This window comes from Streptomyces sp. NPDC058877 (genome assembly GCF_042742855.1).
Lineage (GTDB): Bacteria > Actinomycetota > Actinomycetes > Streptomycetales > Streptomycetaceae > Streptomyces.
Genome location: NZ_JBHYMF010000026.1, coordinates 1 through 57096 on the forward strand (window position 1 = coordinate 1; position 57096 = coordinate 57096).

The window sequence follows — 57096 nt, forward strand, 5'->3', positions numbered from 1 at the left end:
CAGGCCGTGTGCGTGGAGCGGGTCGGGGGCGCGTGCCGCGCCCGTCGGGGCGCCTCCCGGGGGCGGACGGGCACGGTCCGCGGGGCGCCGTTCCTCAGTCGCTCCCCCGCACGGGGAGTGCCCGGGCGTCTGCTTCAGATCCCCTTGTCGGGCCAGCCGAGGAGGCGGGCGCCGATCACGGCGGTCTGGAGCGTGTAGCGGTGCGTCGGGTCGGCGGGGTCGGCGCCGGTGAGCCGGTGGATACGGTCGAGCCGGTAGGAGACGGCCCGCACGGACAGGTTGAGGTGGCGTGCCGCCTGGGTGGTGACGCAGCCGGTGTCGAAGAAGGCGGTCAGCGTGTCGAGGAGCGGCTCCGCACCTCCCCGGGCCGTCCGGAGCGGTCCGAGGATGCTGTCGACGAGGTCTTCCATGGCCTGCCGGTCACGGGTGAGCACGGGGTAGACGAGGAGGTCGGCGGCGCGCAGGACCGGTGCGTCGAAGCCGAGGCGGTCGGCGAGGTCGAGGGCGCCGAGGGCCTCCTCGTAGGAGTGGACGACACCGCCCGGGCCGGGCTGCGGCCTGCCGATCGCGACCTGCCCGCCCTCGGTGGCGGCATAGGCCTGCTTGGCGAAGTAGGCGAGGACGTCTCCCTGGTCGCCGGGGGCGATGCACACGATCCGGCCGGCCTTGGTCGTGAGCAGGATGTGCCGGTCGCCGAACCGTCCGATCATCGCCCGCTCCACCTGCTGGGGCGCCGGATCCGCCTCGCCGTACGCCTGCGGGCCACGGGCGACCGCAACGGCGTGCGCGTGCGAGAGCCGCAGGCCGAAGCGTTCGGCCCGCTCGGCTATCCGCCCCAGACCACCGCGGCCGTACAGCAGGTCGTCGATGAACTCGCGCCGCTCGGCCTCCTCCTGCCGCACCGCGAGCCGTTGGGCCCGCTCGAAGCCCCCGGCGAGCGCGTCCACCGACTGCTCGACCGCGGCGAGCAGGTCGAGCGTCGTCCGCCGCGACAGGGGCTGCTCGGGCCAGGCAGCACGGACGGCAGCCAGGTGCCGGCCGATCAGCGCGCGCAGGGCGAGCCCCTCGCGGGCCGCCTGCTCGCCGGCTCGCCGGCGCTGCTCCACCTCGTGCCGATTCAGTCGACGGCCGGTCGCCGCGACGTCCACGAGCAACGGATCGTAGGCCTCCACGCCCTCGTCTCTCCTCTCCTCGCTGGGCCCGCTCACCGGCTGCCTCGCCGGGACGGGCGGTACGGAACGCGATCGGGCGGGATCCCCCCGAACCCCGACGCGCGGGGCGCGTGCGGGGGACGCACCCGGCCGGGGTCCGCGGCGGCGCGGAGCCGCCCCCCGGCCCGGCCGCGGGGCTTCACCCCCCGGCCGCACGGAAGGGCCGCACTGCGCCGGGCGGTCACGCCCCGGCCTCCCGGCCGTCTCCCGCGGCGGCTCCCCGGCGGCGATGGCGCTGCACCTCGTACGAAGCGAGCAGCAGGGCCGCGATGTTCAGCGGAAAGGCGACGGCCTCGGCGACCGCGGTGACGCCCCAGGCCCGGCCGAGGCTCGCCGCGAGCGCCAGGCACAGCAGCAACCCGGGAAGGATCCTGCGCCACCGCGGCAGCTCGGCCGTCCGCCAGACCCGTGTGCACAGGACGACGCCGTACACGAGGAAGGCGAGCGCGCTCAGGGCGAGCAGGACCAGAACGAGTGACATGACCGGGCTTTCGGGTAGGTGGAAGGCAGTGCCGACCAGACTTCCCGGCTCACCAACCGCTGATCATATCGGTCAGGCGAGATCGGTGAAGGCCTCGACGGCATGCGTCTTGCCGGTGACGACGATGACGTCCCCCTTCTCCACCACCGTCTCGGCGGTCGCGTAGGTGAAGTCCTGCCCCGGGCGTTTGATGCCGACGACCGTCACGCCGTACTGGCTGCGGACCTGGGAGTGGCCCAGCGGCCTGCCCGTGGCGACCTGCGGGGCGACCGTCTTGACCAGGGCGTAGTCGTCGTCGAACTCGATGAAGTCGAGCATGCGGCCGGTGACGAGGTGGGCGACGCGCTCCCCCATCTCGTGTTCGGGCAGGACGACGTGGTGGACGCCGAGGCGTTCCAGGATCTGGCCGTGCTGACGGCTGACGGCCTTCGCCCAGATGTTGGGGACGCCGGCTTCGAGGAGGTTGGAGCTGATGAGGATGCTCGCCTCTATGGCGCTGCCGATGCCGACCACCGCGCTGGTGAACTCGTTCACGCCGAGCTGCCGCAGGACTTCGGGGTCGGTCGAGTCGGCGGCCACCGTGTGGGTCAGCACGTCGCTGTACTTCTGGACGACCCGGGCGTCCGTGTCGATGCCCAGCACGTCCCAGCCACGACGCACCAGCTCGTTGGCCAGGGAGAGCCCGAAGCGGCCCAGCCCGATGACAGCGACGCGCTGGTCCGCCTGCGCACGGTAGTCGAGGGGCAGTTTGCGGCGTCGGCGGTCGCGCAGGTGGCGCAGGTAGTTAACCAATGACGGGTCGCTCCTCGGGCAGTTCGTAGCGTCGGGTGCGCTCGCGCAGGGCGAGTGCGGACACCAGGGTGATGGGGCCGATGCGGCCGATGAACATCAGGGCGATGAGGACGAGCTGTCCGACGTCGGGGAGGCCGGCGGTGAGTCCGGTCGACAGCCCGACGGTCGCGAACGCGGAGACGACCTCGAACAGCACCGCTTCCAGCGGGGCGTCGCTCACCGACAGCACGACCAGGGTGGCGGTCATGACCAGGCCCACTCCCATCAGGGCCACGGTCAGCGCTTGCCGCAGGACGTGCGGGGCGAGCCGGCGGCCCAGCACGGTGGAGGTCGGTTCGCCCCGCACCTCTGCGGCGATCGCGGCGGCCAGCACGGCGAAGGTGGTGACCTTGATGCCGCCGGCGGTGCCCGCGCTTCCGCCGCCGATGAGCATCAGCATGCACGTCATCAGCAGCGTCGAGGCGTGCATCGCCCCGACGTCCAGGGAGTTGAATCCGGCGGTGCGGCTCATCGCGGAGTGGAAGAAGCTGTCGAGGATCTTGCCGGCGACTCCGTGCGCGCCGAGCGTTCCGGGGTTCGTCCATTCCAGCAGCGCCGTGAGCACCGTTCCCAGGAAGAGCAGCACGACGGTCGTGATCACCGTGAGCTTGGTGTGCAGGGTCCAGTTCTTCCGGCCGGTGGTGCGCAGCCGGTGGCGGTGGCGGAGCGCCTCCAGCAGCACCGGGAAGCCGATGCCGCCGAGGATGACGGCGGCCGCGATCGGCAGGGTCACCCACCCGTCCTGGGAGTAGCGGGTGAGGCTGTCCGCGTGCAGCCCGAAGCCGGCGTTGTTGAAGGCGGACACCGCGTGGAAGAAACCGAGGTACGCCGATTCCTCGTAGTCGTACCCGTATCCGAGGCGGAACCGCAGCGCCAGGCAGGCGCCCGTGGCGAGCTCCACGACGATCGTCGTGCCCGCCACCCCGAGGAGGACGCGGCGCACGTCTCCGATGCCGAGGCTCCTGGTCTCCGCCTGGGCGGTGAGCTGCATCCTCAGCCGCAGCCTGCCCGCGACGAGCAGGGCGAGCAGGGACGCCATGGTCATGATGCCGAAGCCGCCCACCTGGACCAGGCCCAGGATGACGGCCTCGCCGAAGCCGCTCCAGTAGGCGCCGGTGTCCACGACCGCGAGACCGGTCACGCACACGGCGGAGGTGGAGGTGAACAGGGCCGTCAGCGGGTCGGCCGGCCGGCCGCTCTCCGTCGCGGCCGGCAGCATCAGCAGCACGGTGCCGAGCACCACGACCGCCGCGAAGGCGAGGACCACCGTGCGGGCCGGGTGGGTGGTGAAGAACGAGCGCGCCCGCAGGTGAATGATGGCGGCCACGGCCCGTTCCCTTCCCGTTGTGTCGCTGGTGACAGGCTTGACCATCCCCCCGGGACGGTCTGAGCGTCAAGATCCGTCCGAGCACCCGCACGCCGTGTCGCCGCCCGCACGCACGAACGGCACCGGAGCGGTGCACGGAGGAACCGGCACCGCGCCACCGCTTCCGGGACGTCGGGGGGCGCCCCTCGGCACCGTGGGTGCGAGTGCGGCATAAAGAGAGGGTAAACGTTGCCGAGACCCGGCAGTGAGAAAGGGTGCCCCCGGATGCGAAGATCTCTTCGACGGCGCATTCGACGCCAGAGCGAAGGAGTCGGGACATGACATGGTTTCTGGGTCTCGGCATTGCCGGTCTGGTGTTGCTCGTCCTCTCCTTGGTCTTCGACGGGGTGTTGGAGGGGGTCCTCGACGGTTTCGGCGGGGGCGGGGACGGTTTGTTGTCGTTGCCGGTGATCGCCGCGTTCGTGTCGGCCCTGGGTTTCTCGGGGGCGATCGTGTCGGGGGTCACGGGTACGGGGGCGGGGGTCGCCACCGGTGTGGGTGTGGTCACGGGGGTCGGCGCGGCTTGGCTGACGTGGAGGTTCAGCCGAGCGTTGATGCGCGACGGGACCGCACCCGCACCGCGGGGCGAGGACGTGGTGGGATCGTCGGGTGCAGTGGTGACGGCCATTCCGGTGGACGGTTACGGCGAGGTGCTGTTGCACCTCGCGGGGCAGCCGGTGAAGTACGCGGCCCGGGCCGACGCGCCCGTCGCCCGTGGTGTCGAGGTGTGGGTCGAGGGCGTGCTCTCGCCGACGTCCGTTGCGGTCCGGCCCGTCGAGCATTGACGCGCAGTCGTTCCCGTTTGTTCTCATTCCGTTCCGATTGAAGGGGGTTCTTCCGTGAGCCCTGTGCTTTTCTCCGTCGTGGGCATCGTCGTCCTGGTCGTACTGCTGGGACTCGTCGTCGTCACGCGGTACAAGGTCGCCGGTCCCAGCGAGGCGTTCATCATCACGGGTCGTCGGGGGAAGAAGACGACCGATCCCGAGACGGGACGGGTGTTCACCGACAACAGCGGCCAGAAGGTCGTGGTCGGTGGCGGCGTGTTCGTCGTGCCGTTCGTGCAGCAGAAGTTCACGCTCGACCTGTCGAGCCGCCACATTCCGGTGGCGGTGCGGGGCGCGGTCACCTTGCGGGGGGTGAAGGCGAACCTGGAGGGCGTCGCGATCGTGAAGGTCGGTGGCACCGAGGACTCGATCCGGGCCGCCGCCCAGCGCTTCCTGATGCAGCAGGAGGGCATCGTGGGCTTCACCCAGGAAGTGCTGTCGGGCGCGCTGCGGTCGATCGTGGGCCGGATGTCGGTGGAGGACATCATTCGCGACCGGGCCGCGTTCGCCGGTCAGGTCGCCGAGGAGGCCGAGGCCAGTCTGTCCGGTCAGGGCCTGGTGCTGGACGCCTTCCAGATCCAGGACATCACCACCGAAGGCTCCTACCTGGAGGACCTGGGCCGTCCCGAGGCCGCACGTGCGAAGCAGGAGGCTGACATCGCGGAGGCGGTCGCCCGTCGCGCTGCGGAGCAGGCGCGGTTGAAGGCGGAGGAGGAGATCGCCGTTGCGCAGCGCACGCTGGCGCTGAAGCAGGCGGAGATCAAGGCGCAGACGGACGAGGCGGCTGCCCAGGCCAATGCCGCTGGTCCGCTGGCCGAGGCCGCTCGTCAGCAGGACGTCCTGAGCGAGCAGGAGAAGGTCGCCGCCCGCCAGGCCGCGCTGACGGACCGCCAGCTCGACACCCAGGTGCGCAAGCCCGCGGACGCTGCTCGCTACCAGGCCGAGCAGGAGGCGGAGGCCCGTCGGATCGCCCTGGTGAAGCAGGCCGAGGCAGATGCGCAGCGCTCCCGTTTGACCGGTGAGGGCGAGAAGGCCCATCGTGCGGCGCTGGCCGATGCGGTGCGGATCGAGGGCGAGGCGCAGGCTGCCGCCATCGCCGCGAGGGGGTCCGCCGAGGCCGAGGCCATGCAGAAGAAGGCCGATGCCTTTGCGCAGTACGGGGACGCGGCCGTTCTGCAGATGCTCGTCGAGGTGTTGCCGCAGGTCGTGGCCAAGGCCGCGGAGCCGCTCGCGGCCGTCGACAAGATGACGGTGATCTCCACGGACGGCGCCAGCCAGTTGACCCGGACCGTCACCGACAACGTGACGCAGGGCATGGAGTTGCTGTCCTCCGCCACCGGGGTCGATCTGGCCTCCCTCCTCCAGGGCATCACCCAGAAGAAGACGGAGGCCCCGAGCACCAACGTCGAGATCACCGACTAGCGCGGACGGGACCCTGCGGTGCGTGACCGCGGGACCCGTTCCTGCCGGACCGGTAACGGCAACCGTCGACCGCGCCGCCGCTCCACACGGAGCGACGGCGCGGTCTGCTGCGCTCCCCCGTCCTGACCGTGCTTCGGGAGGGGAACGGGGGGCGGGTCGGAGCCGAGGGGACCACCGGCTGCGACCCGGTTCCGTCAGAGGTGCTGCGGCGGGCCGAGCAGCGGGGTGCGCACCGGAGCGGCGAGGCCGACGAACACCACCATCTCGTGACCGCCCGGATTGGTCTGGAGCGGTACGTCGAGCCAGTTGTTGGCCAGCCAGACATTGCCCGAGGGGTCGATCTGGACGGCGGTGTTCCGCTCCAGTCCGTCACTCGTGTAGCCGGTGTCCGCGGGGGAGATCGGGTCCCCGGTGCGCGTACCGGGCGGGCAGGCGGAGAGGCGGGCGCCGCACAGGTTGGCCAGCCGGTGTCCGCCGAAGTTCGCCACCCAGACCGTGTCGTTGCCGTCGACCGCGATCCCCCAGGGCAGGAACAGGCCGTCGTTGACGAAGGGCTCCACGGGGGTCGTGCCGTCGGGACGGACCATCGTGACGGAGGCGTCGACGTGCCGGGTGACGATGTCCTTGACCGCCTCGGCGACCATGGCCGGCGTGGTGCCTTCACAAGGCGCCACCACTGCACCGCCGTTGGCCACCCAGACGTTGCCCAGGCTGTCGGAGGCGATGCCCATGGGACGCTTGATGCCGCCGCCAGTGACCGAGCGCAGGGGGGTGCCCTGCGGGGACAGCAGCATGACGCTGTCGCTCCCGTTGCCCGTCACCCAGGCGCGCTTCCGCGTGTCGATCGTGACGTCGAAGGGCTTGACCAGGCGGTCCCCTCCGGGCGCGATGTTCCGGGCCCGGTCGGGGTTCCCCTCCGGGATCCGGGTCACGCTCTTGCCGCCGCAGTTGGCGACCCAGATGTTGCCGTCGCGGTCCGAGACGGTGCCCTGCGGCTGGACGATGTCGCCCTGTCGCCAACCCCACGGCGGCGATACGGGCCGGCCGTGGGGGGTGAACTCCGAGACGCTGCGGTACAGGCGGCTGGCGTCGAGCGGGCAGTCGGTTCCCTGGAAGCCGAAGTTGCCGATCCAGACGTGGCCGCGGGGGTCGACGGTCGCCCCGAAGCCCGCGCCGTAGAGGCCCCCGCCGCGGTACGGGGCGCCGGGAACGTCACGGCCGGTCGGCGTCAGCCGGCTCAGGACGCGCGAACCGCAGACGGACTGCCGGGGGTCGGCGTTGAAGGTGTAGTTGTTGCCGATCCACGCCGTGCCCTCCGCGTCGAAGGCGACGTTGCCCGGGCCGTCCAGCTCGTGTCCGTTGCCCACGTAGCGCAGGGCGAGGGTCCAGGCGTCGGGGGCCTGCACCAGCCTGGGCCGATAGGCCTCGCGGCCGTCGGCGAGCGCATAGAGTTCGGCCGGGTGGTTGCCGGGCAGCCTGGCGATGTCCGCGACGGCCTGGAAGGTCTCCTTGGGCACGGGGGCCCCGGGGCGTGCGGCCAGTTCGAAGAGGGGGCCGCAGGTCTGACCGGCGGTGCAGCCGGACAGGACGTCGGCCAGGGTGTTGAAGGCCCGCAGCGTGGAGGTCTGGTCGCCGTTGGGGGCGCCGGCGAGCACCGCGGCCGCCGAGCCGTCCGCGATGTCGGCCAGGTTGTGCGAAACGTCCGCGGCGTTCTGCAGCCCGGGGCTGCGGCCCGCCACCTCGCCCCCCTGGGTGAACTGCGCCATCGCGAACCCGGCTGCGACCGTGGTGCGCTCGTTGAGCACCACCTTTCCGGCGCGGCGCCCGGTACCGAGCATCGCGACGAGCCGGACCGGACGCTGACGGCGCGCGGCCCCGGTACCCCGGGGGCCGGGCCGTCCGGTGTCCGCGGTGAGGTACAGCACGGCGTCGGGGCTCTCCGGGGCACGGTAGGAGAGACTGAAACGGCCCCGTGAGTCACTCCGCGTGCGGGCCAGCGGGCGGGCTCCGGCACCGGGGTGGTTCCCGGCTTGGAGCAGCGTCACTTCGGCACCGGCGAGCGGCCCGGAGGCGCTGCGCACGACGCCGCGCTGGTCCAGCGTGCCGTGTCCGGACGAGGGACCACCGCTGGCCTCCGGGTACGACGCCCCCATCGCGAGGGAGGCCAGGAGGGCGGTGAGCAATGCAGCTCTGCGACGGTGCACAGGAACTCCGTTGGTGTGGCGGGGAACAGGGTGCCCGCCGAGTGCTCCTCCGGTGTGGTCCCGACGCCTCGGCGGATACGGTTCACGGTGGCAGCGGTGCGGCACGAGCGGCGTGCCCCGGCGCCCCGTGTTGTCAGCCTCACCCCTTCAGGTGAGCACACGCGGCCGGACGGCCCCACGCCCCGTCCGACGAGGACGGCGGCGGTGCTGGCCCGCCCCGCGCAGACCTTCGGCTTCGGCCGGGAGGGGCTGCCGTACCCGCCGTCGAAGGGCCCCATACACCCTGCTGCCCGCACCCGTCCACCGCACCCCGTCCGTCCGTCGCGCAGGGAGGGGAGGGCCGATGCGGGCGGGCGGAGCCGCGGGAACCACCGCGCCCTCGATGCACGCTCACGGTGGCCCCGTCGAGGCACAACCTGCCGCCGGCACCCTCAAACACCGCGCTCTCCTGCATGCTCACGGAGGAGGATCTAGCCGCCCACGAGGTCGACGCCCCGTCGCCCGGGATGCGGACGGCCGGCTCCCCCGGTGACCCGCTGGGGAATCAGGAGGCGTCCCGCCGCACGGTGCGCCAGGTGACGGCGACGCCGGCGGTGACGGCGAGCAGCAGGGAACCGAGGATCGCTCCGGCCACGGTGCCGGCGCTGAGGTGGAGCCCGACGTCGACGGAGGTGACCTGGGAGAGCCCGGAGGCCATTGCCACCAGTGGCGGGAGGGCGACGAGGACGCCGAGGAGGGCACCGACGGCCACGATCGAGGAGGTCTCGCCCACGGAAAGGAGGAGCAGTTGACGGACGGTGCCGCCGGCGGACCTCATCACCGCGAAGTCGCGCCGCCGTCCATGGGCCGCGACGGCCATGCCGTTGGCGATGGCGATGGCGCTGTAACCGACCGCGATGACGATGAGTACGGCGGCGAGGCCCTCGGTGAGCTCCGCGTCGGTGTCGTAGTCGTCCAGGGCGTACTGGAGGGCGTCGTGGAGGGCGGTGCCCGGCACCAGCTCGGCGGGGCGGTCGGCACCGGGGACGAAGACGTCGTCGGTGAGGGCGGCCGGGTCGTGGAGGCGGACCAGGTCGCGGGCGACCACGAAGTCGCCGCGGGCCGGGTCGTCCGGAAGGACCCGGGCGACCCGTAGGCCGACGCTCTCGCCGTCGGCGAAGCGCACGGTGGCTTCCTGGCCGGCCTTGAGGCCGAGGGCCTTGGCGGTCCGCTCGCCGAGCACGGCCTGGCCGGGCCCGTTCCAGCGCGCGTCGCGGGAGCCGAGGACGTCGATGACGGTCCACCCGCCGGGCCGGCCCACGAAGGCCCGGGTGGGCAGGGCGGCCTTGCCGACCGGGTGGGCGGCAGCGGTCTGACCGGCTCGCCGACCGGCTCAAGGCCCTCGACGGTCGGATGCGGGTGTCGAGTCCGGTGGGCGGTCCCACCCTGCTGCACGTGGAGGTCCCGTGCCACTTCGCGTGATCGTCGCCGAGGACGCCGTTCTGCTGCGCGAGGGCCTGGTGGGTCTGCTGCAGCGGTTCGGGCACGAGGTCGTCGCCGCCACCGGGCTCGTTGTCCTCGCCACCGCTACCGAGGTTGCTGAACCAGGAACGGTCCCAGTGCGCGTCGGCGGCAACCGGCTCTCCGTCGTTCACCGGACGCCGCTCCGAGCGGAATCGTGCCAGGCCCGTCGTGTCCCCGATCCCGAAGGAGACGGCGAACGCCTGCGCCATCACCGCGTCCAGCGGGTCGGTGCTCTCGTACCGCACGGGGGCGAGGGGCAGCAGCGGCGATCCCGGCTCGACCACCGGCCGGCGAGGGGGACGGGTCAGCAGGGCGACCCGGCGCCCGTCGCGCAGCAGCCACGAGCTCGTCGCGCTCTCCCGGTGCAGCACCCAGTGGGTGTCGGGCAGCGCCGCCTCCACCGAACTCTTGGACTTGCGCGGCTTCCTCGTCAGGCTGAGCCCGACCGGGACGTCACCGACAGTGAGCAGCAGGCCCTTCGACGGGTTGGTGGAGTCGCGGTGGAAGCCGTGCGGTGCCCGGATCCGCACGACGGGAGCATGCGGCCCCCACACGTCCACGCGCACCGAGCGCCGATCGACGGTGACGGTGACGGGTCCGGCGGGCGCCTGCGCGTACCGACGCGCGATCCACAGCGGTACGCCCTCGGTCCGGGCGCGTTCCGCCAGAGCTGCCACCCCTTCCGGCCCGCCGCTCCGCCGCACTGCCAGTTCCCCCAGTGCGCGGGCGAACTCGGCGGCCCGGCGCACCCGCACCGGCGTGGCGGTGCCGGTGACGCGGGTGATCGGGACGATGCCGGTGTCGTGCGGCAGCCGCTCCAGCGAACGCTCGGCCCCACCGCCCCCGAGCCAGTACCCCCGCTGGAACGCCTCGGCCATGGCGGCCAGGTTCAGCTCGCCGGACGGGGTGCTCCGGCCGCCCCTGCGCAACCGCTCCTCGGTCAACTCCACGGTGCGCGCCAGCGGGTTCCACGACCGCTCCTCGTAGAGCATCCGGCTCGTCACGCCCCGTGCCCCTACTTGCTGACGGCGAAGCGCATCAGAGCGTGCTCGTCACCCTGCTTGATCTTCCCCGTCACGTTGATCACTTCGAGCTTCCACGCGTCGCCGACCCGAATCGCCTTGGCCACGGCGCAGCCGTTGTCCTGGGTCAGCAGGCTGGGCCAGACGTCGGCGACCTGCTGGGAGCTGCCGCCCGTCGCGTCGTAGACCTTGAAGCTGATGTTGCGCGCCTTCTGGAAGGAGCTGCCCTTCTTGTAGGCGGCGGCCACGAACACGATCGACGTGATGTTGCCCGGGATCCGGGCGAACTCGACGGTCACCGTCTCGTCGTCCCCGTCCCCGTGCCCGGTCTGGTTGTCGCCGCTGTGGACCAGCGAGCCGTTGCCCATGGGGTCGAGCGAATCGAGCCCTGCGAGGCGCACCGGATCGCTCCCCTGCATGGCGATGGCTATCAGGTCGAGGTCGGTACCCGTCTTGCGGCGCAGTTTGCCCAGCACCCCGCCGGAGCTGCCGGCGGTGGGGTCCCAGGAGACCCCGATGGACAGGTGGGTCACCCCGTCCAGGTCTGCCGGGCCGTCTTCCTTGGTCAGCGTAATCATGTGCGGATCATCCCTCGTTCGAAGCTTCCACAACAGGCAGAGTGTGCCGGACCCCTCGATGGTTCCGTGCGGAGGGTCTCGGAAGGTCGACACGCCCCGGAACCGTCGGGAGGCGGGGTCCGGTCGGGAAGCGCTGCCGACCGGTGGTGAGGGGGCCGTCAGGTCACGGCCGGAGTGCGGGACGATCCGCGGCGGGCGGGCTCTTCCCCGTTGCGCGGACGGGGCGCGCTCCGAGCCCGGTTCCACCGGCGCGGACGGCGACGAGCGGAGGTCGCGAGGCTCCGCTCTCGCAGAGGCGGGCGGTCCTCAGCGGTCGGCCAGCCGTGCCTTGTACACGAGGGCGTAGGCGAGCTTGCCGGGCTTGGCGTCGCCGTACGGCTTCGAGAGCTTGCCGAACGCACCCTTGTCCCGGGCCTTGCCTTCGTTCCACTCGGCGAGGGCACCGAGTTGGCTCGCGCTCCAGCCGCCGTCGACGACGGTCTCCGGGGACAGGGCGGTCTGTGCCCGGGTCAGCTTCTCGACGGCGTCGAGGTAGCCGGCCGGGTCGTTCGTGTCCCAGTCCGCGAGGTCCGCGGGGCGGCTGTCGCGCAGCCAGGCGCCCCAGTAGAACTCCTGGAAGGGGATCGTCCCGGGGGCGTAGCCGATGTCACGGCCGAAGTAGAGGAGGCTGCGGTAGGGGTCGTCGTCGAAGTTGGCCAGCCCGACGCCCTTGGGGAGCTCGTTGACGTCGACCGTCTTCCCGTCGGCGTCACGCAGCCACACCCACTTCTCGGCCTTCATCCGCTCCCAGAACTTCTGTCGGGGCAGCTGGCTGAGGTTGTCCAGGACGCGCATCCGCACGCGCAGGTTCGGTCCGCCGTCGGGCAGTTCGTAGAACGAGGTGAGGGTGTGGTGGCCGTCGGTGAGGAAGAGGTTGCCGCCGGGGCCGATGACCACGGTCTTCATGGCCTCGATGCTCTCGGCGGTCTCCTGGCCCACGGGCAGCGCGCAGGTGAAGGAGCCCGGGGCGTCGAGCCGGGCGTCCGGCTCGGCGCTCGCCGCCTCCCCCTGCCCGTTCGCCTCGCACCAGTCGTCGAACTTCTTGTTGACCGCGTCCTTGCCGAGCGTGTAGCGGCCGAGCTTGTAGTACACCTCGTCGTAGCCGAGCGACGGCTGCGTCGGGTGCACGTCCCCGACCCGGACCTCGACGAGGTCGCCCGGCCGGGCGCAGAGGTACTCCTGCGGGGTCGGACGCCGGTCGTGGGCGCAGAAGGAGGGGCGGACCCCCGGTTCGCCGGGCGCGGCGGAGGCGATGCCAGGGGCGGATAGGACGGTTCCGGCCAGCGCAGAGGCGGCGAGCACGGCGCTGGCACCCGAACGGGAGCGACGGGTGGGCTTCGGGGACGACATCGGCTGACGGCTCCTGGTGGGAGGGCGGGGCGTGGGAGGCGCGCCAACGGTGCTGAGCCCGGGCGGCGGGCCGTGAGCCGCGACCCGTCACGGTGGTGAACAGGTCCTGAACTCCCCCACGGTGTCGGGCGCGGAGCGGCCGGAGTCAGCGTGGGCACCGCCCGGTGCACGGCTCCGGAGCAGCACCGGGCCGAGCAGGGGACACGGGACGCCGCTCCGCACGCGCCGGGCCGCGTGTCGTACGAGGTGTTGGTCGACGTCCCGTCCTTCACGAACGAGTCGGCGTACGGACTCGCCCCGCGACGCGTCCACCAGGAGGCCGAGCCCGGTCCGCGCCGTCCGCACGGAGGGCTCCCCCGAGCCGGACGCGTACTTCTTTCCCCCGTACGGCACCTCGGCAGAGGGCACCGGCCATGTCCTGACGGCCTTCCGGTCGGAGTCGGGCGGTCTGAAGAACAACGAGTTCGGCAAGTTCGACGAATGCCGCACCAAGCGGCTCGCGCCCACCGAGTATGACCTCATGGCCACGGCCGGCCCGCGCCCGAAGAAGCCCCCTCCGGACGACGGGACCTACGCCTCGCCCCTCACGCCGCCCAGGGCCACGGCCCCCGCCACCCCGCCCGACAGCTCGCCCGGAGACAGGAGCGCCACGGACCATGAGCACCCCGCAGGACTCGCAGCAGCCCGATCGACTTCCCTCGGACTACGAGCTGGAGGCATGGAGCGCCATCCAGCAGTTCAAGGGTCGACCGCTGTCACGAAAGGTGCGAAACGCCGGCGAGCACGTGGCCAACGGCGTCGCGAAGCTCGGCGAGCGCGCCTCGAAGCGCCTGGAGAACCACCCACGGGCCCGCTCAGCGGTTTCGCGCGGGCAGGAATTCGTTGCCAAGGGCGCTCAGAAGGTCGGCGCCGGGGCCCGTGGAGCCGCCGACGCCCTGCCGGACTGGAGCGGCACCACCGTCCAGTCCATACGGAAGACGGTGGGACGGGTCTCGCGAGCGGGACTCTCCTCCGAACGGGTGGTGGAGCGCCACAGGAAACACGGACACGAGGTCGCATCGCTGCGCGATGTCCGCCGCCTCGACCTCGAACAGGTCGACACGGTCCGTGGGCGGGCCGCGAGTTGGTACCTTCCGGCCCTCGCTGCCGCCTCGGGGGCGGCAGCGGGACTGGTGATCTCCGGGGGGCAGCTCACCATCGCCGCCTCCGCCGGCGCGGCGGCGGCACCCTCGGGCGGTGCGATCGCGGGCGCGCTCGTCGCCGACGCGGCAGCCGTTCTCGGACTCGCGTCCCGCGCCGTCGGCCAGGTCTCGCTGTTCTACGGGTACGACCCCGAAGAACCTGCCGAAAAGCTCTTCGTGATGTCGGTCGTCAACATCGGGACGGCGAGTTCGACCACTGCGAAGAACGCCGCGTTGGCCGACGTCTCACGGCTCACCCAAGCGCTCTTCCGCGGCAAGTCCTGGGAAGTCCTGAGCGACTCGCTCGTCACCCAGGTTTCCCAACAGTTCGCGAAGGCGTTCGGCTTCCGCCTCACCAAGAAGGGGCTCGGCAAGGCCGTACCGGCATTCGGGATCGCTGTTGGAACCACCCTCAACTGGGCCACTCTGGAAGGGATCGTCGACGCCGCCGAGATGGCGTACCGCCGGCGGTTCCTCCTGGAGAAGTACCCGCACCTCGCCGACGAGGAGGCGTCCGAGTGGGTCGCCGAGGCCGACTCGGACGTCCCGGACGACGCCGATGAGGAGATCAGTCTGCTCGGCGAGATCGTCGTGGCGGGTGGACCCGACCTCCGCTGAGGTGAGCACGCTTCCGGCGATGCCGGGAAGGAGTACGACGACGTCGGTCATCGGGATCCTGGCCATGAGCGGACCTTTCTGGTCGCCCCTCGCTCTGACGAACGGGCCGGTCGGATCGCCGTAGTGTTGGTAGGCGGCCCAGGTGCTGTTCCGCTGCCGGTCCGGCGCGGCGTCCGGCGGTTCGTGCTGCGCGGAGGCAGCGGCGTACGAGGAACCGTCGTGCCCGCGGTACAGCGCTCTGAGCGCCGCGTGGACCGCGGAGCCGACGGTGTGCTCGGGCTCTCCCGGCCCGGTCCCGAGCAAATGCGTGTAGAACGTCGTGGCGAACGACGTCGCCTGGTCGTCGGGAACGCGCCACCCCGCTCCGAGATAGTGCGCGACGCCCACGCGCAGGAACTCACCGGCCAGGCTCGGCACCAGGAGGGCCTGCGGACTGCCCACGGGCGTGCCGGGCAGCGGCGCGGCTCTGCCGGCGTCTGCGAGGCGGGAGGTGTAGCAGGCGTTGGCCACCACGATCCGCGGGGGCGTTCGAGTTGGACCAGCTCCTGGGCGGTGAGAAGGCCGTCCGCGAAGACCCACCCCGATCGCACTCCGGAGGCTGAGGCGTCGAAGGAGCTGTGGCCGCGGTAGTGGACGATGTGATGGCCGCCGGCCGGCAGGACGCGCAGCACGTCGAGGCGGGTCGCGGGCAGGATGCCCGGGAGCCGGCTGGAGTTCGCCGCGCCCACGAACAGCGTGACCTCGACCCCCAGGCGGCTGAGCCGGGTCGATACGGCCAGGGCCTCGTTGCGTGCTCCGGGCAGCTGGAAACCCTTCTCCGGATCGCCCGGGTCGCCGATCACCAGGGCCTTCAGCGGACCCGCGTCGGCCTCCTCGGCGATCACCCGCGAGTACGGGGTGCGCAACTGCCGGGAGAGCGGGGTGCGGACGGCCAGCGGGGCGTCCCTCTCGCCGCTGTGCTGCTTGACGTCGGCCAGGAACTCCCAGGGGACGAGGGCGGTCTCCTGGTCCAGCTCCATCAGTACGGCCGCCTCGTCCGTGAGGAGCTGCTGGAAGTCCGGGGGAACCACGAACCGGGACAACAGGTCCGGCAGGTCCCTCGCGTCCTCGGCGCTCGGCTCGGTCAACCGGTCCACGAGCTGCCGCACCAGGTCCGTGTCCACCGGGACGAGCCGTTCCGGCACGGTGGCCCGCTCCGTCAGAGCCGCCCAGCGCAGTCCGCCGACGCCCGACAGGGCGGACACCCTCACCGGTACGGCCCCCCTCCGTAGCGTCCACGGTCCGGCGCACCCGCAAGGTCAGGTCGGTCCGGTCGACATCGGCGAGCCGGCCCAGCTGTTCCCGGACCCGGTCGCGGATCGTGGGGTCCAGACCGGCCAGTACCTCACTGAGCAGGTCACCGGTGGCCGGTGACCCCGCACCGCCCGGACGCCCCGCTTCGCCGGGCGTCGTGCCCGTCCGACCGGTGAGCCCGGTCAGCGCCGTGAGCGCGTACGCCGCCGCGGACTGGGGCGACAGGCTGCCGCTGCTCTCCTCCCTCAGCCGCGGTGCGATCCGCACGGACGCCTGCTGAGCGGCGGCTTCGGTCAGCGCCCGCACGAGCTGCTCGGCCCGCAGGCCGTCGATCTCCACCACGAGCACCTCGGTGAGCCGGGACGCCACCGCCGACGGCGCCTGCGAACGCAGCGCGCCGCCGAAGCCGTGCACGAGGGACCGCGCCGCCTGGGCGACGGTGAGATTGCCGGTGCCCGAGCCGATGAGTACCGTCGCGAGGGTCTGCACGTGGCCGAGGCCCATGACCTCGCCGAGCAGGGACCTGTGCAACTGCACGGCGCGGCGCTCCGTCAGGGTGCCCATCGGGCCCATCCCGACGATGGCGGCGGAGCGGACCGTGCCCGCCCGGCAGGGGAAGTACGTGACCTCTCCCAGCTGGGCGTCGATCCAGCCGAGCTTGGTGTGCTCGGTGATCAGCCGGCGCGGCCCGCCGGAGATGGCGAGGTCCAGGGCGAGCTCCGCGGCCGCGGGCAGAACCGCCTGGTAGTGCCCCGTGACGTGCAGATCCGCCGGAACCTCCGGCAGGTCACCCCAGACCACGGTCACGGTGAGCGGGGGCCGCCCGGCTGGCCGTGACGTGCCGGCGGCCGGAGCGGAGGGGAGCGGGGGCACAGCGTGGTCCGTGGGCGCGTCCTCCAGCAGATCGGCGATGGTGACGGGGGTGCTCACCGTGCTCCTCCCTTCGCGGGGGAGCTCCGTCTGACCGGCCGGCCGGCCTCACTCCATGTGGATGTCGACCGCCATCTCGTCGTCGGCGGGGTTGCCCTCGACCTCGAGGGTGACGCCGGACCACGTACCGTCGGGCAGGTTGAGCGCCGGGTTCGTCGTCTCGCCGATGATCCTGTTCCCCAGAGAGGGGTACAGGTCCGTGGAGTCTCCCCGGTTGCCCAGGCCGAAGATCGCGCCCAGATCGCGTCGGCCGTCGGCCTGCAGCAGCTCGATCGCGAGCCGGTCCTCGTCGTTCACGTCGGGGATCGCTTCGTCGACCGTGTAGACCGAGATGCCCTCGTCCGGCAGGAAGGCGTCCTGCCCCCGGCGTCGCCGGTACTCGACGAGGACGTACTGCATCTCCGTCATCCTGTCCTCGTTCTGGATGAAGAGCAGGTCGCCGCCCTCCGCGGCCGGCGTGAGCACCACGTCCTTCGTGCTCCTCCTGACGCGCTTCGGGGTGGCCCAGCCGTGGAACATCCGCAGCATGCCGTTGGGGAACACCGGAGTGAGCCCGGAGTTGCCCCACGAGCCCGACGCCATCAGGCAGTAGTTGCCGAGGCCGTTGGACCTGGTCGCCCGCAGCTCGCCCGTGTCGTAGTAGTCGGCCCAACGCGCCGCCAGATGGCCCCACCCATGCGCGCAGACGCCCATGGCGCAGTCCTCGGGCACGGTCAGGAACGTCTCCACGGTCAGGTTCTGGCCGACCGGGACGCCTCCCGGCACGCCCCACTTGAGGCTCCAGATGTCGTCGCCGCTCCTGGTCTTCTCGGCTCCGGGGCCCGCGTGGACGATGAACAGGGCCGTGACCATGTCCTCCTCCAGCGCGTCGAAGGGCGTGAAGTCCACACCCTCGTCCTTGGCCAGGTTCACCGCGTCCCGGGCCATGCCCTGCGCGTTGCGGGGGAACCCGTTCATGCCGGAGTTGCCGTCGGCGTAGAACGAGAGCGGTCGCGGCAGCCGGAACCAGCCGTGGACCTCACCCTGGATGTCGATGCCGGCGTCGCCCAGTGACCGGAAGCCGCTCACGGTGCGGTAGAACTCGCGCATGCTGCCGGTCGGCAGGGAGTTCGTGCTGAACAACAACTGCTCGTAGTGGCCCGGACGGTGGTCCGGATCGTGCGGCTCGTCGGGGACGACGACCAGCAGCACGAGGGTGCGGACGACACCCTTGAGCGGCTTGTCGGGCCGTGTGATCAGGCGCCGTCCCGTGACCGGTTCGGCTCGTACGGCGCCGTCGTCGAGGCCGACCAGCCTCTCGCCCCGCCGGTCGGAGCGCCAGGTGTAGTAGTACTCCTCGAACGTGGTGCCCTCCGGCAGCCGTCGCGACGCCAACAGGTCCAGGTAACTGGTGTAGAGCTGGGCCAGCGCATCGGGGGACAGCGGGACCGGGCAGGGACCGGCGCAGGTCGGATCGTGTGGCCGGGGGAGTGTGTTCGTGTGTCGCATCGCGACCACTCGCTTACTCGGTTGATCATTGAGCGTCGTGTGGAACCGACGCTGATGACGTCCACGTAAGCCGTCCGTTTATTCTGTACACGTACAGACTCCACCCGTCCCATAACGCCGTCAAGCGCAGCCGGCTCACGCCGGGGACCAGGGAGGTGCGGCCATGGCCGCCCGTAGTCGACTCAGCCGCGAGCGCGTGCTCGAAGCGGCGCTCCGCGTGGTGGATCACGAGGGCCTCGACGCTCTGAGCATGCGCCGGGTGGCCGAGGAGCTCGGCGTGGAGACCATGGCCATCTACCGGTACACACCCAGCAAGGACGATCTTCTCGACGGCCTGGTCGAGCACCTGTTCCTTGAGCTCGAGGAGGTGCTGGAGGGCGCCACGCCGCCCGGCCCGCGGGGCGACGCCGCGCTGTTCTGGCGGGAGGCGCTCCTGTGCATAGCGCAGGCGATGTACCGGGTCGCCCTCGCCCACCCCCACGTCGTGCCGCTGGTGGCCACGCGGCCCTTCACCGTGCCCCTGTCGCGCCGGCCCCCGGCGGTGCTGCGCGCGCACGAGCGCCTGCTCGCCCTCCTGGGCACGGCCGGTCTGGACGAGGAGACGACACTGGCGATATACCGGGCGTTCATCTCGTGGGTGCTCGGCTACATCGTCATCGAGCTGCGCGAATTCGTGGACAATCCCGACGAACCCGAGCCGGCTTTCCGATTCGGCCTGCACCGCCTCCCCGTCAAGGAATTCCCCCGTCTGCGGTCCCTCGGCCCGGCACTCGCCGTCCGCGGCGGGGAGGAGGAACTGACCGCCGGCCTCGACGCGCTCCTCAGCCGCTACTCCTGACGCGCGGCAAGTGACGCAGAGGCCGTTTCCGTCCGATGTCTCATCCTGTAATCGGTTGTTTCCTGTTCATTTTCGGGTCGCGCCAAACAGGTCATCTCTGGACGAAACATCTGACGAAAACGACCTCTTTACGAGGGGAAGCCATGATCGGCATCCTTCCGGACCTTCAACGTCTCCATCAAATCCGGGGCGATTCAATCATCGACGAGGAGACCCGCGAGGGCCTGGCCGTTCTCGACCAGGCCCTCTACGCGGCGGACGGGTACACGGACTGACAGTCCTTCCTTCGCCGCTGGGGCAGCGCGGGGCCGGGTCCGTGTCGGACGAGCCGGTGGTCTCCGGCCCCGGTCCTGTCGGCCTCGACGGCCGCCGTCGCAACCGGTGCGACTCGGGTCATCGTGATCGACCGCAGACCCGAACTCCTCCTCCAACGAACCGATCAGCTCGTCGAAGCGACCCATACCGTATCGACGAGTCCGACCATCACAAGAAACCTACCGATTCATCGGCGGATCCCCGCAGTGTCGGGCGAGGGCGAGGGCCGCTGACGCGGCGCGCGATTGAAATCCGGGACGCGGAGGGCTGGCTACGACCAGCCGGAAGGCAGACAGCTCGTCGGTGTCGCCCACGACACCGGTCTCCCGGCTGATGCGTTCCAGCACCGCCGGCGCGGTGATCAGGTAAGTGCTGATCGTCGGCAGGTCCGGCATGGGGCGTTCGTCGTGCCACAGGCATTCGGCGGCCACTTGCCGGACCACCGCGTTCGTCTCGCTCATCGTGGTCCTCTTCGGTGCGCAGACCACGATCCCCACCGTCGGCTCGAACAGCAGCCGCATCCCGGCCCGCTGCATTTCCTCGGCGACCGTGCGGGCGCCATCCAGGATCTGCTCGATGTCCCTGCCCAGACCTTCGGCTGTCAGGGGGCGGACCTGGTTCTGCAACCAGTGGGCTGCCGCGTACATCCCGTTGCGGGACATCGTCAGCGACAGCTGTCCGTAGCTGTGTCCTCGCCCTTCGGCGAAGACGTAGGGGCTGTGGCGGTGCACCGGCTCCCGCAACGCGGGGTCCCGGAACAGGAGCACTGCGCACCCCACCGGCATGGACGCCATTTTGTGGGAGTCGATGCCGATGGAGTCGACGTGTGCGAGCGCTGCCACGTCGCGCGCGTGACGGCCCAGTCGGCCCGTGGCGGTCAGCGTCGGCAGGAAACCTCCCCAGGCGCCGTCCACGTGCAGTACGAAGGGCGTCTTCCGGCGCAGCTCGACGAGTTCGGCAATCGGATCGATCTGTCCTGCACCGGTCGTTCCGCACGTGGCGACGACCACGGGCAGTCGGCCCGCCGAGAGGGAATCCCTGACCGCTTGTTCCACCGGACCTACGGTGATCCGCTCCTGGGCGTCGCAGTCCAGCCGCTGGAGGCGAATCCCTTTCAGCGCTCCCGCGACCCGGTCGACGCTCACGTGCGTGGCATGTGAGCAGATCAGGTCCACGGATGCTTCCCCGGCGCGCTCGGAGTGGGTCCAGAGGGCGTGCAGGGATGCCGAGGTTCCGCCCGAGCACAGGTACCCCCAGGCGTTTTGCCCCAGCCCCAGCATGGCCGCGTACGACTCGATCACCTGGTCCTCGAGCGCGGACGTCACCGGCGAGAGTTCCCGGGCGGCCTGGTTCTGCTGGTACACCGCCCCCATGAAGAGACCGAGCAACGCGGCCTTCGAGGGCACCGGTACCTGATGAGCGAGATTGCCGGGGTCGGCCTGGTCCACCGCTCCTTCTGCCAGGAGCTTCGCCAACCGTTGTGCCGCAGCCTCCAGTTCCTCCTCCCGCGGGGAGGATTCCACGTACGCGTGGGTATGAGTCGATACGAAATTCTCGCTGTACCAGCGGGCGAACATCTCACCGAGCCCGGGGCGGAGCGGCAGCACGCTACCTCACACGATGCAGGGAACAGGGGCAGGCAGAGGAAACGTGCCCTCGCCCCGGCCACAGATCGATCGGACGAAGAGAGAACGCTTCGAAACTCCTGGAGTTACGTCACCGGCTTGAGGAGGTCACGTCCGCTGGAGTGGTGTATCGACGGCGGCGCTGTCGCATTTAGCCCGTTCACGACGGAGCACAAGGGGCCGCCGGTTCACATGGGCGGTGAATCGTCCTCAGTGAGCTCTCCGAGGATTCATGGATGAGAGGGTTGCGACTCAAAGGTCACAACCCTCTTCTTCGTACGCCAGGTGCGTCTCAGGGTGCCTGGGCTGCTGCGCCGGCGGGGGCGCAGAGCTTCCACATGCCCCCTTCCTTCTCCAGGTGGACGGTCGCGGGCCGCTGGGACGGCCGGGTCACGACAGCGCTGGCGACCTCCCCCGTGATCCGGATGTCCGAGGTGACGACCGCTCGCGGCTTCACGCCCATCTCCCGGTCGCTCGCGGACAGCGGCTGGTCGTCTTTGCCGGTGATGCCGCTCGCCTCACGCGCGCACAGCAGGCCGACCACCTTCGGGACGTCCACCTGATCCACGGCGGCGGCGAAGTCGGCGACCACTGCCTCGATCTTCGTCTGCTCGCTCTCCGGCCGGGTGAAGACCGCGTAGGCCGTGTACGACCCGGCGAGGACGGCCGTCCCCACGGCGGCGGCGACGTACCACCGGGCACGGCCGCGGCCAGCGGGCGCGGTCGCTGGAGGCGTGAACCCGGACGGCGGCTGCGCGAAGGGGGCGTTGTCGTGGTGCTGAGGCATTGATGCCCTCCAAGGGGTCAGGACCCGGTACGGAGACGGGACGTCACGAGCTCGTCCAGTTCCTGACCGAGGTCTTGCGGGTCGATGTCGCCTTCGTAGACGAGGGCGATCTTCCCGCGCTCGATGTCCGGGGAGGCGCAGTAGTAGAGGATGCCGCCGTCAGAGGAGATCCGGAGCAGCCGCGTGGAGGAGATGCCGGCCGTATCGGTCCAGCCGGGAATGCCGTCGGGAAAGTCCGCGAGCTCGGCGAGAGTCTCCATGTGGACCGGGGGCGCGACACCGAAAGAGGTCCGACTGCCGGAGACGAACCCCGCGTGGACCGTACGCAGGAAGTCCTGGAGGGGTTGCGGGAAACTCTCCCAGAAACGGGGTTCCTCGAACGCGCCGGGATGGTAGCCGATCCAGGACACCGCGGCGCCGTTGTCGGCCCGAAGGGCGTACACCAGCACGGGGCAGCCGTCGGTGAAGGCGGCCCGCACATCGACCAATCGGGTGCGCAGGGTGGCGGCGAACCGGGGCAGCAGGTCGAGGAAGTCGTCGTTCCACAGGTCGAGCGCCTGCCGACAGCGCCCTTGCGGATCTTCCGACCGTGCGATGGGGCGCCACTCCTCGGGTACCTGGGAGAGGGTGTCCGATTCCGCGAAGCGCAGCGACCAGTTGTGCAGCGTGGTGATGATCTCGTCCGTGTCCACGATCAGCCTCCGTTGATTTTGAGCAGCTTCGCGATGATGTCCTCCAACTTTTTCAAGGTCTGCTGCTCCAGGGCCTGCTGTGCCCTCACCCATGCCGGATCGGCTCCGGACACGAAGGCCGCCGAGCGGGACTGCTTCGACAGGTTCGCCGCGGGTGACAACCACTGGAAGTTCAGGGGCGCGCGCGACAACGCGTACATCTGCTGGGGCGTGAGCTTGGTGAAGCCGGGCAGGTTGACGAGCTGGGACAGCGGAATGATGTGGTCCGGTGAGACCTTAGAGTTGCCGTCCGCGTTCGTCCCGATCACCTTGCCGGAGCCTGCCGGGTAGGCCGGGTCCCGGTCGCCGATCTTCGGGCGGGCGACGCCCTGCAACCTGATGTTCCCCAGTTCGCCTGGGTTCCCCTTGCGTAGGACATCGAACAGGGGGTCGACTGGCGTGCCCCTGGCTTTCCAGTTCCGGTTCGCAGGAGATGGCGGTGGCGGCGGAGTCCAGCCGCTCGGCAGCCGGTTCTGCGCCTGCCGGAGAGCCGCCTCCACATCCGGCGGCGGTTTCACGAGACCCAGCGGGCTGCCGATGGCGCCCTGAAGTGTCTGCATCGCCTTGACGCATGCCTTCAGATTGGCGTTGACCGGGCCTCTGCGGGCATTGAGAGCTCGTGCTTCGGCGTCGTACGCGGCTGCCTGCGCCCGCTGGGCCGGGGTGAACGTGTGCGGCTTGTTGTTGTGCGCCTGGATCTCAGCCCTGAGCTGGTCGACCGCCGCTTGTTGTGGCGCGCACAGATCCCTCGGCGTCGCCGGTACGGGCGCCGCGACCGCCGGTGTCGCGGAGGCAAGCAGCACAGCGGACAGGAACAGTGCGATCCAAGAGTTCGACATCAGGAGGCGTTGACGCCCGGTCAGTTCCCGTAAGCGGCGGAGTACGGTCCTGCGTATCTGCCTCGGCGGCGGCTCGGTCATGCTGTTCCCTTCAGAGGAGCGGTACTCGGCCGGACCTGCGGTGGGCCGCCTACCGCCGGCAGGAGGCGATGATCAGGAGCAGCAGGAACCCGATCCCGAGGATCAGGAGGAAGCCGGGGGAGTGGGGGTTCTTGCTGTTGATCTCGATGTGGCCGCCGGGGAGGAGGCCGGGGTGGCGGTCGGCGTAGTGGGCGACCGAGATGTCCTCGACCTCGGACTCGGTGGTCCACCGTGTGGCGAAGCGGCAATCGCCGCACCGGTAGCGGTATGCCATCTGAACTCCTCGATACCGCAGGGGGATGATCGGGTGTGCGCGCCGGTCGGGCTCGGGCGCGGTGGGTGAAACGCCCGCCGGCTGCTGCTGGCAGGAGTCGGCGGGCGTTTCATCACGTCAGGAGGACGGCTTCAGCGCGTCCTTGCACAGGGCCGTGTCGAGCAGCGTCCACAACTGCCGGGTCGGCGTGTTGACCTGGAACAGCGCGTTGGTCACGACAGACGCGTGCCGTCCGTCCTTGGTCACCATCGTCTGTGTGAAGTAGCCCGGCACCCCGCCGTTGTGGCCCCACGCGACGGTGTCGCACGACAGCTTGGCCTTGAACACGCCCAGGCCGACGCCGCTGCCGCTGCCGGGCTCGGCCTCCCACACCTTCTCCATCTCGGCCAGGCTCGCGGTCGAGACGACCTTGCCCGAGGACAGCGCCCCGTAGAAGGCGGTCAGGTCCTCCAGGGTCGAGATGATCGCGCCAGCACTGCTGTAGAGGGACGGGTCGTAGGCGAGGGCAGGGCTCCAGAAGTACAGGCCGCCGAAGCGCGCGCCGTGGTAGCCGTTGACCGCCGGAGTGGGCAGGGCGCGGTTGCCGGGAGCGGGGAACACGGTGCGGTTCAGCCCCAGGGGTTCGATGATCCGGCCGGTGACGGCCGCGTGCACCGGCTGCTGCGTCACCTTCTCGATGAGCATGCCGAGGACGAGGTAGTTGGTGTTGGAGTAGGTGAAACCGGCGCCGGGTGCGGAGACCGGGGGGCTGCTGAGCCCCTTGCGCACCGACGCGGCCAGGTCGTACGTGCCGTCCGGGTTGGGCTCGGGGGTCTGGACGACTGGATACGGGTTGTACACCGCGAGACCGCCGGTGTGCTGGAGCAGGTGGCGGACCGTGATGCGGGTGCCGTCGTAGCCCTTGCCGGAGACGACGCCGGGCAGGTAGTCCTCGATGGGCGCGTCGAGGGAGACCTTGCCCTCGTCGACGAGCTGCAGCACGACCGCCGCGGTGAACGTCTTGGTCTGGCTGCCGATGCGGAAGTGTTCGTCGGCCCGGATGGGCTTGTTCGTCCCGACGGTTCCCGTGCCGACGGACAGCGTCCAGGCGCCGTCGCCGTTCCCGGCGTGGACGGCCGCGCCCGGGCCGGCGCTCGCCTGAAACGTTTTGAGCGCCGCGAGCGTGGCCGAGTGGTCGCCCTCGACCGACTCGGCGGCCCGTGCCGCCGGCCCCGACATCATCAACGTCGCCGCGCACAGGGCTCCTGTGACGACGGAGAGCTTCGCCTTGCGCCACTGCATTGCCATGGCGATTCCTCCTCAAGAAACGTACAAAGATGGTCAGTTGGCCGCTGCGGTCGCGAACGCGGCCTCCAGGCGCGGGACGTAGTCCGCGAGGGCAGGCGCCCAGCAGCCGTAGTTGTGGCCGCCGTTGCAGGTCGGTGCGAGGGAGGCGCCGTTGCCGTAGGCGACGAGGCGGCTCGCGATGCCGAGCTGGTCCAAGCGGGCCTTGGCCGTCTTGGAGGCGGCGTTGGTGTGGACGTCGATGACGTCGCTGTCGCCGGTGTAGAGGGTGATGCCTGTGTCGGTCAGTTTGGCGAGGTTCGCGGGCGCGGCCGGGTCGACGGCCTTCCAGATGCGGTCCGCGTTGAAGATCGGGTACGGGGAGCCGAAGATCGCGTCGCTGTCGACGTAGGGGCCGTAGCCGGTGCACTTGCCGGAGCCGGACGTGCTGGACGAGCTGCTCACCGCACACCAGGCGCCCGTCAGGTTGAGCTCCGTCGCCAGGACCGCCGCGCGGATCTGCCCCATGCCGAAGTCGATGCCGCCGGACAGCGCGGCCACGTGGCCGAACAGGTCGGGGCGGGCCTCGGCGTAGTGGAGAGACCCGAAGCCGCCCATGGACAGGCCGACGACGGCCCGGTGGTCGCGGTCGGGAATGGTACGGAGATTGGCATCGATGAACGGGACGACCTGGGTGAGGTGGAAGGTCTCCCAGTTCGCCGCGCCCTCGACGGTGTTCTGCATGAGCCAGTCGGAGTACCAGCCCTTGAGGCCGCCGTCCGGGACGACGGTGATCATCTCGTCGGAGCGCAGGGCGGGGGCGGCCGCAGCATCGTTCACGGAGCCCCCACCGCCGTGCAGGAAGTACGTCACGGGCCACCGCTTGTCCGGGTCGGCGGTGTAGCCGCGGGGCAGGAAGACGCGGATCTCGTGCGGGCCGGACACCTGGGGCGTGGTGACGGTGATCGTGAAGTCGGTGCTGGAGCGCACCTCGGTCGCATCGGTGACCTGAGTGAGGCCGTAGCCGTCGGTGAAGTCGGGGACGGGCGGCGTGTCCGCCCCGGCGACCGGCCCCGTGAGGGCGGTCAGCATCAAGGCGGCGAGCAGCGCCGCACCCGTGCCGCGTGGGCGGCGGGGAGTGGAGGTCCGCATCCGGAGGTACTCCTTCGTGTGACGGAACCGGCGGGGCCGCCGGCTCAGCAACGATCGCGTTTGCGCAGCTCAGGGAACAGGCCAGGAGACCGGCCATGCGTGACCGGTCGTCACGCTACGCTCGGGTATGCCGTGGTCGTCCGAGGTGGGAGCCCGAATTGACGGACCAACTGGGTGCGTTACTACTTCAGTTGCGTAAGCGAGCTGGCCTCACGCAGGAACAGCTGGAGGAACGGTCCGGGGTGAGCGTGCGCACCATCCGCAGACTGGAGACCGGCACGTCCGGCAATCACCAGCTGCAGACGGTGAAGCTGCTGGCGCAGGCCCTGGAAGCGGGAGAGGCGGAACGGGGCCGGCTCACGGACCTGCTGGGCCAGGCCCGCAGACCGGAGGAGCCGAGCAGCGCGCCGGCCGCGCCCCCACCCGGACCTGCACCCGCGCCCGCCGCCGCGACGCGACCTGCACCCTCGCTTGCCGCTGCCGCCGACTTGCTGGCCAGTGAGGTCCGGCGCCGACGGCGCCGCGAGGAGGAGCAGCGCCAGGTCCACGACCCGTTCCCGCTACCTGTCCGCTGGCGGCCGGCTCCGAGCGAGTTGACGGACTATCCGGAGAACATCCAGCGACTGCTGCCAGGGACCACGACCGACGGTGTGGACCTGAGCGGTGACGTGCGCAGCGTGGCCGAGACGTATCGGCGCATCAACTCCGGGCGGCTGGTGATTCTCGGCCGCGTGGGCTCGGGGAAGTCGGTCCTGGCCGTCCGCTTCGCCCTCGACCTCCTGGCGTCCCGGGTCCCCTCCGACCGGATCCCGGTGATCGTGAGCCTCGGCTCGTGGGACCCGACCGCCACAGCACTCCGGGATCTGCTGGCGGACCGGCTCCTGCGTGACCACCCGCACCTGGCCCGCAGGATCCCCAACGGGTCGACACAGGCAGCCGCGCTGGTCGACGCCGACCTGATCCTGCCGGTCCTGGACGGGTTCGACGAGATGGCGCCGGGGCTGCGAGGCCGGGCGCTGGAAGAGCTCAACGCGACATCGCTGCCGCTCGTGCTGACCAGCCGTCGGGACGAGTACGCCCAGGCCGTCACCGCGACACGGGCACCACTGGTGTGGGCGGCGGGCATCGAACTCACCGACCTCACCCCGGAGGACCTCGCCGCCTACTTGCCCCGGACCGCCCGGCCCGTCGCCCACGACGGCGGCCGTGGCACGGGCGGAGGCGTGTGGGACGCCGTCCTCGACGAGCTGCGGGCCGGCGGCGACGCGTCGCGGAACAGCGAGACCGCCGCGTGCGCCGCCAGACTCGCCCAGGTCCTGCGCACCCCGTTGATGGTCATCCTCGCCCGGACGATGTACAGCGAGGCGCCCGGAAAGGACCCGGCGGAACTGCTCGACGCCGAACGCTTCCCCACCACGAGTCACCTTGAGGAGCATCTGCTGGCGGGCTTCGTCCCGACGGTCTACCGGCGTCGCGCCCCCGAGCGGACTGACGACGGCCGACGGCAGCCGGACTGGGACGCGGACCGCGCCCAGCACTGGCTCGGCTGTCTCGCCCACAGCCTGGCCCGGGGCGAGCGCGACCAGCAGGACCTCGCCTGGTGGAGGCTCAGCCGCAGCTTGCGGCCCGCGACGCGCACCCTGCACGTCGTACTGACCTCCACGCTGTGCATGTCCATGGCCACCTGGCTCGTGGGGCTGCTCACCCGGTCCTGGCAGGCCGCCGACCCCTGGGGCCCGCGGGCCCTGTTGTTGCAGGGGACGTTCGTCGGACTGCTCGGCGGGACGGCCTTCGGGCTCGTGTACGCCGTGATGACCGCGTTCGACCGGGCAGTCCCCCAGCCGTCCCGGGTACGACTCAGGCTGCCGGCCGCGGACCGTCGGGTTGCCCGCCGGCCGCTCCGCACCTTCACCGCCCGATTCGGGTTCACACTGCTGGGCGGAGCCGTGCTGGGGATCGGGTACGCCTGGGCGGCCGCGCTGCTGCGTTCCCTGGAAAGCGGACTCCCGCTCTCGCACCCGGAGGTGATCCGAGGTGCACTCATCAACATGCTGATCTTCGGGCTGATCTTCGGGCTGTCTGCCGGGCTGGTCTTCGGGCTGCTCGCGGCGTTCGAAGCGCCCATGGACATCACCGCCGCGGCCACGCCGATCCGCCTGCTGTCCGCCAACCGCGCGACAGCGGGCCGCCAACTGCTGGTGCTCGTACCGGCGCTCACCCTCGGGATCGCGCTCTGCGGGAATCTCGTCGTCCACCTGTTCCAGGACCTCCTCGGACCGCTGGTGTGGCGGCCGACGGACGCACTCCTGGTCGGGGCTGCCGGCGGCATGGGCGGCGCCACCGCCTACGTGCTCACCTTCACCGCGTGGGGCCAGTGGCTGACGCTGACCCGGGTCTGGCTGCCGCTGACCGGCAGGCTGCCCTGGAACACGGTCGCCTTCCTGGAGGACGCCTGCCGCCGAGGCGCACTGCGCCAGACCGGCGCCGTCTACCAGTTTCGCCACATCCGGCTGCAACGGCACCTGGCGCAGTCGTTCGGCCCCGGTCACCCGACCACGCCTGCCTCCGACGGGAAGGCGCTGGGAGAGCAGGTCCAGGAGACGTAGAGATGGTCTGGCGCCCGAGTGAGGCGACGAAGTCCCCTGCTCCACGTCGGGATCCGCGAGGCGGCTGACCTCACGAGCGGCTCGCAGGTCATCGTCACCGGCGGCTTCCGGGGCAACAAGCCCAGCCCCACCGGTCCGACGTGGAGAACGAGGTACTGGCCGCCCCGGAGGACGAGCGGAAGCGCCGGCGGGCCAGCACCAAGCCCACCATCCTCCCCTTCGACGCCGCCCGCACCGGCATGACCCGGATCCGCCCGCAACCCTATGGGCGCAGTGCCTAGCGATGCTGCTGCCCGACACCACCCCGTTCGTCGGCGCTGCCGTGATGACGCCGACGCTCGACGCCCCCGACGCGGGCATCTCCCCGGGCGTGCGCGCGAACCCGGCCGACCATGAGCGCGCCGCGGTGGACGAACTGACACGCCGCCTCGAACTCACCGGGATGTGACGCGGTCGCGGCCCCTGACCGAGGCGGCCGCCCTCCGTTTCAGATACGTGCTTTGCGCTGCCTCCGATCTGCACCAACTCACGACCAAGATCGGGACCATGGGCGGGTCAGAGTTCGCCGTCGTCGTCGTCCCAGCCGTGCCTTTGGTCGACCGCTCACGTCATCGTCCGGCGCGCTGTTCCAGTCCGTGGGGACTCCATCCCCTGAGGTACGGCTTGAGTTGAGCTGTTGTCGTTCCGATCTCGAGGGCTGCACGTCGAACGGGAGTCTCGATCGGGTGGTTGCCGCTGACTGCGGGCATGAAGGCAGGGCCTCTTGGTAGCTCGGGGTTGCGAAGCCAACCGAGATCCAGGAGACCCTGTTGCCGCAGTCGTACGTGCTCGCGCCGGTGGAGTTCAACTCGGCTGCACCGACGTGTGATTGTGTCGCTCACCGGTTCGGGAACGCAGCCGATCATCCGGAACGTGTTCGGCGGTATCCCTCGGACATGACGGACGCGGAGTGGGCCGTGGTCCGGCCGTTGCTGCCGGTGCCGGGCTGGCTGCGCGGCCGGGGAGGTCGGCCGGAGGTGTACTGCCACCGGACGATATTGGACGCGGTCCGCTACCTGGTCGACAGCGGCGTCAAGTGGCGTGCCATGCCTGCCGACTTCCCGCCGTGGGACCGCATCTACGCGTTCTTCCGCCGCTGGCGCGACCACTCGCTGGTCCAGGAGTTCCACGACCGGCTGGGATCGGGGATCCGCGAGAGGGAGGGGCGGGACGCGGAGCCGACGGCCGGCGTGATCGACTCGCAGTCCGTCAAGGCGGACGCCGTCGTCGGCTCGGACAGCCGCGGCTTCGACGGCGGCAAGCTGATCAATGGGCGCAAGCGGCACGTCGTGGTCGACACTCTCGGACTGCTGCCGGGGGTGATGGTCACCGCCGCGGACACCGGCGACCGCGCCGCCGCACAGGTCCTGCTTGCACAGGTGGCCGACGCACACCACCGCCTCGACCTGATATGGGCCGACGGCGGCTCCACCGGCAGCCTCGTCGAGTACTGCCTGGCCACGCTCGCCCTGGTCCTCGCGATCGTCAAGCGCAGCGACGACCAGAAGGGGTTCGTGGTGCTGCCCAAGCGGTGGATCGTCGAGCGGTTCTTCGCCCACCTGATGCGCACCCGCCGCCTGGCACGCGACTTCGAGCGCCGCACCACCAGCGCCGAGGCGATGGTCGATGATCCTGCTCATGGCCCGCCGCCTGGCCCGGCCACACCCTGCGCGAGTGTGAACCGGCCTGGCGCGGGCTCGGCCAGCCAGCCCCGCGCGACCAGGCGTTTCGCCCTCGACCGCAGTGCCTCCGCCCGGGCCGGCACCACGTCCATGCCGAACACCGCGGCCATCTCCTGGCAGGTCAGCGGCCCCTGATGGAGCCGGGCACGGTCCGCGAGCGCCTGCAGGATGCGCTGGTAGTCCACCGACAACACCGACCAGGAAAGGCCCTCACGCCACACCGGCACCTACGACTTCGGCTTCGCCGAATCCCGGGGTGCCGACGGCCCACCCACATCCCGCGGATCCGGGAGGTCCTCCGTGTCGGCGGTGCTGCCGCCGTCCGGAGCCAGCACCGCATCGACCCGCCTGCGGGCGATCGCCCATTCCTGCCATTCCTGCTCGGCCGCGGCCAGCTCGGCCTGGATACGGTCGGCCTCCTCACGCAGCCCGTCGACCCGACAGCGAGCTGCGAGCTCACGCTGTTCCAGCAGTCCGACAACCGACGGCATCCGCGACCTCCCGGGGAGCGACGACACGACAGACCACGCCTCCCACGGAATCACCACCCATATGCCCGACCAGCGAAAACGCTGCCCTCAAGTCCGGAAAGACAACAGCTTCTGAGCTTGGCGTTTATCCGTGGCGAGCTTGGCGTTCCTTGATCGACTCAGCGCGTTTGACCGTCTTTCCGACGTCGTGGTGCTTGGCTCGGTGTGTGTTCTTTGAGCCGCGAGTGGGAGGGGACTACGCAACCGGCACACATGGGTGACGCGCAGTTGCTGCTCCTGGTCCCTGGCCCCGCGTCGGCGAACGGACTTCCCCACGCGGGTGATCTCGTACCGCCCGTGGGTGTCCGTGGAGGCGATCAGGAGCAGGTGACAGCCCTTGGACCACAGGTCACGCTGGCGCGTGAACGACCATTCCCAGTCATGCCGTCGGGATTGATGCAACTTCTCCAGGAACTTCAGGTACTCGTCCTCGTATTCACGGCACTTGATGATCGCCACCATGACCATATTCTTGCCGTTCCCTCTGGCAGGCGCGCCTCTTCTCGCCATCTACGCAGCCGGTTTGAGGAACCCGTCGTCCACGTAAGCCAGCTCCCCGTCATTGCGCAGTGCATCGACCGGCTGTCCGTCCAGAAGCGAGTCTTGGGCGCGGCGCTCCCCGGGCGCAGGAGCCACAGACGGTGCTGCCCTTCCGGGGGGTCAGCGGGGGCTGCCTGGAGGGTGACCAGCTCACCCCGCAGGATCCTCCCCGCTCTCGCTCCGGACGCCGGCCCGCACATCGTGACCCACCGAGGGACTGCCCACCACCCCACAACCGGCGCGGTACGCCCCCCACGCCGCCCCGGCTCAGGTACGGGTGAGGTCGGCCAGGAGTGCGGGCAGCAGGCGCTCCTCCATGACGGCGTGGCCCGACTTCTCCATGTCCTGGGCCAGTCGGGGATCCCAGGGGCTGGCTGCGGGGGGTCCGGCCAGGGGGGTGGACTCGCCCTGGCCGAGGGCGTCACGGTAGTCGGCGGCGGTCATGCGCCAGGGGCGGGCCCCGTGGCGTTCCACGGCGGCGGCGGTGATGCGCAGGCCCGCCCAGTCGAAGTCGGCGCGCCAGTGCAGCCGGGCGCCGGCCCGTGCGGCGTCGCCGAGCAGCTTGTGGCAGGCGGCGGACGGTACGCCCTCGGTGCACACGAGGGCTGCGCTCTCGGCTTCGAGTTCGGCGGCGGCCGTGCGCAGGACGGCCGGGTTCTCGCACACGAAGATGTCACGGTCGGCGAGGACGACAGGGTCGGACGCGAGCTGGTGGAGGGTGAGCCGGAACGGGATGCCGAAGTCGGCGGCGTCGCGCAGCCAGTCGCAGACCACTGTGTCGCCCTCGGGCCGGATGCCCAGGACGAGGACCTGGCTGGCGAGGTCGTCGGCGATGGCGCCCGCGCTCTCCCACAGGGCTCGGCGTCCGGACCGGTCGCGCGGGACGTCGCCGCCCGCGTACCGGCCGCCCGCGCGCAGAACGAGAGCGCGCAGGACGAGCTGTTCGAGCGGGGCGCCGGGAACGAGGGCCTTGGTGTCCCCCGTGGCCCATTCGGCGAGGACCGGCAGCGGTACGACGCGGGACGGGTCCCGAGGAAGTCCCTCCAGGACGCGCACCGCCGCGTCGACCAGGGGCGCGTCCCCCCTGCGCAGGAGCCGGGTGAGCGTGCCGTCGGCGGCGAGGCGGTCCAGCCAGGCCGCGAACCAGCCCTCGCCGGCGAGACTGCTGGAGCGGGCGGACGTCAGGGCCTGTTCTCGGCGGGTGTCCTCGTCGGCGCGTTCGGCGGGCCGGTCGCGCAGGGGGCCGTTCAGCCGGCCGAGAGTCTGGAGCAGACCGGTGCCGTACCGGTCGTACAGATAGGCGTCCAGGGCGACGAGGGGTACGGCGAGGCGTTTGACCGTCTCGGGCCGGTAACGGCCGGTGACGCCGATGACGGTGCGGCGCTCGGCCTCGCTGGGGGCGGTGAGGCCGATCTCGCCGTCAAGCGCGCCCGAGGTGCGCTCGAGCCTGCGGCGGGCGGCGGTGAGCAGCCGGGTCCAGCCCTCGCCGCGGAGTTCCTCGTACGGCGGTTCCCCGTGTCGCGTTGTGTCCTGCCCGGGCCGCTCAGTCGACATCGGCGGCCTGCTTCGGCCCCGGTGCGCGGCGGGTGCCTGGCGAGCCGAGGGCGGTGGCGAGGTCTCCGGTGTCGTCGGCGAGCAGCTTCGCGCCGTCCCAGACGAGCAGCAGGGCGGAGACGGTGTGGTCGATCGCCGAGTGCGCGAGGTCGTAGTGGGCTGCGGCGGGAACGGAGGCATGCGCGGCCCACAGATCATAGCCGGTCATGAACAGGTCGAGGTCGAACTGAGCGGCCAGCGACATCAGTTCGCCCCGCCCGGTGTCGTCGACGCCGGCGAACGCCTCGTCGAGGGCGAGCAGCCGTGGGGCGTGCGGATGCGCGGAGTTGAGCATGGCGTGCGCGGCGGCGAACAGCGGCAGGTGCAGGGACACGGACTGCTCGCCGCCGGAGAGGCGGCTGTGCCGGGCGCGGGTGAGCCGCTCCTCGCTCGTGTCGGGGCGTACCAGCTGGAAGGCGAACTGCCGCCAGCGCCGGTAGTCGAGGACCTGGGCCAGCAGTTCGCGGTAGGGCAGGTCGCGGTGGCGGGCGCGGGCGTTCTTGATCTGCGCGGCGAAGTGGGCGCGGATCCGGGCGCGTTCCTCGGGACCGAGCCGGGCGGCGTCCGCGTCGAGGAGGGCGCAGACGGCGCGCTGCTCGTCGTCGAGGTCGTCGGCGAGCAGCCAGCTCACGCCGACCGTCGTGCCGGAGGACATCCGGCGTCGGCGCATGTCGGTGTTCATGCGCCGGATGAGATCGCGGGCGTCGACCGTGCGGTCGTGGATCTGCTGGGCGAGCCGGGTGAGCAGTGCGTCCTCCAGGATGCGCTGCTCGGAGTCGGTGAGCAGTTCGGCCTGGTCGCGGCGGTGCTCGGCGATCTTCCCGGCGAAGGAGACGAGGGGCAGCGGGCCTTCCTCGTCGGCGACGCGGACGACGATGACGCCGTCGGAGCCGTCCCATTCGGGCCGGTAGTCCTGTCCGGCGGCGGCGAGCTGGGCCTGCAGGTCGTCCAGGGCCTTGGTAAGGCGGGTGACGGACTGCTTGACGCTGTTCTCGGTGGGGGTGAGGTCGCGGGTGGCGGCCAGGATCGCCTCGTGGACGGCGACCGCCGGGGAGGGGAGCTCCTCGCCTGCCCAGTCGACCTCCTGGGCCGGCCAGGCGAGGCCTGGCGGGCAGCGCAGGATGTCGAGGAGTTCGCGGGCCGCGTAGGGAGCGAGGCCCCGGGCGGTGTCCTTCTCCTCGGCGGCGGCGACGGCGCGGGCCTCGGACGCCGCGGTACGGCGGGCCTCGGCGGAGGCGGTGGCGGCGATGGCGGCATGGAGGGCGGCGGTTGCCGTCTCGGCTTCCCGGACCGCGCCGTCGATCGCGTCCTCGGCCTCCTGAACCTGGCGCATCACCGTCTGCGCCTCCACGCCGACGGCCTCCTGGAGAGCGTCGAGCCGCGCGGCCTCCTCGGTGTGGCGGCGGCGGGCGGCGCGCTCGGCGTCCAGGGCCGCTTCCTCGTCCTCGGAGGCCGCCCCCAGCCGGTCGGCGGCGGCCTGCGCGGCATCGAGCTGACGGTCGTGTTCGCGGCGGCGTGCGGCGAGTTCGCGTACCGCCGCCTCGAAGGCGCGGGTGGCGGTTTCCACGGCGTCGACGCGCTCGGCCTCGATGCCGTGCTCGGCGGCGGCGCGACGCAGGGCGCGCTCGGCGACCGAGCAGGCGGCCACGGCCTCGTCGTACGCGGTCTGGGCGGTGTCGGATGCTTCGCGGGTGGCGCGCAGGCGGGCGGCGGCCTTGTCGAGTTCGCGCAGCGCGGCGGTGATGCCGGCGGTGCGGGGCAGGGCGGCACGGGCGGCGTCGTACGCCTCCAGAACGGCGTCGGTACGGGCCTGCCCGCGCGCCGACTCCTCCAGCTGGGCGGCGAGTTCGGCGAGGAGGGCCTCGCAGGCGGCGACGCGGGCGGCGCGGCGGCACTCGCGGGCGGTGGCGCCGACGTATTCGGCGTGCTCCTTGGTGTGCGCGCCGACGAGGACGCCGACGGTGTACCGGCCGTCCGGGGCGATCTGCGCGGCGCAGGAGCCGGAGTCGGAGGTGACGGAGACCGAACGCAGTACGGCGATGACGCGCGCGGCGGGGATCGGCGCGCCGTCCTCGGGGCGCAGCAGGTCGGCGAGGCTGGGTCCGTCGACGGGGGTGCGGGCGTGCAGGTAGCCGTCGCTGTGCCCGGCCGCCACGGGGGTGTCCTCGGCGGTGACGAGGGCGTCGAGGAGCCCGGACGCCTCCAGGGCGGCTTCCAGACCGGACCGCTCGCCCTCCGTCAGGTGGTCGGCGAAGTCGACGAGTTGCCACAGCGGCACGCCGGTCTCCCCGGTGCGGTCGGCGGTGCGGCCGCGGGCGGCGGGTGGGGCGTCGTCGTGTTCGGCGGCGATCCGGTCGCGTTCGGCCTCGGTCTCGGCGCGGCGGCGTTCGAGGCCGGTGCGCTGGGCTCGCAGGGCTGCGAGGGTGTCGCGCAGCTCCCGCACGGCGGGGGCGACGACCTCGTTGAAGGTGTCGGCGAGAGTGGCCGCTTCTGCTTCGCCGGTGAGATCGAGGGCTTCGGCAAAACGGTCGGCGGCGCCCTCGGGGAGCAGCGGACCGTGGGCCTGCGTCCACTGGGCCAACGCCGCCAGCGCCTGCGCGCGGGCAGTCTCGACCGCCGACTCGGCGTCGGACTCGGCGCTTTCGGCGCCCGTGACCGCCTCCTGGGCGCGGTCGAAGGCACTCCGGGTCAGAGCGCGGGTCTGCTCGGCGCCGCGGCAGCTCTGCTGAGCGGCGCGTACGGCGCGTACGCCTTCGTACCGGGCGGCGGCGAGCGCGGCGGACCGCTCGGCAAGCCGGGCGGGCTCGGCGTCGGCCGGGGTCCAGCCGATGCCCGCGGTGTGGGCGTGGTCGGCGACCGCGGCGGCGTCGCGGGACACGGCGGCCTCGAGTTCGGCGGTGAGCCGGCCCGCGTGTTCGGCTTCGGCGCGGGCGCGGCCGGTGGCGGCGGTGCGGCGTTCGCGTTCGGCGGCGGCCTGCTGAGCGGTGTGCTCACAGGTGCGCACCAGGCGTTCCAGGTCGGCCAATTGCTCGATGGCCTGGTAGGCGGCGGAAGAGCGCAGCTGGTCGAGGCGGGCGCGCAGGGCGGTGAGCGCGGCGCCGGCGCTCTCGGCGCGGGTCTCGGCGGCGGTCTGCTGTTCCCGGGCCGAGTCGAGATCGGCTGCGGCGGTACGCAGGGCGGTGGTACGGCCGGCGGTCTCGGTGCGGCGGGCGGTGAGCCGGTCGGCGGCCACCCTGGCGTGGACCCGCAGGTAGGTGGAGTAACTGGCGAGGAAGGCCCGGGTGGCGTCGTCGGCGGCGACCAGCCCCTCCAGGGTGCGCTGCACGGACTCCATGTCGTCGAAGGAGCGGGCGGCTTCGGCGATGAGATCGTCGTCGAGAGGGCGCAGGCCCTCGGTGAGGGTGTCGGAGAGCTTGGCCGGGTCGAGGTTCTTGGCGAGCTGCGGGCGGCGCAGGGTGAGGATGAGGGTGAGCAGCTGCTCGTAGCGCTCCCGGCCGAGGCCGAACAGCCGCTGGTCGACGGCGGCGCGGTAGTCGGTCGGGGAGGCGATGAGCTCGTGTCCGAGCTCGGCGGCGAGCTGCTTCTTCGTGAGCGGCCGGTCGTCGTCGGTGAAGAGGGAGAAGTCCTCGCCGACGCGGCCGTCGGTGACGAAGTGCCAGCGGGCGGGGGTGTCCCGGTGGCGCTGGGCGTGCAGGCCGATGCCGCAGGTGACGGCCTCGCCGGTGGCGGGCCGCACGAACTCGATCCAGACGTAGCCGAGTGCGTTGTCCTGCCCGCGGAAGAGCAGGTTGGACTTCATGGTGCGGTCCTCGGCGGCGAAAGGGTTGAGCCGCTTGGGGTCGATACGGCCGTCGAGGACGAACGGGAAGAGGACTTCGAGGGCCTTGGTCTTGCCGGAGCCGTTGGGCCCGCGCAGCACCAGCCAGCCGCCGGCGAAGGAGAACTCCTCGTCCCGGTAGTCCCAGAGGTTGACGATCCCGGCGCGGGTGGGGACGAATCGGATGACCGGGGCGGGATCGGGGGCGTTGGCAGGTGTGGGAGCGGGGATGCTCACGCGGTCGGGTCCTTGAGGGTGTCGTCGGCGAACAGGACTGGCTGCGGTGCGGGTGTGCGGCTGACGGTCTCGCTTCCCTCGCGGGACTTCACCCGGGCGGTGACCCCGCGGTAGCGGGCGAGGAGCGGAAGCGCGAGGACTCCGCCGTCGACACGGGCGATCAGCGACATGGCGGCCAGCAGGTCGAGGACTTGACCGAGCAGCCGGTCCGGGTCCTCGCGCAGGTCGACGGCGAAGCCCTTGCCGTACTCGCCGACGATCTCCTTGAGCCTGCCGCGCAGCCAGGAGTCGGTGACGAAGGGGTAGCGGGTCTCCTCCGGCTCGTCCCGCTTCCGCTCCGCCTCGCGCGTCTCGTACGCCGGTTCCTCTTCGGGTGCGGAAAGTCCGGCGAGCCGGCCGCGCTCCGGGAGGGCGGCGTCGATACGGCGGACACGGCCGGCGAGGCGTTCGGCCGCCGTCGGGGCGGGCAGCAGGTCGAGGGCGTGCCGCCCGGTGCGCTGGGCGGCCGCGCTGATGCGTGCGCCGAGCAGCAGCGCGGCCTGGGCGACGGTGCCACCGCCGGGGAAGCGGATGTCGGACAGCCTGCCGGAGGTGTCGACGAGTGCGACTCCCTCGGCGCGGCGCTCCACGCCGAGGCCGGTGAGGCGCTGAAGGTCCTCGGCGAGTGCGGGGGCCCGCAGCTGGCCGAGCAGCTCGGGGTCGGCGTCGGCGTAGTAGGCGACCGGGTTCTCGAGCACGAGGCGGCGGGCCCGGCGGGCCTGGTCGCGGCGCTGTGCGTGGCGGCCTGTGGCCAGGCCGAGCCCGCCGCCGGAGTCGAGGAGCCCGGTGACCGAGGTCAGGTGCTGCAGGACGCGGGAGGGCTGGTAGACGGCGGTGAGGATCTCGCGGTCGATGTCGTACAGGGCCTCCGCGCGCTCGGGGTCGCCGGCCCAGGCGGTGGCGGAGCCGTCGGCGAGGGCGAGGGCGCCACGTTCGGCGAGCCAGGTGACGGCGTCGACGAAGGCGTCCCGGTCGGCCTTGCGGGCGGTGTCCAGGCCGAGGCCCTCGATGCGTACGGCGTCGGCGGCGACCGCGTCGGCGAGTTCGCCGAGGGCGACCTGTGCGCCGTGGCGGCCGAGGGCGGCGAGAGTGAGGACGAGGTAAGCGTAGCGGCGCCGGTCGAAGGGACGGCCGGCACGGGTGACGGCGGGCCGCGTCGCGTCCAGGTGGTCCTGGGCACGCTGCAGCCGCGCGGTGTCGGCGGTGGTGACGAGCCGGTAGCCAAGGACCTCCATGAGGTCGGTGCGCAGCTGCTCGGCCCAGCGGCGTACGGTGGCGAGGGCCGCCCTGTCCGGGTAGGCGGGGGTGATCAGCGTATGCCGCAGGACCAGCCGAACCGCCTTCTGGTAGTCGGCGAGTTCGAGGGGCGAGACGGTCTCGGCGACGCGTCCGGCCCGCCCACGGCCTTCGGCAGGAGGCGCCCCCGGCCCGCCTGCGCCGGGGGCGGTGGGAGACGGGCGGACGTCTCGTGACGCGGTGCTCATACGGTGACCTCCAGTCGCAGCCCGTCCAGGTGCAGGTCGCCGCGGACGGTGCGGACGGTGGTGGAACCCTCGGCGGGGGTCAGGGTGAGGCGTACGCCGTGGGCGGACCCGGCGGCGGCGGTGACGGTGCGGCTCGCCGGGACGCGGGCGGCGAGCGCCACGTCCATCAGCCCCAGCAGGGCCCGCGTCTCGGCCTCGTCGAGCACCCTGCCGTACACGCCGTCCGACGCCAGGGACACGGCGGCGCGGCGGCGCTCGGCCTGCTCCTTCAGCTGCTCGGCGCGCAGCCGGGCCCGCTGCTCCTCGTTGCGTTCGACGCGGCCGGGGCCCCTGAGCGCCGGGCTGCGGCCAGACTGGACGAGAGTGCGCGCCAGCTCGACCGGTTCGGCCTCCCACCACGACGTACGCCCCGGGATCAGCTCGGGGTCGGTGTACGGGACGGCGATATGGCGGGGCGCGCCGAGCCCGAAGACCGCCTGGAAGAGGGCGTGCGCGTCGTCGTCGCTCTCGCAGGAGGTGAACCACTGGGCGAGGTGGCGCAGTTGACTCTCCCGACTCACCCCGCCGCGGCGGGCCTCGGTGACGCGGCGCAGCAGGGCGAGGACGGAGCGGATGGCGGTGACCGTGGCGTCCTGCAGCCGCTCGGCCTCACTGTGCTCGCGCTCCGCGAACCAGTGGACGATGCCCTGCCACCGCTGCCGCCAGTCGTCGAGGCGTTCGGCGGGGCTGCGGAAGAGGCGCTCGTCGGCCTCTGCAGCATGCTCGACCATCCGGTCGACGCCGGTGGCCGCGGCGTTCTCGGCGGCTTCGGCGAGCAGCGGGGCGTAGCGGCCCAGTTCGGCGGTGAACTCCCGCATGTGCGCGAGCAGGGCGTCCTTGTGGGCGAGGAACACCTCAGGCCGGGTGTCGTTGGTCCGCGCCAGGTCGCCGAGCATCAGATAGAACCGGGCGGCGCGCTGCGCCATCTCACCCAGCACGGAGTCCAGTCGGCCGAGCTTGCGGTACACCTCCTCGGCGTCGCCCGCGGCGTTGGCCTCGGCCAGCGCGTGCAGGTCGGCGAGGATGTCGGGGAAGACCAGACGCGACAGCTGGGCGTCCTCCAGCCGCGCCCCCAGGACGTCCTCCACAGCCCGGTACGCCCGGTATCCGGCCTGGGTGAACTGGTAGACGTAGTGCCGGTTGCGGTACTCGGCCAGGTTCGCGGCGCGCGTCCCGTCGTAGCTGCGGTCCAGGACCCGCCACTCGGCGAGCGCGTCGAGCAGCGGCTGTACGTCGCCGACGGCGGCCGCACCGGGATGGTCCGCGGCGAACCGCTCCAGCAGCCTCGCGGCGTCCGAGGCGTGCAGCAGCACCTGATAGTTGGCCCGTCCCCGGTCGAAGGCACGCAGCAGCCACAGATAGTCGTGGCGCTTGTCGGCGGCGGCGAAGTGGAACAGCCGCAGCCGGTCGTCCAGGGTGAAGGCGTCGATGCCGAAGGCGCCCTCGTCGGCAGCTTCCAGGGCCATGGACTCGTCGGTCACGGATGCGATGGCTCTCTCGTCCGGTCGGCTCGGGTCGGATGCGAACAGCGCCCAGTGTGCCAGTCCGCCGTACGGGTTATCGCCACGCCCGGCACCTTGCACTCCCTGCGCTAGAATGCGCCGCCTTACACCCCCATGACGCCGAGCCTCGGCCCCACCCGCAGCCCCGCCCGGCACGGGCAACGGTTGCGGTGGACGGCAAGTCCGGCCGCAGGCTCCGCGGCTATCGAGGCTGCCATGCCCGTACGAGGTCCTCCGGTCCCCAGTACGCGGTCAGCGGCAGATCATCGGCCACCCCGCAGCGGGAGACCGCGACCATCGGGGTGTCCGGGGCGGTACCGGGAACAGCGAGCATGTCGCGTACCAAGGCGTCGTACTCATGACGGCCGAAGGGCTGGGTCTCCAGCCACTTGACCGACCCGACGAAGTGCACCTGCCGGGCCACCGGCTCGCGGTCTGCACCGATGAGGTCGATCTCGGGGTTGTTCTGACGGTTCCACCAGCCGCCGATGGCCTCGGTCTCGGGCCACTCGGCATTGGACATCAGGCGCAGCAAGGACTCGCGGATCAGCGGCTCGACCGCTCGCCCGCGCCAGGTGGTCCATGACCGCTCGATGCGTTCCAGTGCCAAGTCACCGCGGCCACGCTCGATGAGCGGGATCGCGCGCACCAGGAAGGCCAGCCAGAACCGGAGATACGGGTCAGCGATCCGGTAGCGCTTGTTCTTGCTGTCCGGCTTGACGGACAGGGGGAGATCAGCGGCCAGGACTCGCTTGGCCTGCAGCATGGCCAGCAGCGGGGAGAGCGTGCCGGACGGCAGCGCGCTGACGCCGCCGGCCTGGGCCGCAATGGCGCTGAACGTACGCTCGCCGCTGCCAACCGCTTCCAGGACGGCCCGTGAGTGCGAAGCCTCGGGAAATTCACCCAGCAGGGACAGCTCGCCGGCCACCAGCAGGGGCGAGAGAGGATTGGCGACCGAAGCCCGCAAGAAGTCCGTACGCCCCATACCCGGCCGCCACGACTGCACGATCTCGGGGAATCCTCCAGTGATCAACTGGGCGTCGACGGCCCCGGCGGCGTCGAGCCCGGTCATGGCCTGCACGTCGGCCAGGTTCAGGGGGCGAATGGTCATTTTCGCTGCCCGGCCGAAGAACGGGCGCCCGTACGACTGCAGTGCCTCCATCACCGATGTGTCGCTGCCGACCAGCAGCAGAAGCACGGGCTTGGAAGACAGGTGACGGTCCCAGACGGTCTGGAGTGCGCCCTCGAATTCCTGATCCTGCTCGACCAGCCAGGGCACCTCGTCAATCACCGCGATGCTGGGTGAGTCATCGGGTACCGCGAGCGCCAGCGAGCGCAGGGCCTGGTTCCAGTCCTGCGCCTGAAGGCCAGCCACCAGCTCCACCCCCGGCAGCGGCGACTGCGCGAGGGCCGCGGCGAAGTCGGCGCGCTCAGTCACCGGGTTACGCCCTCGGGTGGCCTGAAACACCACGTACGGCGCTCCCGAGCGGTCGCAGAACTCCTGGACCAGTCGTGACTTCCCCACCCGGCGCCGGCCCGTCATGACCACAGCCCGCCCTCGAGTCGCTCCACCACCCTCTGCCACTGCCCGGTACTGCTCGCCCAGCAGTTCAAGATCCCCGACCCGACCTTGAAACTCCATGACACCCCCGGGAACTAACGTAGATAGATTATTACGTAGATTGAATCTTACTTCACCTCAAGCGACCTCATGAACAGAGTGCACGGATGGCCACGGAGAGTGAGATCATCGGGGCATCCGACGCCTATCAGCGGGACTGGCGCCACAGAGGTCGGCGCGATTCGACCCAGATCCGTCCGTGCGGATCGCGAGGCGCCCCTTGCCTGCGACGGGACGGACGGGTGGATGTGATGGGCCTTCAGAACGAGCGTCATACGAGCGTCGACAACCCGACGGGCGCGCGGACACGCCTTGCGTCACCATCGCCGTGCCCGTCTGAAATCGCAGGTCAGACGGGTACCGCAGACAAGCCCCGCGCTTCCCCTGCTGGACGAGGGGAAACAGGTCAAGCGGACGACGCTAACCACAAACCGCAGGTCAGGAGCCCTTCGCGGCCGGCTCCAGAATCGCCACGCACTCCACGTGGTGAGTCATCGAAATAGGGTCTAGCCGAAACAGGTTAAAGAAAACCGCAGGTCAGCGGCCTGTGATGTGCAAATTGGACAGGCCGCTCGTGTGCGTTACGTGCAGAGTGGGCGCTATGTGCAGCATGCTGACGCTCTTTGCCCACCACTGGTCACGGCAAACGGGGCCCTAAGCTACCCAGGAAGCCGGTCAGGCATGAAGGCGGCACCGCCGGCTCCACGCGGGTGTCCGAAGAGAACCGTGCCGGCCTGGCTGACGGTCGTACGCCCGCCCAGGAGTCTCAGCGAGATACTCGCCCCTCTGCGTGTGCTGCCGCGCCCCTCCAGCAAGGGTTGGGATCTTGGTCGGCGGTACTTCCGGGAGGCGAAGCGCCCGGGCCCGGCCCGGCGTAGCCTCCGCCCACAGCCTCGGCGGCCAGGCTGGCGCGCCAGTGGGAGCTGGTCCGCCGTGCCGAGGGTGGAGCCGCTGGTGCCGCGCCGCGTGGTCCACGCCTCGTGGGCACCGTGGGGCCTCCTCGGCGAAGTAGGCCGCCGTGCAGGCCCGACTCCACAGGTGGGGTAGTCGTACCCTTGCCCGCGTGGAGCTTGCCGGGCCGATTCGGGCCGGTTCCGCCCGCGGCAGTTCGACTCACCGGATCCCGTCGCCCTCTCGCGTACGAAAGCGCTTTGCATCCCGAATCCCCCGGGGTCGACGTCGTCAGGACCGGCGTGGGCACTGCCCCGACTGGTCGTTGGCCTCCTTGCCTAGCCTCATCGGGTGAATACGTACGTGAACCGACTCGGCAGCAACGCACCGCAGACCGGCGTGTTGTCGGCGCCGAGCGGCTGCTGCGGGACGGCGACCGGCGCCGCTACCTGGCCTCGCACGTGGGGCTTCGGGTGCTGCTCGGCTGCTACCTCGGGCTGGCCCCGGCGGAGGTGACGCTGTTCCGCGAGAAGTGCCCGTGCTGTGGAGGCCCGCATGCTCGGCCGGCCGTAGTCGGCGGCGGCGGACTACACTTTTCCCTCTCGCACAGCGGCGACGTGGCCTAGCTCGCCTTCGCGCAGGTGCCGGTCGGAATCGACGTAGAGGTGATTCCGAGCGCGGCTGCGGTGGCCGACGTACTAACCACCCGCACCCGGCAGAGACCAAGGAATTGACCGCGCTCCCAGAGCCGGACCGACGGGCGGCGATGGGCCGCGTGTGGACCCGCAAGGAGGCCTACCTCAAGGCCACCGGTACGGGCCTGGCGCTCGGGCTGACGGAGCCGTATGTCAGCTCCGTGAACACCCCGGCTGGACCCTGACCGACCTGCCGGCCCCGTCCGGTTACACGGCAGCCCTCACCCTCCACACCCCGAAACGGGCGTCGACCTCCGCTTCCACGTAACGACCTCGCAGGTGATCAGCCCGAGTCCGCACTGAGGCGCGCAAGCAGTGACCTGAGTCAGACCTTGCTGCGTGCGGTGCTTACAGGTCTCGGCAGGTGGAGGGAGCTTGTCCACCTTGCGGACCTCCCTTGGTGGCGGGGATCGGGAACGACGTCAGAGGTGGCGGACCTTGGGCAGTGCCTCGTCCGCGATGCGGTGGAGGATGTCAGGGTCAGCCGTGTAGATGCCGTGCTCCCGCGGGGCATGCAGGACAAGGTGGGTAATGCCCGCCTTCGCGTACCGTTCCGCCTGGGTCAGGAAGGCGCTGGGCGAGGAGAGGAAGTCACCCGCGGACGGCGTGACCACGAAGATGCGGTCCATCTCACCGAACTCGCGCCCGTGCCGGGAGCAGGCCTGTCGTAGTGCGGCGACCTGGGCGGTGACCGCGTCGAGGCACTTTTCGGGCGTGAAGCCCTTGGCCCAGTTCTTGGGGCCGGTCGTCACCCAGGCCTGGCCGTGCCGGGCGGCGAGATCGAGCCCCCGCGGACCGGCCGCGGCGATGGCGAGCGGGAGCCGGGGCTGCTGGACGCAGCCGGGGATCATCCTGGCCTCATAGGCGGAGAAGTGCTCGCCAGTGAAGGTCGTCACGTCGGAGCGGAGCAGCCGGTCCGTCAGCTCCACGAACTCCTCGAAACGTGCCGCGCGTTCACTGGGCGTCAGGTCCTCCTGGGTGAGGACGTGCGAGTCGCCCGCCCCCACCGAACCCGCTCCGATGCCCAGGACGAACCGGCCGCCGGAGATGTCGTCGAGCGCGATGGCGTCCTTGGCCGCTGTCACCGGATGCCGGAAATTGGGGGAGGTCACCATCGTCCCCAGGGTCATCCGACGGGTCACGACCGCCGCGGCGGCGAGCACCGGGAAGGTGGAGAACCAGGCCTCGTCCTGCAGGCTCCGCCAAGACAGGTGGTCGTACGTCCAGGCAGAGTCGTAACCCAACTCGTCGACGGTCTGCCACAGTCGCGCGGACCGGGCCCAGCGCTTCTCCGGAAGGATCATTACGCCCGTACGCATGGTCGGCTCCGCCCTCAGCCTTCGGCGTCGATGACGACGGCGTCGGCCTCGACCTCGACCAGCAACGAGGGGTGGGCGAGGGCCGACACCTCCACGATGGTGCTGGCCGGCAGGACGTCTCCGAAGAACTGGAGGTGGACGGCGCCGATGGCCTCCAGGGCGCTGATGTCAGTGACGTAGAAGCGAGTGCGCACCACGTCCTTCAGCCCCGCGTCGGCGTCCTCGAGCGCACCTTGGATCCGGCGCAGGCACTCGGCCGTCTGGGCCACGATGTCCGACCCGCCGACCGGCCCGTCGGGGGCGGAAGCGGTGCAGCCCGCCACGGTCACCCAGGGGCCCGTACGGACCGCTCGAGAATAGCCGAATATCTTCTCGAAATGAGTTCCGGCGGCAATGAGAGTGCGCTGCGACAAGGTATTCCTCCTCTTAGGGAAAACATGGGCAGAGTAGCCGGTTGCGGGCTCCGGATCCCAGAACCGTCCCGCCGGCGAGACAAGTCGGCCGACAACACACATTCGCACTTCCGGCCGATAGGTTGAGATGCGATCCCAGGTCACATGTTTGCACCCACAAAATGTCGGAGTTCTTCTACCACACCAGAAAGCACTCATGAACGTCTCTGATGCAAGAGATCTCTCGACCGCGCCGCCGAGGTCGGACAATTGGGAATACGGTGGCCATCTCTACGGACTGGAACCGCTCGCCCTCCCCGCGAAGTGGTCGCAGTGGACCCCCGCCGAGAGCTCGCTCCGGGGCGACGCCGCGGAGATCTCGCTGGGGGATCCCTCCGCCTGGGAGTGCGACGCCGAGACGGCGTCGGAGCTGCGGCCGGCCGACGACGGGGAGACGGATCGGTTGTTCTGGTTCCGGTGGATCACCGGACATCAGACGACCTTCACCGTGTGGCAGCTGCTGGCCGAGACCCTGCACCAGGGCCGGCTCGCGGACACCGGCCCCGCGGCCGACGAACTGGCCCGCAGGGCCCGCTGCCTGGTCCGCGTCTACTCCCTGATGCTGCTGTACGCCAGCTCCCCGCCACAGGAGACGTACGAGCGGGTCATCAGGGACCCCATGGCACGCCAGCACCCCAACCTGAGCGGCGCCTGGGCCCGCGACTACGGAGACATACGGCCGCTCATCCGGGGCCGGATCGGCTTCGGCAGTAAGCTCGAAGCGGCAGAACTCGCCCTGGAATGCCAGCTGAACGAGCAGATCCACGAGGGCATAGCGGCGCGGGTCGTGCCCTCCGGGGTGTCCCTGCTGCTCTCCCCGAAAGCCCGCCGGCAGACCCGGCAGCTGAACCGGGAGACGCTGCTGTGGCTCTACGACGGCATCTTCCTGACCAGCAGGGCGCCCGTGTCGCGCGACACGGTGGTCCGCCAGCTCATCCGGCGGATCCACGCGATCCTCCTCGACATCCGCGCCAACGGGCTCTATCCGCTCAACGGCCCCGATTCCGCGCCCGAGCCCCCTGAGCTGATGACCGACAGCGTCCTGGCGTTGAAGGACTCTTTCGCCGGAGTTTTGCGCGAACTCGTCGATCTCTCACGACTGTCGGCGGCGGACGTCGGCCAGCCCGTCACCGCCTCCTGAACCTCGACATTCGAAGAAACGGGTGTATCCATGGCTACAGCGCAAGAAGAAGAGAAGTCGGCAGCAGAGGCGCAGTACTGCGCCGACACCTTCAACGGTGCCATCGCCTCGGCCGCACTGAGCGCGGCGTGGGAGATCGGCCTGCTCGACGAGCTGGCCGTCAAGCGCCAGGTCGACATAGCGGAATTCGCCCGGGACCGGGAGGCCCACCCGGAGACCATACGGGCCTTGCTGGTGGCTCTCTCGGCCCGGCGCATCGTGTCGCTCGACCCACTCAGGACGACAGCGTTCACCGATATGGGTTTCGAGCCGGCCTTCAGCACCAAGGGCTTTTTCTACTGGCTCACCCGCGGCTGCGGCGAACTGCTGACGACCCTCCCCACCAAGGTCGCGAACGAGGACAGGCAGGGCCACTACGCACGCCGTGACGCCCGCGCGATCAGCGTCGCCTGCCGCAACATCGCCCGCACCTTCTTCGACCCGCCGTTCCGGGACCTGGTCCGGGACCTCGACATCGGCACGGTCGCCGACCTCGGCTGCGGCAGCGGCGACCGGATCGTCATGCTGGCCGACATGCGGCCGGAGATCAGCGCGATCGGCATCGACGTGGCCGAGGGAGCCATCTCCGTCTCCCGGGACGCGGTCGCCGAGGCCGGGCTCGGGAACCGCATCACGCTGGTGCAGGACGACGTGCTGAGCTTGACCCCCCGCCCCGAGTACCAGGACGTGGACCTGGTCACTTGCTTCCTGATGGGACACGACTTCTGGCCCCGGGAGAACGCCGTGCGCACCCTGCGTTCCCTGCGCGAGACCTTCCCCAACATCAAGAACCTCGTTCTGGGCGACACCTGCCGTTCCACGGACGTGAACGGCCCCGAGCACCCCATGTTCACGCTCGGCTTCGAGACGGTGCACTCGGTCATGGGCCAGTACCTGCCCACCCTCGACGAGTGGAGCTCGACGATCGAGGAGGGCGGCTGGCGCATCGCCGACCGCCGCATGATCGACCTGCCCGCCTTCAGCTTCATCTACCGCCTCACCCCGGCCTGAACACCAGGAGGACACCATGACCACCGAAGCAGCCTCGCAGGCCGGCCGACAGCGCCCGCTCGTCGAGCAGAACCTGCCCGTCTTTCAGACGATCGCCGGCCACTACGGCCAGACCCCCTTCTTCCTCACCCAGGACATGCTCGGCGGGCAGCCCATCGAGATCGCCGGCGGCGAGATCAGCGACAAGGTCGGCAAGCCCGTCGCGGCCCCCCACACGCACGAGGTCCCGGAGATCTACGTCCTGATGTCACCGGAGCCCGGCGGTGCGGTCATCGAGGTCGTCGCCGACGGCGAGACGCACGAACTGGTCTCCCCCGCCGTCATGCTGATCCCCACCGGAGTTGTGCACCACTTCGTCACCAAGAAGGCGCAACCGGGCAGTTACTGCCTGGGTGTGCTGCTCACCGGAGACAAGTCCGTTGCCGTCGGCTGATGACGCTCAGGACGAAGGGGTCTTCGGCGCACACCGCGCCGAAGGCCCCTTCGTCCTGCCGGAGCGGCCGGGCGGCGGCTCCGGCAGGACGTGGTCAGGCGATCCGGGTCGTCCAGCCGAACGGGTCGGTACTGCGCCCGTACTGGATGTCCGTGAGCGCGGTGCGCAGCCGCTCCGTCACCGGGCCGGGCCGACCGTCACCGATGCGCAGGTCTCCCATGGCGCCGCGCACCGCGCCGATCGGCGCCACCACGGCCGCGGTTCCGCAGGAGAACACCTCCCGCAGCCGGCCCGAGGCGATGTCCGCCCGCCACTCCTCGACGGAGTAGGGCCGCTGTTCCACCGCCATGCCCTCGGCCCGTGCCAGCGCGATGACCGAATCACGCGTGATGCCGGGCAGGATCGAATCACCGAGGGGCGGCGTGAGGAGGGAGCCGTCGTCGAACACGAAGAAGATGTTCATCCCGCCCAGCTCCTCCACGTAACGCCGCTGGGCGGCATCGAGGTAGACGACCTGGTCGCAGCCGGACTCCATCGCCCGGGCCTGGGGCAGCATCGACGCGGCGTAGTTCCCCCCGCACTTGGCCGCGCCCGTGCCGCCCGGCGCCGCTCGGGCGTGATCGTCCGAGACCCAGACGGTCAATGCCGCGCTCCCCACGAACGCCCCGCCCACCGGACAGGCGATCACCCCGAAGAGATATTCCCGGGCCGGGCGCATTCCGAGATACTCCTCGGTGGCTATCTGGAAGGGGCGCAGGTAGAGGCTGGTTCCGGGAGCCTGCGGCAGCCAGTCCAGATCCGTCCTGACGAGTCCCCGTGCAGCGCCCAGGAAGACGTCTTCGGGAACGGCGGGCATGGCCATCCGGCGCGCCGAGCGCCGCAGTCGCCGCGCGTTGTCCGCGGGCCGGAAGAACTGCGCGCCGCCGTCCGGCGTGCGATAGGCCTTGAGCCCCTCGAAAATCTCCTGGCCGTAGTGGAGAGCGGCGGTCGCCGGTGACAGCGGAAGGGGGCCGAAGGGTTCGATCCGGGCGTCGTGCCACCCTTTTCCTTCGACATAACGGACGGTTGCCATGTGCTCGGTGAAAACCGTCCCGAATGTCGGATTCTGCAGTCGTGCCGTCCGCTCCTCCGGCGCCAGCGGGTTCTTCGTCAGATGTCGCTCGAAGGTGAATTCACTTGCGCTTTCCATGAGTCACACCTCTGTAGATCGGACAGAATCAGACGAGCACAGGATAGCTTCGTGTCCCGCTGGCGAGACGACGAAAAGGACGGTGGGCGGCAGCCATGGGAAACCCTTTTGACGACGAGAGCGCAACATTTCTCGTATTGACCAACGACGAGTTGCAGTGCTCCCTCTGGCCTTCGTTCGCCGATGTTCCACAGGGCTGGCGCATCGCTTTCCCAGAGGACAGTCGGCAGAACTGCCTCGCGTACATAGAGGAGAACTGGACGGACATGCGTCCCAAGAGCCTGGTCGACCAGATGGAGAACCTGGGCGGTGTGCCGCGGTGAACGCAGGACGCCCGGAACTCAGCGGCACCTTCGGCGCCGTCTCTTCCACCCACTGGCTGCCGACCGCGACCGCCATGTCGATCCTGGAACGCGGCGGCAACGCCTTCGACGCCGCCGCGGCGGCGGGCTTCGTCCTCCAGGTCGTGGAGCCGCACTTCAACGGACTCGGCGGCGACGTACCGGTGCTGTCGTACGCGGCCGCCACGGACTCGGTCCAGGTCGTGTGCGGCCAGGGCCCGATGCCCGCCACGGCCACCATCGAACACTTCCGTGCACTGGGGCTGAGCCACATACCCGGCTCAGGGCTGCTGCCCGCCGTGGTGCCCGGAGCCTTCGGCGCCTGGATGCGGACGTTGGCCGAACACGGCACGCTGCCGCTCGCCGACATCCTGGAGCACGCCATCGGGTACGCCGAGAACGGCGTTCCGCTGCTGCCCGGCGCGGCGGACGCCATCGAGGTGCTCGCCCCGCTCTTCGCCGAGGAGTGGAGCGAGTCGGGTCGGGTCTACCTGCCCGGTGGACGCCCGCCGAAGGCCGGCGCGCTGTTCCGCAACCAGGCGCTCGCCGACACCTACAAGCGCCTACTGAAGGAGGCATCCGCCGCCGGCGGTGGACGCGAGGCCCAGATCGAGGCAGCCGAACGCGCCTTCTACCAGGGCTTCGTCGCCGAGGCGATCGACTCGTTCGTCACCAGCAGCGAGGTCCTCGACTCCACGGGGCGCCGCCACCGCGGCCTGCTCACCGGCCAGGACCTGGCCGACTGGCACGCCACGGTCGAGCCTTCGGTGAGCCTGCCCTACGGCCCCTACACCGTGCACAAGCCCGGTGCCTGGTCCCAGAGTCCCGTCTTCCTCCAGCAGCTGGCTCTGCTCGACGGCTTCGACCTCGGCGCCATGGGGTTGGACAGCGCCGACTACATCCACACCGTCGCCGAGTGCGCCAAGCTCGCCTTCGCGGACCGCGAGGCCTGGTACGGCGATCCCGATCACAGCGACGTCCCGCTCGACGTCCTGCTGAGCCCCGCGTACACGGCGGAGCGGCGGGCGCTGGTGGAGGCCGGGGCCTCGGGAGTGCTGCGGCCGGGCTCACCGAGCGGGCGCACGCCCTTCATCCCCGAGCAGGCCATGGAGACCTTGCCGCCGGGCGGCGACTGGCGCGACCAGATCAAGAACGGCTTGCCCACCGTCGTCAAGGCCACGGCCGCCCGGAACGACACCTGCACCATCTCCGTGGCCGACCGCTTCGGCAACATGGTGGTCGCGGTCCCCAGTGGCGGCTGGCTCAAGAGCTCCCCGGTGGTGCCCGGTCTCGGCTTCTCGCTCGGCACCCGCGGACAGACGATGACCCTCACCGAGGGCCACCCCAACTCCGTCGGCCCCCGCCGCCGTCCCCGCACCACCCTCAGCCCCACGCTGGCGCTGCGGGACGGCAAGCCGGCGCTCGCGTTCGGTACGCCCGGCGGCGACCGCCAGGACCAGTGGACCCTCGGGTTCTTCCTCGCCGTCGCCGACTTCGGCGTCGACCTTCAGGCGGCGACCGAGACCCTGGCCTTCCACACCGACCACTTCTCCGCCTCGTTCACCCCGCACGAGTCCCGGCCCAAGGTGCTCACCGTGGAGCGCACCTGCGATCCCGGGGTGGTGGAGGAGCTGCGCGCCCGCGGACACGAGGTGGAACTCGCGCCCGCGTTCTCACTGGGCAAGGTCTGCGCCGTCGCGACGGACCGGGAAGAGGGACTGCTGCAAGCAGCGGCGAGCCCGCGCGGCCGACAGACGTACGCCGCATGCCGATGAACCCACGACCGAAGGGAGCCGCTGTGCTCGACACCGAGTCCCAGCCCGACCCGGCACAACTGACGCTCCATCACCTGGCGGTGCAGACCGCCGATCTCGACGCCAGCATCTCCTGGTACCGGGAGTTCCTGGGTGCCGAGGTGACCTGGACCCTGGACACCTTCTCCGACCTGAGCATGGAACGGCTACCGGGACTCTCGGGCCTGGCGGAGATCATGGTGGGCGGGATGCGGTTCCACCTGTTCTCCCGCGGCCCGGAGCACGCCGCCCCGCCGCCGGCGGACACCAACCAGTTCCAGCACGCCTGCATCGAGGTGCGGACCCCGGAGCAGCTGCGGCTGTGGCGCGAGCGGTGGGTCGATGTGTACGAGACCGGCGGATACGCCTTCGTCCGGGACGTGCCGCCCACCGAGATCGTCGTCGACAGCGACGGTGTCGAAAGCTTCTACGCATTCGACATCAACGGCATCGAGTTCGAGTTCACCTACCTCCCGGGCGAGCGGGCGGCCTGACCCCGGGGCCGCCCTGAGTCAGGCTCCACGGCCGGTCTCCGGGCGGCCGACCCGGGGCGGGGCCGAGCCCTTTCAGTCACCACCCTCGACGACACCGGGGTCGTCGAGCAGGAACCCCGAGGTGGCCAGCAAGTATCCGAGCTGCGCACGGCTTCCGCTGCCGAGGTGTTCCGATACTTTGCGTACGTGCTCCGCGACACTGCGCCGGCTCATCCCCAACTGCCGCGCGATGGATTCGTCGGTCTCCCCGGAGACGACGGCCTGCAGGATCGTGCGCTGGATGTCCAATACGACGACGCTCGGTCGCAGCGCCGAGTCGGGGTCAGCGACCGGGATGCTGCGCTTCCAGTCGCGGTCGAAGGACCGGGCGAGAAAGCGGACCACGGCCGGATGCCGCACTTCGAGCGCCGCGGTGCTGCGGTCGTCGGACACCGGTATGAAGGCGACCTTGCGGTCGCAGATGATCAGGCGCTCGAACACCTCGGTCAGCGTGCGTACTTCGGCGTCCGCCCGTGTGATCTGCCTGATGTAGGCGAGTGTGGGCTGATGGTGACGCACCGTGTGCTGGTACAGGGTGCGCTGCCGGGTCCCGCGGGCGAGTAGTCGCATGTCCCGCTCGAGCGCGCGGGCGAGATCGTCCGCCTTGCGGCCGCCACCCGGCTGAGCGGTCAGCAACTCCTCCTGGCAGGCGTCCACCGCCGCCGCCAACGCTCCGTTGATGGCGGTTTCGCCGCGAAGAAGTGTGAACGACTGCTGCTCGCCCCTTCTGGTGTCCGCGTAGACCTCCTCGAACAGCGAGAAGGCCGCCATGAGGGATCTCTCCTTATATCTCTTGGCGGCCAGTTCCTCTTGGAGGGGCTGCAGCACCGTGAAGGCCGCCGCGTGCGGGGGTACCGGAACCACGGCTTCGGAGTCGTCGGTACGGGGCTGTACCAGGCCGAGCGCCAGCAGGCATGCCGGCACCGGTCCCGCCGCGAACTCATCCTTCTGCAGCGCCGATTGGTAGTGGCGCAGTGCAACCGGACATACCGTCGAACCAGGGCGGGTGTCGCACATGTCCGACTCTGAGCATATTTGATCACCGTTCACAAAGTTGCACGTTACCTTCGTGCAGTCGCTCCTCCATCGTGCTTTTCCCGGGCGGCGGCCAGGATGGAGACCGCTGGAAGACGCACCGTGAAGGAAGCACTTATGTTGAAACTTTCCGTGAAGACACTTCTCGCCACTACGGCCGCAGTTCTGGCAATTCTGCTGCCCATGTCACTGCCGTCGTACGCCGAGTCGCCGGGCGACCCCATCACGCAACCCTCGGAATTAATCTCCCAGGACTCGGCCTGGGGGCCGTGACCTCCGTGCCCGTGAAACAGACCGAGCACGCGACGATACGAGGGAGTTGACCTGGTGGCCACCGATCTCCTCAAAGGGCGCTCCAAGGAAACGCATCGCCGGAGCGAACGGGTTCCGGCTGAGATTCCTGCCGCGCTGCTCCCCGATGACGCGTCCATCGCCATGGAGAGAACCCGGCTGCGCCTTCCGGAGAACCTCCCGCTGGACGAGTGGTGTCGCATCGGAGACCGCATCCTCTCCATCTCCGACTCCTCCGCCTGGTGGATCGGCGATTGGCTTGCCTTCGGTCAACAGCAGTACCGCGACCGGTACCAGCGGGCCATGCGGGAGACCATGCTCGACTACCAGACCCTTCGGAACTACGTATGGGTCGCCAAGAAGTTCGCGCCCTCCCGGCGACGCGAGAAACTGACCTTCCAACACCACATGGAAGTCGCCGGTCTGCCAGAGGAGCAGCAGAACCACTGGCTGGACTTCGCCGAGCGCTTCAAGTGGTCGCGCAACGAGCTGCGCAGGCAGATCAAGGCGAGCACGGCACCCGATGAGATCACGCCCCGGACCGGTGAGGTCGAGCTGAGTCTCAGGCTGGCGGAGAACCGGGTCCGGCGCTGGGAGGAGGCCGCGCAGCAGAGCAACAAGAGTCTGACCGACTGGATCTCGGCGGTGCTCGACAGCGCCGCCTGACGACGGAGAGGTTTCCCATGGAAATTCGGAGTGGCTACTCACAGTCCGCGCGGGCCGAGGTGGCTGAGCTGCACGACGCGGAACTGATCGGCACCTGGCAGCAGTTCCAGGCGTCCACCATGCCGGGCCTCATCAGCGCCATGCATCTGTGCCACGCCGTCCACGCCCTGTCCGACACGGGCCTGCTCGAGCGGTTGCGCGACGGCCGCAACAGCGCCGACGAGGGCTTGCTGGAGGGCATGAACCGGCGCATCGCCGCGAACGTGCTGCGCTACTTGGTGGTGCGCGGGCTGCTGGAGGACTGGCAGGGTACCTACACCCTCACCTACCAGGGCGAGCTGCTGACCTCGGAGATATCGCTCGCCCGGCTCGGCTTCTACGTGGAGGCCTACGGGCCGGTCACCCAGCGGATGAGCGACCTGATCACCGGCAAGGCGGTGTACGGCACCGATGTGCAGCGCAGCAACGGCCCTCTGAGCCGGCACTGCGGCACCGTGTTCGCGAAGTACTACACGCCGATCGTCCGGGAGGCGATGGCCGGCCGGGGAGCCAAGCGCATCCTGGACCTCGGCTGCGGAGCGGGCCAGCTGCTGATCGACGTCTGCCTCAGCGATCCCGAGGTCACCGGAGTCGGCCTGGACATCGCACCCGCGGCCGTCGAGGTCGCCCGGGAACAGGCCCGCCGGCACGGCCTGGAAGACCGGCTGGAGTTCGTGGTCGGCGACGCCTTCGACCCGACGACGTGGCCGGAGGTGTGCAATGGGGTCGAGGTCATCAGCGGCATCGGCGTCCTGCACGAGCACTTCCGCGACGGCGACCAGGCCGTCGTGGATATCCTCGATGCCTACGCCGAGGTCCTCACCGGGGAGAAGATGCTGCTCATCGGCGAGCCGGAGCCGTACTACGACGACCGTGAGAACGATTCCGACTTCTTCCTGATGCACGTGCTGACCGACCAGGGCTTCCCCGTCGACAGGTCAGACTGGGCAGACGTCATCGAGCGGTCCAAGCTCACGTGCCGACGCGTACTGACCCGCGCCACCGCCGGCCCCCGCATGTGCTTCTACGACCTCGCCCCGCGAGGCTAGCCATGACGCGGTACCAGGAGCAGCGCTCATGCGCTCCGCGCTCATAGTGGGAACCGGCGCGATCGGCACGTCGATCGCGCTGGCCCTGCGCGCACGCGGCGTCGTCACCCATCTGCGGGACACCGACGCCAGCGCGGCGCGAACCGCCCAGGACGTCGGCGCGGGCACCACCGCCGCACCGAACGGCACCGTGGACGTCGCCGTCCTCGCGGTGCCCCCGGCCGCGGTGGCCACCACGCTGGTGGCCCTCCAGCAGGAGGGTGCCGCCCGGTGCTACACCGATGTCGCCGGCGTGAAGGCGCTGCCGGAACGCGAGATCGAGGCCCTCGGCTGCGACCCGACGTCCGTCGTGGGCGGGCACCCGCTGGTGGGCAACGGACGCCCCGGGCCGCTTGCCGCCAGGGCCGACCTCTTCGAGGGATACCCCTGGGCGCTGGTACCCACCGAGGCCACGGCCAACCGGGCGCTCAACATCGCGCTCACGCTCGTGTCCCTCTGCGGTGCCACCCCCGTCTTCCTGGACGCGGAGGGGCACGATCTGGCCATGGCACGCGTTTCCCACGCCCCGCACCTGATCTCCACCCTGCTGGCCAGCCGGCTGCGGGACACCGAGGCCTCCGCTCTGAGGCTGGCCGGCAAGGAACTCCTCGACGTCACGCGGGGCGCGGGCGCCAGCCCCGCCCTCTGGGCGGACCTGCTGTCCGCGAACGCCGCCGCGGTCGCCGACGTTCTGGAGGCGTTCGCCGAGGACACCCTCGGCGCCGCCGCCGTGCTCCGCGCACCCGGCACCCCGGATGCGGCGCCGCTGCTGGACCTCCTGCGCAAGGGAACCCAGGGGCAGGTCGCCCTGCCCGGGAAGTACGGCGTGCCGCCCGCGGACCTCGCCACCGTGCAGGTCGTCATGGGGGACGACCTCAAGCAGTACGCCCGGTTCTTCGGGGACATGGCCGCGGGCGGGGTGGCCGTCGCCGACATCGTCATCGACCGTTCGGCCCACCAGGGCACGGCACGGATGTCCCTCACCGTCTCCGCCGCCAACAAACCCGTGCTCGTCTCGCGCCTGCGACGGCTCAACTGGCATGTCCAGGGCGGGCAATAGCAGCTGCGCCATGGCGGGCACGGGTCGTCGTGGATTCCACGCCGACCGGCGACACGTCGGTTCGCTCTGCGCGAGCCGCCTCGACAATCAGGCTTGCAAGCAGCGCGGAGAAGACGCCGACGTCCCAGCGGATAGCCGAACGCCCGTAGTCGCCGCGCGTTCGGCTTCCGCGACGCGGAGACCAGGGCCTGCGCCAGACGCCGCGTCACGGCCCGTCGAGCCCCCGGAGACCTCCGCGCCGCTCACTCAAGAAGGCCCGTACCGCCTTGCTGTGTCCTGCCGCGCCTGGCCGCCGCGGGCCGGCGCAGTGCCCCCGGCGAGCGCGGTGCACAGTGCGCTCGTGATCCAGTGCGCGTGATCGAGCGCCGCCACGACATGCGCGATCGCGTCGACACCGCACGCCACCCCCTGTCCCGGTGACCGGACGGCGGCCAGCCGAGCGGCGGCCGCGCCGATCACGACGTCGCCGCCGGCCGCTGCTCGTGCCGATCCCCGCCCCCGCAGAGTCAGCCCGAGCTGCTGGTGGGCGAAGAACGCCAGTATCCTCGCCCCGCGCACCTGGTCTTCCGATGCCCGCACGACCGCCTGGACACGTCGCGCCGTTCGGCTCTCCGCCTCGCACACCAGCAGATCGCCCTGCCGGATCACCTCGTCGCGCAGCGCGAACAGCTGCCGTTGTGCGGCCCACAGCACGTAGGGCTCTCGCAATCGGACCTCGGCGGACATGCCCTGCGGATCCAGGGCCTGGCCCCACACCACCAGCGGACGGAGCCGCACGGCGCAGCCCAACGTCGTGTCGATCAAGGAGCGCAGCCGTAGCTGTTGATGGAGGGCGCAGGCCAGTTCCGCCTCCTCACCTCGGACGAAGTCCTGTACGAAGCCGCTGTCCCAGGGCACCGGATCGACCCGGAGTTCGCGCAGCACCTGATCGGCGGGCGACTGCTTCCAGCCACCCGGGATCCGCTGCCACGCGAGGCCGTTTCCGGCGCAGCTCCGTGCGGCATGGCCGAGGGGCATCATGCCCTGGCCCGGAGGCCAGGGCACGACCGGTGTGTAGCCCCGGTTCCATTGCCGGGCGAAGGTGCGCCAGACGTCAGCCGACGGC

Annotated in this window: 46 protein-coding genes and 5 pseudogenes (1 of these 51 only partly in view); 21 read left to right on the forward strand and 30 right to left on the reverse strand. The window is 70.8% G+C overall.

Going from position 1 to position 57096, the window contains the following annotated elements:
• Positions 1-134: 134 nt before the first annotated feature.
• The 4 genes from ACFW2Y_RS08980 to ACFW2Y_RS08995 form a co-directional block, all read right to left on the reverse strand.
• On the reverse strand, positions 135-1172 hold the full coding sequence (locus tag ACFW2Y_RS08980) for a PucR family transcriptional regulator (RefSeq protein ID WP_384875642.1): 1038 nt from the start codon (positions 1170-1172) through the stop codon (positions 135-137).
• Between the two features lie 220 nt (positions 1173-1392).
• The gene (locus ACFW2Y_RS08985; RefSeq protein WP_384875645.1) at positions 1393-1692 is read right to left on the reverse strand and encodes a hypothetical protein; all 300 of its coding nucleotides are present in this window, start codon (positions 1690-1692) and stop codon (positions 1393-1395) included.
• Positions 1693-1764: 72 nt separating this feature from the next.
• Entirely contained in the window at positions 1765-2484 is a 720-nt protein-coding gene (locus tag ACFW2Y_RS08990; protein WP_384875648.1) for a potassium channel family protein, read from the reverse strand.
• The gene (locus ACFW2Y_RS08995) at positions 2477-3850 is read right to left on the reverse strand and encodes a TrkH family potassium uptake protein (protein ID WP_384875651.1); all 1374 of its coding nucleotides are present in this window, start codon (positions 3848-3850) and stop codon (positions 2477-2479) included. Before ACFW2Y_RS08995 ends, ACFW2Y_RS08990 begins: the two co-directional genes overlap by 8 nt.
• 317 nt (positions 3851-4167) lie before the next feature.
• On the opposite strand from ACFW2Y_RS08995, the gene ACFW2Y_RS09000 reads away from it, so the two are divergent.
• Complete coding sequence (locus tag ACFW2Y_RS09000) at positions 4168-4674, forward strand: hypothetical protein (protein ID WP_384875654.1); 507 nt, start codon at positions 4168-4170, stop codon at positions 4672-4674.
• Between the two features lie 54 nt (positions 4675-4728).
• Positions 4729-6135 (forward strand): flotillin family protein, encoded by a 1407-nt coding sequence (locus ACFW2Y_RS09005; RefSeq protein WP_384875656.1) that lies wholly within the window; start codon positions 4729-4731, stop codon positions 6133-6135.
• Positions 6136-6329: 194 nt separating this feature from the next.
• Here the strand turns inward: ACFW2Y_RS09005 and ACFW2Y_RS09010 are convergent, their stop codons facing one another.
• On the reverse strand, positions 6330-8339 hold the full coding sequence (locus tag ACFW2Y_RS09010; protein ID WP_384875659.1) for a hypothetical protein: 2010 nt from the start codon (positions 8337-8339) through the stop codon (positions 6330-6332).
• A 544-nt stretch (positions 8340-8883) separates the two neighbouring features.
• On the reverse strand, positions 8884-9639 hold the full coding sequence (locus ACFW2Y_RS09015; protein WP_384875662.1) for an ABC transporter permease: 756 nt from the start codon (positions 9637-9639) through the stop codon (positions 8884-8886).
• A gap of 145 nt (positions 9640-9784) precedes the next feature.
• Here ACFW2Y_RS09015 and ACFW2Y_RS09020 point away from each other — a divergent pair.
• Both ACFW2Y_RS09020 and ACFW2Y_RS09025 read left to right on the forward strand, forming a co-directional pair.
• Positions 9785-9886 (forward strand): annotated as a pseudogene (locus ACFW2Y_RS09020) (DNA-binding response regulator); the annotation flags it as partial.
• Between the two features lie 124 nt (positions 9887-10010).
• The gene (locus ACFW2Y_RS09025) at positions 10011-10829 is read left to right on the forward strand and encodes a hypothetical protein (RefSeq protein WP_384875769.1); all 819 of its coding nucleotides are present in this window, start codon (positions 10011-10013) and stop codon (positions 10827-10829) included.
• Positions 10830-10857: 28 nt separating this feature from the next.
• On the opposite strand, the gene ACFW2Y_RS09030 is transcribed toward ACFW2Y_RS09025, so the two are convergent.
• Both ACFW2Y_RS09030 and ACFW2Y_RS09035 read right to left on the reverse strand, forming a co-directional pair.
• Positions 10858-11442 (reverse strand): TerD family protein, encoded by a 585-nt coding sequence (locus tag ACFW2Y_RS09030; protein ID WP_384875664.1) that lies wholly within the window; start codon positions 11440-11442, stop codon positions 10858-10860.
• A 306-nt stretch (positions 11443-11748) separates the two neighbouring features.
• Positions 11749-12831 (reverse strand): ParB/Srx family N-terminal domain-containing protein, encoded by a 1083-nt coding sequence (locus ACFW2Y_RS09035; protein ID WP_384875667.1) that lies wholly within the window; start codon positions 12829-12831, stop codon positions 11749-11751.
• 656 nt (positions 12832-13487) lie between these two features.
• Here ACFW2Y_RS09035 and ACFW2Y_RS09040 point away from each other — a divergent pair.
• On the forward strand, positions 13488-14630 hold the full coding sequence (locus tag ACFW2Y_RS09040) for an EcsC family protein (RefSeq protein ID WP_384875670.1): 1143 nt from the start codon (positions 13488-13490) through the stop codon (positions 14628-14630).
• A 174-nt stretch (positions 14631-14804) separates the two neighbouring features.
• On the opposite strand, the pseudogene ACFW2Y_RS09045 reads toward ACFW2Y_RS09040, so the two are convergent.
• From ACFW2Y_RS09045 to ACFW2Y_RS09055, 3 genes and pseudogenes are all read right to left on the reverse strand, one after another.
• Positions 14805-15209: pseudogene (locus tag ACFW2Y_RS09045) on the reverse strand (CHAT domain-containing protein); the annotation flags it as partial.
• Positions 15170-15880, reverse strand: a pseudogene (locus ACFW2Y_RS09050) (CHAT domain-containing protein); the annotation flags it as partial. The pseudogenes ACFW2Y_RS09045 and ACFW2Y_RS09050, both read right to left, overlap by 40 nt.
• A 1021-nt stretch (positions 15881-16901) precedes the next feature.
• On the reverse strand, positions 16902-18341 hold the full coding sequence (locus ACFW2Y_RS09055) for a M6 family metalloprotease domain-containing protein (RefSeq protein WP_384875672.1): 1440 nt from the start codon (positions 18339-18341) through the stop codon (positions 16902-16904).
• 163 nt (positions 18342-18504) lie between these two features.
• Between ACFW2Y_RS09055 and ACFW2Y_RS09060 the strand changes: the two genes are divergently transcribed.
• Both ACFW2Y_RS09060 and ACFW2Y_RS09065 read left to right on the forward strand, forming a co-directional pair.
• Positions 18505-19179, forward strand: a complete 675-nt coding sequence (locus ACFW2Y_RS09060) for a TetR/AcrR family transcriptional regulator (protein ID WP_384875675.1) — start codon at positions 18505-18507, stop codon at positions 19177-19179.
• A 143-nt stretch (positions 19180-19322) separates the two neighbouring features.
• A complete protein-coding gene (locus ACFW2Y_RS09065) occupies positions 19323-19454 on the forward strand; it encodes a hypothetical protein (RefSeq protein WP_384875678.1) in 132 nt (43 codons plus the stop codon).
• Positions 19455-19673: 219 nt separating this feature from the next.
• Here ACFW2Y_RS09065 and ACFW2Y_RS09070 read toward each other — a convergent pair whose 3' ends face one another.
• From ACFW2Y_RS09070 to ACFW2Y_RS09100, 7 genes are all read right to left on the reverse strand, one after another.
• The gene (locus ACFW2Y_RS09070; protein ID WP_384875680.1) at positions 19674-21017 is read right to left on the reverse strand and encodes a pyridoxal phosphate-dependent decarboxylase family protein; all 1344 of its coding nucleotides are present in this window, start codon (positions 21015-21017) and stop codon (positions 19674-19676) included.
• 394 nt (positions 21018-21411) lie between these two features.
• Positions 21412-21906, reverse strand: a complete 495-nt coding sequence (locus ACFW2Y_RS09075; RefSeq protein WP_384875683.1) for a hypothetical protein — start codon at positions 21904-21906, stop codon at positions 21412-21414.
• A gap of 17 nt (positions 21907-21923) precedes the next feature.
• Positions 21924-22598 (reverse strand): hypothetical protein, encoded by a 675-nt coding sequence (locus tag ACFW2Y_RS09080; protein ID WP_384875686.1) that lies wholly within the window; start codon positions 22596-22598, stop codon positions 21924-21926.
• A 2-nt stretch (positions 22599-22600) separates the two neighbouring features.
• Entirely contained in the window at positions 22601-23557 is a 957-nt protein-coding gene (locus ACFW2Y_RS09085) for a hypothetical protein (RefSeq protein WP_384875688.1), read from the reverse strand.
• 49 nt (positions 23558-23606) lie between these two features.
• Positions 23607-23831: a hypothetical protein gene (locus ACFW2Y_RS09090; protein WP_384875690.1), complete on the reverse strand. Its 225-nt coding sequence runs from the start codon at positions 23829-23831 to the stop codon at positions 23607-23609.
• A gap of 117 nt (positions 23832-23948) precedes the next feature.
• Entirely contained in the window at positions 23949-25118 is a 1170-nt protein-coding gene (locus tag ACFW2Y_RS09095; protein WP_384875693.1) for a serine hydrolase domain-containing protein, read from the reverse strand.
• A 33-nt stretch (positions 25119-25151) separates the two neighbouring features.
• Complete coding sequence (locus ACFW2Y_RS09100) at positions 25152-26246, reverse strand: alpha/beta hydrolase (RefSeq protein WP_384875696.1); 1095 nt, start codon at positions 26244-26246, stop codon at positions 25152-25154.
• Between the two features lie 191 nt (positions 26247-26437).
• Here ACFW2Y_RS09100 and ACFW2Y_RS09105 point away from each other — a divergent pair, with 191 nt between their 5' ends.
• The 4 genes and pseudogenes from ACFW2Y_RS09105 to ACFW2Y_RS09120 form a co-directional block, all read left to right on the forward strand.
• The gene (locus ACFW2Y_RS09105; protein WP_384875699.1) at positions 26438-28852 is read left to right on the forward strand and encodes a helix-turn-helix domain-containing protein; all 2415 of its coding nucleotides are present in this window, start codon (positions 26438-26440) and stop codon (positions 28850-28852) included.
• A 140-nt stretch (positions 28853-28992) separates the two neighbouring features.
• Positions 28993-29133 carry a hypothetical protein gene (locus ACFW2Y_RS09110; RefSeq protein ID WP_384875702.1) on the forward strand — a complete coding sequence of 47 codons (141 nt, stop codon included), beginning with the start codon at positions 28993-28995 and terminating at the stop codon, positions 29131-29133.
• A 2-nt stretch (positions 29134-29135) separates the two neighbouring features.
• On the forward strand, positions 29136-29300 hold the full coding sequence (locus tag ACFW2Y_RS09115) for a hypothetical protein (RefSeq protein ID WP_384875704.1): 165 nt from the start codon (positions 29136-29138) through the stop codon (positions 29298-29300).
• Positions 29301-29787: 487 nt separating this feature from the next.
• A pseudogene (locus ACFW2Y_RS09120) lies at positions 29788-30456 on the forward strand (IS5 family transposase); the annotation flags it as partial.
• A 71-nt stretch (positions 30457-30527) separates the two neighbouring features.
• Here ACFW2Y_RS09120 and ACFW2Y_RS09125 read toward each other — a convergent pair.
• From ACFW2Y_RS09125 to ACFW2Y_RS09155, 7 genes and pseudogenes are all read right to left on the reverse strand, one after another.
• Positions 30528-31064 (reverse strand): annotated as a pseudogene (locus ACFW2Y_RS09125) (hypothetical protein).
• A gap of 87 nt (positions 31065-31151) precedes the next feature.
• The gene (locus tag ACFW2Y_RS09130) at positions 31152-31565 is read right to left on the reverse strand and encodes a hypothetical protein (RefSeq protein ID WP_384875707.1); all 414 of its coding nucleotides are present in this window, start codon (positions 31563-31565) and stop codon (positions 31152-31154) included.
• A 345-nt stretch (positions 31566-31910) separates the two neighbouring features.
• Positions 31911-33197, reverse strand: coding sequence for a TIGR02679 family protein (locus ACFW2Y_RS09135; protein WP_384875710.1), 1287 nt, complete (start codon positions 33195-33197; stop codon positions 31911-31913).
• The gene (locus ACFW2Y_RS09140) at positions 33187-37290 is read right to left on the reverse strand and encodes a TIGR02680 family protein (protein WP_384875712.1); all 4104 of its coding nucleotides are present in this window, start codon (positions 37288-37290) and stop codon (positions 33187-33189) included. Before ACFW2Y_RS09140 ends, ACFW2Y_RS09135 begins: the two co-directional genes overlap by 11 nt.
• Positions 37287-38813, reverse strand: a complete 1527-nt coding sequence (locus ACFW2Y_RS09145; protein ID WP_384875715.1) for a TIGR02678 family protein — start codon at positions 38811-38813, stop codon at positions 37287-37289. Before ACFW2Y_RS09145 ends, ACFW2Y_RS09140 begins: the two co-directional genes overlap by 4 nt.
• Entirely contained in the window at positions 38810-40333 is a 1524-nt protein-coding gene (locus tag ACFW2Y_RS09150; protein WP_384875718.1) for a TIGR02677 family protein, read from the reverse strand. The genes ACFW2Y_RS09145 and ACFW2Y_RS09150 overlap by 4 nt, the downstream gene beginning before the upstream one ends.
• Before the next feature lie 223 nt (positions 40334-40556).
• On the reverse strand, positions 40557-41996 hold the full coding sequence (locus ACFW2Y_RS09155; protein ID WP_384875721.1) for an ATP-binding protein: 1440 nt from the start codon (positions 41994-41996) through the stop codon (positions 40557-40559).
• A gap of 1600 nt (positions 41997-43596) precedes the next feature.
• Between ACFW2Y_RS09155 and ACFW2Y_RS09160 the strand changes: the two genes are divergently transcribed.
• Complete coding sequence (locus ACFW2Y_RS09160; protein ID WP_384875723.1) at positions 43597-43746, forward strand: 4'-phosphopantetheinyl transferase superfamily protein; 150 nt, start codon at positions 43597-43599, stop codon at positions 43744-43746.
• A gap of 237 nt (positions 43747-43983) precedes the next feature.
• Here ACFW2Y_RS09160 and ACFW2Y_RS09165 read toward each other — a convergent pair whose 3' ends face one another.
• Together ACFW2Y_RS09165 and ACFW2Y_RS09170 are read right to left on the reverse strand one after the other, a co-directional pair.
• Positions 43984-44880, reverse strand: a complete 897-nt coding sequence (locus ACFW2Y_RS09165; RefSeq protein ID WP_384875725.1) for an LLM class flavin-dependent oxidoreductase — start codon at positions 44878-44880, stop codon at positions 43984-43986.
• Between the two features lie 14 nt (positions 44881-44894).
• Positions 44895-45293: a RidA family protein gene (locus ACFW2Y_RS09170; protein WP_384875728.1), complete on the reverse strand. Its 399-nt coding sequence runs from the start codon at positions 45291-45293 to the stop codon at positions 44895-44897.
• A gap of 196 nt (positions 45294-45489) precedes the next feature.
• Here ACFW2Y_RS09170 and ACFW2Y_RS09175 point away from each other — a divergent pair, with 196 nt between their 5' ends.
• The 3 genes from ACFW2Y_RS09175 to ACFW2Y_RS09185 are packed head-to-tail and all read left to right on the forward strand — an operon-like array spanning position 45490 to position 47956.
• Positions 45490-46473, forward strand: coding sequence for an L-tyrosine 3-hydroxylase (locus ACFW2Y_RS09175; RefSeq protein ID WP_384875730.1), 984 nt, complete (start codon positions 45490-45492; stop codon positions 46471-46473).
• 30 nt (positions 46474-46503) lie between these two features.
• A complete protein-coding gene (locus ACFW2Y_RS09180; protein ID WP_384875733.1) occupies positions 46504-47523 on the forward strand; it encodes a class I SAM-dependent methyltransferase in 1020 nt (339 codons plus the stop codon).
• 16 nt (positions 47524-47539) lie between these two features.
• A complete protein-coding gene (locus ACFW2Y_RS09185) occupies positions 47540-47956 on the forward strand; it encodes a cupin domain-containing protein (protein WP_384875735.1) in 417 nt (138 codons plus the stop codon).
• 94 nt (positions 47957-48050) lie between these two features.
• On the opposite strand, the gene ACFW2Y_RS09190 is transcribed toward ACFW2Y_RS09185, so the two are convergent.
• The gene (locus tag ACFW2Y_RS09190) at positions 48051-49145 is read right to left on the reverse strand and encodes a branched-chain amino acid aminotransferase (RefSeq protein WP_384875738.1); all 1095 of its coding nucleotides are present in this window, start codon (positions 49143-49145) and stop codon (positions 48051-48053) included.
• A 95-nt stretch (positions 49146-49240) separates the two neighbouring features.
• On the opposite strand from ACFW2Y_RS09190, the gene ACFW2Y_RS09195 reads away from it, so the two are divergent.
• Genes ACFW2Y_RS09195 through ACFW2Y_RS09205 form a run of 3 tightly spaced genes read left to right on the forward strand, consistent with a single transcriptional unit; the run spans position 49241 to position 51773 of the window.
• Positions 49241-49468, forward strand: coding sequence for an MbtH family protein (locus ACFW2Y_RS09195; protein ID WP_384875741.1), 228 nt, complete (start codon positions 49241-49243; stop codon positions 49466-49468).
• Positions 49465-51261 carry a gamma-glutamyltransferase family protein gene (locus tag ACFW2Y_RS09200; protein ID WP_384875744.1) on the forward strand — a complete coding sequence of 599 codons (1797 nt, stop codon included), beginning with the start codon at positions 49465-49467 and terminating at the stop codon, positions 51259-51261. The genes ACFW2Y_RS09195 and ACFW2Y_RS09200 overlap by 4 nt, the downstream gene beginning before the upstream one ends.
• 23 nt (positions 51262-51284) lie before the next feature.
• Positions 51285-51773, forward strand: coding sequence for a VOC family protein (locus ACFW2Y_RS09205; RefSeq protein WP_384875747.1), 489 nt, complete (start codon positions 51285-51287; stop codon positions 51771-51773).
• Between the two features lie 72 nt (positions 51774-51845).
• Here ACFW2Y_RS09205 and ACFW2Y_RS09210 read toward each other — a convergent pair whose 3' ends face one another.
• Positions 51846-52829 (reverse strand): LuxR C-terminal-related transcriptional regulator, encoded by a 984-nt coding sequence (locus tag ACFW2Y_RS09210; RefSeq protein ID WP_384875749.1) that lies wholly within the window; start codon positions 52827-52829, stop codon positions 51846-51848.
• Between the two features lie 345 nt (positions 52830-53174).
• Between ACFW2Y_RS09210 and ACFW2Y_RS09215 the strand changes: the two genes are divergently transcribed.
• Genes ACFW2Y_RS09215 through ACFW2Y_RS09225 form a run of 3 tightly spaced genes read left to right on the forward strand, consistent with a single transcriptional unit; the run spans position 53175 to position 55991 of the window.
• On the forward strand, positions 53175-53804 hold the full coding sequence (locus ACFW2Y_RS09215; RefSeq protein WP_384875752.1) for an LmbU family transcriptional regulator: 630 nt from the start codon (positions 53175-53177) through the stop codon (positions 53802-53804).
• Between the two features lie 17 nt (positions 53805-53821).
• Positions 53822-54892, forward strand: a complete 1071-nt coding sequence (locus tag ACFW2Y_RS09220) for a methyltransferase domain-containing protein (protein WP_384875755.1) — start codon at positions 53822-53824, stop codon at positions 54890-54892.
• Positions 54893-54920: 28 nt separating this feature from the next.
• Entirely contained in the window at positions 54921-55991 is a 1071-nt protein-coding gene (locus ACFW2Y_RS09225) for a prephenate dehydrogenase (RefSeq protein ID WP_384875758.1), read from the forward strand.
• Positions 55992-56237: 246 nt separating this feature from the next.
• Here the strand turns inward: ACFW2Y_RS09225 and ACFW2Y_RS09230 are convergent, their stop codons facing one another.
• Positions 56238-57096 carry the 3' portion of an aromatic amino acid lyase gene (locus tag ACFW2Y_RS09230; RefSeq protein ID WP_384875761.1) on the reverse strand. 98 nt of this gene lie beyond the right edge of the window, so the window shows 859 of its 957 coding nt (coding positions 99-957); its start codon lies beyond the right edge, outside the window; it ends in the stop codon at positions 56238-56240.

What these genes read in the sequence shown, in the direction of transcription:
- ACFW2Y_RS09000 (WP_384875654.1), top strand. Translation starts at nt 4,168, where the DNA reads ATGACATGGTTTCTGGGTCTCGGCATTGCCGGTCTGGTGTTGCTCGTC.
- ACFW2Y_RS09075 (WP_384875683.1), bottom strand. Translation starts at nt 21,906, where the DNA reads ATGCCTCAGCACCACGACAACGCCCCCTTCGCGCAGCCGCCGTCCGGG.
- ACFW2Y_RS09225 (WP_384875758.1), top strand. Translation starts at nt 54,921, where the DNA reads ATGCGCTCCGCGCTCATAGTGGGAACCGGCGCGATCGGCACGTCGATC.
- ACFW2Y_RS09145 (WP_384875715.1), bottom strand. Translation starts at nt 38,813, where the DNA reads ATGAGCACCGCGTCACGAGACGTCCGCCCGTCTCCCACCGCCCCCGGC.
- ACFW2Y_RS09175 (WP_384875730.1), top strand. Translation starts at nt 45,490, where the DNA reads ATGAACGTCTCTGATGCAAGAGATCTCTCGACCGCGCCGCCGAGGTCG.
- ACFW2Y_RS09115 (WP_384875704.1), top strand. Translation starts at nt 29,136, where the DNA reads ATGCTGCTGCCCGACACCACCCCGTTCGTCGGCGCTGCCGTGATGACG.
- ACFW2Y_RS09210 (WP_384875749.1), bottom strand. Translation starts at nt 52,829, where the DNA reads ATGTGCGACACCCGCCCTGGTTCGACGGTATGTCCGGTTGCACTGCGC.
- ACFW2Y_RS09065 (WP_384875678.1), top strand. Translation starts at nt 19,323, where the DNA reads ATGATCGGCATCCTTCCGGACCTTCAACGTCTCCATCAAATCCGGGGC.
- ACFW2Y_RS09165 (WP_384875725.1), bottom strand. Translation starts at nt 44,880, where the DNA reads ATGCGTACGGGCGTAATGATCCTTCCGGAGAAGCGCTGGGCCCGGTCC.
- ACFW2Y_RS09100 (WP_384875696.1), bottom strand. Translation starts at nt 26,246, where the DNA reads ATGCGGACCTCCACTCCCCGCCGCCCACGCGGCACGGGTGCGGCGCTG.
- ACFW2Y_RS09095 (WP_384875693.1), bottom strand. Translation starts at nt 25,118, where the DNA reads ATGGCAATGCAGTGGCGCAAGGCGAAGCTCTCCGTCGTCACAGGAGCC.
- ACFW2Y_RS09195 (WP_384875741.1), top strand. Translation starts at nt 49,241, where the DNA reads ATGGGAAACCCTTTTGACGACGAGAGCGCAACATTTCTCGTATTGACC.
- ACFW2Y_RS09085 (WP_384875688.1), bottom strand. Translation starts at nt 23,557, where the DNA reads ATGACCGAGCCGCCGCCGAGGCAGATACGCAGGACCGTACTCCGCCGC.
- ACFW2Y_RS09155 (WP_384875721.1), bottom strand. Translation starts at nt 41,996, where the DNA reads ATGGAGTTTCAAGGTCGGGTCGGGGATCTTGAACTGCTGGGCGAGCAG.
- ACFW2Y_RS09060 (WP_384875675.1), top strand. Translation starts at nt 18,505, where the DNA reads ATGGCCGCCCGTAGTCGACTCAGCCGCGAGCGCGTGCTCGAAGCGGCG.
- ACFW2Y_RS09135 (WP_384875710.1), bottom strand. Translation starts at nt 33,197, where the DNA reads ATGTCGACTGAGCGGCCCGGGCAGGACACAACGCGACACGGGGAACCG.
- ACFW2Y_RS09040 (WP_384875670.1), top strand. Translation starts at nt 13,488, where the DNA reads ATGAGCACCCCGCAGGACTCGCAGCAGCCCGATCGACTTCCCTCGGAC.
- ACFW2Y_RS09030 (WP_384875664.1), bottom strand. Translation starts at nt 11,442, where the DNA reads ATGATTACGCTGACCAAGGAAGACGGCCCGGCAGACCTGGACGGGGTG.
- ACFW2Y_RS09035 (WP_384875667.1), bottom strand. Translation starts at nt 12,831, where the DNA reads ATGTCGTCCCCGAAGCCCACCCGTCGCTCCCGTTCGGGTGCCAGCGCC.
- ACFW2Y_RS09180 (WP_384875733.1), top strand. Translation starts at nt 46,504, where the DNA reads ATGGCTACAGCGCAAGAAGAAGAGAAGTCGGCAGCAGAGGCGCAGTAC.
- ACFW2Y_RS09185 (WP_384875735.1), top strand. Translation starts at nt 47,540, where the DNA reads ATGACCACCGAAGCAGCCTCGCAGGCCGGCCGACAGCGCCCGCTCGTC.
- ACFW2Y_RS09190 (WP_384875738.1), bottom strand. Translation starts at nt 49,145, where the DNA reads ATGGAAAGCGCAAGTGAATTCACCTTCGAGCGACATCTGACGAAGAAC.
- ACFW2Y_RS09130 (WP_384875707.1), bottom strand. Translation starts at nt 31,565, where the DNA reads ATGGTGGCGATCATCAAGTGCCGTGAATACGAGGACGAGTACCTGAAG.
- ACFW2Y_RS08985 (WP_384875645.1), bottom strand. Translation starts at nt 1,692, where the DNA reads ATGTCACTCGTTCTGGTCCTGCTCGCCCTGAGCGCGCTCGCCTTCCTC.
- ACFW2Y_RS09090 (WP_384875690.1), bottom strand. Translation starts at nt 23,831, where the DNA reads ATGGCATACCGCTACCGGTGCGGCGATTGCCGCTTCGCCACACGGTGG.
- ACFW2Y_RS09220 (WP_384875755.1), top strand. Translation starts at nt 53,822, where the DNA reads ATGGAAATTCGGAGTGGCTACTCACAGTCCGCGCGGGCCGAGGTGGCT.
- ACFW2Y_RS09055 (WP_384875672.1), bottom strand. Translation starts at nt 18,341, where the DNA reads ATGCGACACACGAACACACTCCCCCGGCCACACGATCCGACCTGCGCC.